A 57,671-nucleotide genomic window follows, 5' to 3' on the forward strand; every position below is an offset into this window, starting at 1 on the left:
GGAATGACGATTACGCCCTCGCCCGGCGACGCGACGCCGTCGGCGCCGCATGCCGCAAGAATGGAACAGGCCACGCCGCTGAGCATGACCAAACGAATGCGTGCGAAAGCCGCCATGAAAATCTCCGTTCCCGGTGTGCGCCTTCGCGCCCCTGATGAAAAACACGCCGCAGACGAGCAAAGAATCGCTGACTCGCCCCCGGTGATGCCGCCACTAGGGTGATTCGATGACGGTCTGACGCCAGAGCCATGACACTTGCATGACTCTTTCGAGTCGGTTTGGTGACAAGGGCGGCGATCGTGGGCCGCGTCTGTTCGCACCCGCAAAAATAAAAGCGGCGAAGCTCGCTTGCATCACCCCAAAAGCTTTGCTAGGCGCCCGCTCCTACCTGGTGCCGGACCCGATCCGGACCATCATGATGTGCGGTCGTGGCGGAACTGGTAGACGCGCAACGTTGAGGTCGTTGTGGCCGAAAGGCCGTGGAAGTTCGAGTCTTCTCGACCGCACCATCATCGCTCACCCAGGCCGGGACCGGCGCGGGCGTGCATAGCCGGAACATTCAAAGCTCCGAAGGATCGAACGCGGCCCCGATCGGCCGCGCGCGCGAAAGGTCAGATCGCGCCGCGCACGCTGTCGAACTGGGCCGCGACATGGCGCGCATAGGGCAAGCCCTCGTCGCGGATCACCAGATCGCCGGCGTCCCATTCGATGATGCCGCGGCGTTCATAATCGGCGAGAATGGTGCGGACATGCGCCTTGCGCTCCGGGTCGACATGGGTCCGTCCGCGGCACAGAAGGTCGCGGATATTTTTCCCGCGCACCCGCTGCGCCTCGTCGATCGATACGCCGCGCACGGCGGTCAGGCGGCCTTCGCCGACCAGGTCGCGATACGGCCCCGCGCGCTTTTCATTCTGGACGATGAGGTCGGGAAAGCGGCTGATCGCACTTGCCCCGAAGCCGAGGAGGACCGGGGCTTCGTCCTCGGTGAACCCCTGGAAATTGCGGCTGACGCGCCCCTCCGCCGCCGCGAGCGCGAGGGGGTCGCCCGGTCGGGCGAAATGATCGAATCCGACGGGAATATAGCCCGCATCGGTCAGACGCCGGTATCCGTGCGCTGCCTGTTCGAACCGCAGCCGCTGGTCGGGCAGTCCGCTGGCATCGATCCGTCGCTGGCGCGGGATGATGTCGGGCAGGTGCGCATAGCCGAACAGCGCGATCCGGCTCGGTTCAAGGCGGATCGTCTCGTCGAGCGTGGCGTCGAGGTCGGCGAGCGACTGGCCGGGCAATCCGTACATCAGGTCGAAATTGATCGCGTCGATATCGCGGAGGCGCAGCGCCGCGACGACGCGCTCGATATGCGACAGCGGCTGGATCCGGCCGATCGCCTGCTGGACATGCGGCGCGAAGGTCTGGACGCCGAGGCTGACGCGCGTGACATGCGCCGCGGCGAGCACCAGCGCCCATTCGGCCGAAAAGCCGCGCGGGTCGAGTTCGATCGACACCTCGGGCCGGTGCGCGTCGAACACCGTCAGGATGCGGTCGAGCAGCCGCACCAGTTCGACCGGCGCGATCGCGTTCGGGCTGCCACCGCCGAAGGCGATGCGCTGCACGCGTCCGCGCCCGCCCAGCCGTTTCGCGACGAGGGCAATCTCGGCGCGGAGCGCGACGAGATAGTCAGCCAGCCTTTGCTTGCGCCCGGCCGCCCCGGTGTTGCAACCGCAATACCAGCATATCTGCTCGCAAAAGGGGATATGGACGTAAAGCGAGATCGGCGTCGCCGCCTCGATCGCGTCGAGCGCGCGCGCATAATCGTCGGCGCCGACGCCGCCGGTAAATTCCATCGCAGTGGGATAGCTGGTGTAACGCGGCACCGGCTTGGCGAGCAGATCGGGGTGATAGGACCACATAGGGGCCTGCTACCCCCGCGTCCGCGCCCGGTCATTGACCGGGATCAACGCAGGCGCATCAACAGCAGCGCTTTTTGAGGCCGTCCGATTTGCTCCGCCGGTCGGTGACGGCATGGCACGCCTTGGCGCAGTCGCGGCGCTGATCGGGGTCGGCGGGATCGCCCGGAACGATCATCCGGTGCGCCGCGCCGCCGCACGACGGCAAGGTCAGGATGTGCGCCTCGACCGCGATCGGCGGCTGCATGAGCGCGGCCGCGCCCATCGCGAGAAAGATGTTGCGGACGTTCATACCGACTCTTCTTCCTCCTCGACGAAGATACGCAGCGCGGCACCGTCGAGGTCGTCGAACTGCCCCTTGCGGAGCGACCAGAAAAAGGCGGCGAGACCGAGCAGCCCCAGGCCAAGCGCGATCGGGATGAGGAAGGCCAGCCCGTTCACCGGATCGCCCCCTTCAATCGCAGCGCGTTGCCGACGACGATCAGCGACGATCCCGACATGGCGATCGCGGCGACGAGCGGCGTGACAAGCCCCATGAAGGCAAGCGGCACCGCCACGGCATTATAGCCGATGGCGAGGAGGAAATTCTGCCGCACCACCGCCTGCGTCCGCCGCGCCATTTGCACTGCCTGCACCACCGGCATCATCCGGTCGCCGAGGAAGATGCAGTCGGCGGCATTCTTGCCGACGTCGCTCGCCGATCCCGGCGCGATCGACGCATGACCTGCGGCGAGCGCAGGGCCGTCGTTGAGGCCGTCGCCGATCATCAGCACCTTGCGGCCGAGTCCGGCCTGACGTTCGATCGCGTCCAGCTTGTCCTGAGGGCTCATTCCCGTTTGCGCGGTCAGGCCGAGCTGGCGTGCCACCGGCGCGACGGCTTCGGCGCGGTCGCCCGACAGGATCATCGCCTCGACGCCTTGGCGCGCCAGCGTGCCGATCGCCTCGGCGGCGTCGGGCCGCAGCCGGTCGGCGAAGCGGATCGTCGCGACCGACTTGCCATCGACTGACAGCTCGGTCGCGAGCGCGTCGCCCAGCTCGCCACGCTGTGGCCGCCCGAGTGTGACGATGCCCCCCGCCCATTGCGCCTCGATCCCGAAGCCCGGCGTCTCCGTTACCGACGTCACCTCGGCGGGACGCACGTCATAACGCTGTAGTCCGCGCGTCAAGGCCTCGCTCAACGGGTGTCGGCTGGCTTGCGACAACGCGAGAATCAACGATTTCGCGCGGGTGTCGAGCCGGTCGAGGCCGATGGCCTCGGGGCGCCCGAGCGTCAGCGTGCCGGTCTTGTCGACGAACGCAAGATCGACTTCGGCCAGCCGTTCGAGCGCCGAGCCATCCTTGACGAGTACGCCCGCGCGCATCAGCGCGCCCGCCGCGACGATCTGCGCCGCGGGCACCGCAAGGCCGAGCGCACAGGGACAGGTGATGATGAGCACGGCGGCGGCGATCAGCAGACTATCGTGCCAGCCCGCTCCCGCGACCAGCCAGCCAGCAAATGCCATCAGCGCAAGGCAATGGACCGCCGGCGCATAAAGCCGCGCCGCGCGGTCGGCGATGCGGACATAGCGCGATTTGCCCTGCGCCGCCTCGCCCATCAGCCGGGCGATGTCGGCAATCGCAGTGTCGGCGCCCGCCGCCGTCACGCGCACGCGGATCGGCGCTTCAAGATTCAACGTGCCGGCATGGACGCTGTCGTCGGGCTGGGCCGGCTGCGGCGCGCTTTCGCCCGTGAGCAGCGACAGGTCGAGCTGGCTCGCCCCGCCGACCACAACACCGTCGGCCGCCAGTCGCTCGCCCGCCGCGACGAGCATCACCATGCCGGGTTCGAGCGCGGTCGCGTCGACCCAGCGCCCGCGGCCATCGTCGCCGAGTACCGTCGCGCCGCTTCCCATGTTACGCAGCAACGCCGTCACGCCGCCGCGCGCGCGGTCGCGCATCACGCTGTCGAGCCAGCGGCCGCAAAGCAGGAAAAAGAGCAGCATCGTCGCGCCGTCGAAATAGGCGTGCGCGCCGCCGGTCGCGGTCTCGTACAGGCTGATCGCGCAGACGAGCGCGACGCCGATGCTGATCGGCACGTCCATATTGGTACGGCCGTGACGTAGCGCCCGCCACGCCGAGCGGAAGAAGGGCCGCCCGGCATAGGCGACGGTCGGCAGTGCGATCGCCGCCGAGAGCCAGTGAAACAGGTCGCGCGTTGCCCCCGCCGCGCCCGACCAGACCGATACGGACAGCAGCATGATGTTCATCATCGCAAAACCCGATACCGCGACGGCGCGCAGCAGTTCGCGGCTCGTTTCGGCTTCGGCATCGGCTTCGCCGGGGCCGTTCCCGATCGGATGCGCCTCGAACCCCAGGGTCGAAAAAGCGCCGATCAGGTCGGGCATGTCGGTGTCGGGCATATAGGATAAATGCACCCGCTTTTCGGTAAAATTGACGCGCGCCGCAGCGATGCGCTTGTCGCGCACCAGCCCCTGTTCCAGCTTGGCGATACAACCGGCACAGCGGATGTCGGGCACCGCAAAGTCGCGTTCGACGAGAGCGGCGGCGCTCATTGCAGATCCTCGCGATAGCGGGCTTCGTCGGCGCCGTGCCGCACGATGAGGTCGAGCCGCCAGCGCCCCACCGCCAGCGGCTCGACCGAGCGCAGCACGCCGCCCGCCGCCGGCTCGAAATCGAGCGCGACGGGCGTGGTGCGCCCAACGGGGTGATTGACGGTCGCGGAGGCCCGAACCCCCTCCAGCGACCGGCCCTCCTTGCGGATCGTCAGCAGGACATGCCGGCCCGCGTCGAGCGTGACCCCCGTATCCCATCCCAGCCGGGCCTGTGCGTCGGCGCGTTCGAGCCACCGGTTGTAATTCTGGCTCGCGACATAGCTGTTCTCGACCACCTTGCCGCCGAAGGTCGACATGGCGAACCGCGCCATGGTGACGTTGACCGCGATCACGACCGCAAAGAAGGCGACGAGGACCCCCGTCATATGTCGGCCGGTGAAACGCCGGGGTGTCGGTGTGTCGGTCATTGTCCTGTCTCCGGTCGGTCGAACTGGATGGTGTCGCTGTCGCCGCGCGGATCGCCGTCGAGCCCGCGCGTGGCGATCGTGAAATCCTGCCGCGCCGGGCCGGTGCCGGGCGCCGCGATGAAGAGCTTGACGCTCTTGACGCTGTCAGGGGGCAGCGCCACCTCGATCCGCTGTGCGGCATTTTCGCGCGTGCCGGCATTCGTCCACAGCACCGCGCCGGGAAGCCCGCTGACCGTGACCGCGACCCGGCGCGGCCGCGTTTCCATGTTGCGCAGCTTCAGCGTGTAATTGTTGCGGATCTGGCCGTCGGAGAGCTGGACGTAGAGCGGGCTGCGATCGTGCTGGACCGCAAGGTCGAGCCGCGTGCGCTGGCCGAGCGAAAAGAGCATCGCCGCGCCGATGGCGCTCCAGACGCCGAAATAGAGCAAGGTGCGCGGCCGCAGCAGCGTCTTGCGGATCGGCCGCCCCGCGCCGCCCGCCTTTTCGCTCGCCGCATCGTCGAGCGTGCAATAGTCGATGAGGCCGCGCGGCCGCCCGACCTGCGCCATCACCCCGTCGCACGCATCGATGCAGAGCGCGCAGGTGATGCAGCCGATCTGCGGCCCTTCGCGAATGTCGATCCCGGTCGGGCAGACCGCGACGCACTGGTTGCAGTCGATGCAGTCGCCGAAGGCGCCGGGATGCGCCTGTGCCTTCTTGACGCTGCCGCGCGGTTCGCCGCGCCAGTCCTTATACGTTACCAGCAGCGATTTTTCGTCCATCATCGCGGTCTGGATGCGCGGCCAGGGGCACATGTATATGCACACCTGTTCGCGCATGAAGCCGCCGAGGATGAACGTCGTCGCGGTGAGGACGGCGACGGTGCCATAGGCGATCGGCGCCGCCTGCCCGGTCCAAAAATCCACCGTCAGCGTCGGCGCGTCGGCGAAATACATGATCCACGCGCCGCCGGTCCAGAAAGCGATGACGAGGTAGATCAGATATTTGATCGTCCGCTTGGACAGCTTTTCGAAGGTCCACGGGCCGTTCGCGAGCCGCACCTGCGCGTTGCGATCACCGTCGACCAGCCGGTCGACATGCTGGAACAGGTCGGTCCACACGGTCTGCGGACAGGCATAGCCGCACCAGGCGCGGCCCACCGCGCTGGTGACGAGGAACAGCCCGATTCCGGCCATGATGAGCAGGCCCGCCACATAGTAAAATTCATGCGGCCAGATTTCGATCTGGAACATGTAGAAGCGCCGGTTCGCCAGATCGACGAGCACCGCCTGGTCGGGCGCATGCGGACCGCGATCCCAGCGGATCCACGGCGTCGCATAATAGATTGCGAGCGCCACCGCCATGATCGCCCATTTGAAGCGGCGGAAAGGGCCGTTCACCGCCTTCGGGAAAACGCCCTTCCGCGCTTCGTAGAGCGGCGCCGGCTGGCCGGAGAGGTCCTCAGGGCTGGCCATCGGCTCCCTGCCCTTCGCCGACGGGCGCCAGCCCCTTTTCGCCGCCGCCCAGCGAATAGACATAGGCCGACAGCATCTTGATCGTCACGGGATCAAGCCGGTTGTTCCAGCGCGGCATCACCCCGTTGCGCGGCTGGTTGACCGTCGCGGTCAGGCTGTCGCGATCGCCGCCATACAGCCAGATCGCGTCGGTCAGTTTCGGCGCGCCGAACTGGCGCCCGCCCTCGCCGCCCGCGCCATGGCAGACCGCGCAATTGTCGGCAAACAGCGTCGCGCCGCGCGTGGATGATGCGCTGGCCTTTTCCTGCCGGCTGATCGTACGGACGAAGCTGACGACGTCGCCGACCTGTGCCGCATCGAGAATGCCGTCGCGGCCGAAGGCGGGCATCAGGCTGGTGCGCGTATCCTTGTGATCGGGGTTCCGGATGCCGTGCGTCACCGTATATTCGATGCTCGCAAGATCGCCGCCCCACAGCCAGTCGTCGTCGGTCAGGCTGGGGTAGAGATTTTTCACCCCCGCGCCGCCCGCACCGTGGCACTGGACGCAATGGACGCGAAACGCCGCGCCGCCGCCCTGCACCGCCGCCTGCATCAATTCGGGTTTCGCCGGCAGGTCGGCGAGCGCAGTCGCGGCGATCGCGTTCATCGTCGGCGCGCGGCGCTTGGCATCGGCCGCCATTTCCTTTGCAAGGTCGCCGCGGCTCGACCAGCCGAGCACGCCCTCGGTCGCGCGGTTCACCATCGGCCACGCCGGATAGAGCACGACATAGGCCAGCCCCCAGACGATCGTCGCGTAGAAAGTCCAGAGCCACCAGCGCGGCAACGGCGTGTTGAGCTCCTCGATCCCGTCCCATTCGTGACCGACCGTGCTCGTCCCCGTGGCTTCGTCGATACGCTTGTGCTCAGCCATGCTCGTCGTCCTTGAAGATCATGTTCGCGGCCTCTTCGTTGCGCGCGCGGGCGCTTGGCCGGAACGGCCAGGCGATGAGGGTGAGGAACAGCAGCGCCATGGCGAGCAGGCCCCAACTGTCGGCGAAGTGGCGCAGCGCGTCGTAGCTCATCGCGCCGCCTCCGTTTCGCCCGGACGTTCCTGCGGCGCCGCCTTTTCGACATCGACCAGCGTGCCGAGCATCTGGAGATAGGCGACCAGCGCATCCATTTCGGTCACGCGCGACGGGTCGCCGTCGAAATCGCGGACCTGCGCCTTCGGATAGCGGTTCTGGAGGTCGCCCGCCCCGGCATCGGGATCGGCCTGCGCCCGGATATCGTCGTTCGCCTTTTCGATATCGGCCTTCGTATAGGGCACGCCGACGCGATAGAGCGCGGTCAGATGGTTCGCCATGTCGCCGGTGTCGAGGTCGCGCTCCGCCAGGAAAGCATAAGGCGGCATGATCGATTCGGGCACGACGCTGCGTGGGTCGATCAGATGCGCCTTATGCCATTCGTCCGAGTAGCGGCCGCCGACGCGCGCAAGGTCGGGGCCGGTACGCTTCGACCCCCATTGGAACGGATGATCGTACATGCTCTCGGCCGCGAGGCTGTAATGGCCGTAACGTTCGACCTCGTCGCGGAACGGACGGATCATCTGGCTGTGACAGGTGTAGCAGCCCTCGCGCATATAGATGTTGCGGCCCGCGAGCTCGAGCGGGGTATAGGGCCGCATCCCCTCGACCTTCTCGACCGTATTGTCGATCCAGAACAGCGGCGCGATCTCGACGATGCCGCCGATGGTCACGGTGAGCAGCGCGAGCGCGCCGAGCAGCGTCACATTGCGTTCGACCTTCTTGTGGCTGAAGCCCTTTTCGGCGGGTTTGGTGGCCATGGTCGCAGGCTCCTTATTCGGCGGGAACGGGCACGAGCGGACGGTCCGCTGCGGCGTTGTAGGGGGTTTCGGTCATCGGCTTTTCGGCGCGGACCTTGCCGCCGAGCGTCGCCCAGACGTTCGCGATCATGATCAGGAAGCCGGCGAGATACATCGCCCCGCCCGCGGCGCGGATCAGGTACATCGGGTGCATCGCGGCGACGCTTTCGGCAAAGCTGTAGACGAGGTAGCCGTCGGCGCCATATTCGCGCCACATCAGTCCCTGCATGATGCCCGCGACCCACATCGACGCGGCGTAGAAAACGATCCCGACGGTCGCGAGCCAGAAGTGCCAGTTGACCATGCGCAGGCTGTAGAGGCGCGGACGGCCCCACAGGCGCGGCACCAGATAATAGACGCAGGCAAAGGTGATCATGCCGTTCCAGCCGAGCGCGCCGCTGTGCACATGGCCGATTGTCCAGTCGGTGTAGTGCGACATGGAGTTGACCCATTTGATCGACATCATCGGGCCTTCGAAGGTGCTCATCCCGTAAAAGGCGAGCGCCATCACCATCATGCGGATGATCGGGTCGGTGCGGATCTTGTCCCACGCACCGTTGAGCGTCATCAGGCCGTTGATCATGCCGCCCCAGCTCGGCATCCACAGGATGACCGAAAAGACCATGCCCAGCGTCTGCGCCCAATCGGGCAGCGCGGTGTAGTGAAGGTGGTGCGGTCCCGCCCAGATGTAGAGGAAGATCAGCGACCAGAAGTGGATGATCGACAGGCGGTAGGAATAGACCGGCCGTTCGGCCTGCTTCGGCACGAAATAATACATCATCGCGAGGAAACCCGCGGTCAGGAAGAAACCGACCGCATTGTGGCCGTACCACCACTGCGTCAGCGCATCCTGCACCCCGGCGAAGGCGGCATAGCTTTTGGACCCCAGCAGGCTCGCCGGCATCGATAGATTGTTGACGATGTGGAGCATCGCGATGGTGACGATGAAGCTCAGGTAAAACCAGTTCGCGACATAGATATGCGGTTCGCGGCGCTTGACGATCGTACCGACGAAGACCGCAAGATAGGCGACCCAGACGATCGTCAGCCACAGGTCGACATACCATTCAGGCTCGGCATATTCCTTCGCCGCGGTGACACCCATCAGATAGCCGGTCGCGGCGAGCACGATGAACAGCTGGTAACCCCAGAACACGAACCGCGCGAGCGCCGGGAAGGCAAGCCGCGCGCGGCACGTCCGCTGCACAACGTAAAAGCTCGTCGCGATCAGTGCATTGCCGCCAAACGCAAAGATTACCGCCGAGGTGTGTAGCGGGCGCAGACGCCCGAATGTCGTATATTCCAGATTGAGGTTGAGCGCCGGGAAGGCGAGCTGGAGCGCGATGAACAGCCCCGCCGCCATCCCCGCGATCCCCCAGAAGAGCGTCGCGACGACGCCCCAGCGTATGGGGTCGTCGTCATAGACGCCCTGATCGGCGGGAATCTTAAAAATCCCGCGCGCAATCGCGCCATAGTCGGCGCGCGTGACGGTGGCCCAAAGCATCGCGAAGCACGCGAGCGCGACGATCACCATATGCACCGCAAACGGCGCATCGACCGCCAGCGCCGCCGCCACCAAGGCAAGCAGGGTCAATCCCAACCAGCCCCCCGCCCTCGTTACCAGACCGTCCATATCTCTGTCCCTGCTTGGCGCGACTTTGCTGCCGCGCGCTTCACCGCAGCCATGGACGCGGGCTCGGGCCAAAACATTGATCGGGATCAACGAACTTGTTGCGCCGCATCAATGCGCGGCTGCCGGACCCGACGCAGGGATGCGCCGTCCAAACAGGAGGATCATCCATGACGACCAAAACACTCCCGCTCATCGCGCTCGCCGCCGCGCTCGCGCTTCCCGGCCAGGCCTTTGCCAAGGCGGGCGACGTCCAGTTCAAGCTGCTCGCGACCTATGTCGCCCCCGACGGCAAGATCAGCGACGTCAAGACCGACCTGATCGGCCTGCCCGCGGGCACGCAGGCCAAGGCCGACGACAATGTGACGCCGACGGTCGCGATCGAATATTTCGTCTCCGACGCCATCTCGCTCGAAACCATCGCGGGGGTAACGCAGCATGATGTGGACGGGCGCGGCGCGCTGGATGGCGCGACGCTGGTGTCCGACGCCAAGATCGTGCCCGCGACGCTGACGCTCAAATATCATTTCGGCAAGGACGGCGGCGTGCAGCCCTATGTCGGCGCCGGCCCCAGCTATTTCATCTTCATCGACGAAAAGCCGGGCGCGACGACGCGCGCGCTGGGCGCGACGCGGCAAAAGATGGGCGACAAGCTCGGCGCCGCGCTCCAGGCCGGGATCGATATTCCGCTGAGCGGCACGGGGGTGGCACTGTCGATCGACGCCAAACGCTATTTTCTGCGGCCGACCGCAACCTGGTATGCCGGCGGCACCGAAGTGCTGAAAACGCGGCACAAGCTCGATCCGTGGGTGATCAGCACCGGGGTCGCTTTCCGCTTCTGAGCGGAGGCCCTATCCCGCCATGACCTCCATCGCCGCGCGGTCGTTGATGACGATCTCGCGGCGCGAGGGCAGATCGACGACGCCGTCCGCGCGCATTTTTGTGAGCTGGCGGCTCGTCGTTTCGATCGTCAGGCCCAGGATATCGGCGATCTGCTGGCGGCCGAAGGGCAGTTCGAACCCGTTGCGCGCACCCGACTGGCATCCCTGCCCCGACAGGCGTTCGGACATTTCGAGCAGGAAAGACGCCACCTTTTCCGACGCCGATTTGCGCCCGAGCAGCATCATCCAGTGCCGCGCGCGGTCGAGTTCATCGAGCGTGCGGCGAAGCAATTTCTGCTGGAGATCGGGGTGCGAACTCGCAAATTCGTCGAAATTGTTGCGGTTGAAGATGCACACTTCGGCGTCGGTCATCGCGGTGACGCTGTACGGGCTTTCCTTGCCGAACGGGCGACCGATGAAATCGGAGGGAAAGACGACGCCGACGATCTGCTCGCGCCCATCGGCGGTCGACACGACGAGCTTCAGCACGCCTTCGAGCACATTCGCGACGACAGGCGCGCCATCGCCTTCCCAGAGGAGCGTCTGCCCGGCGCGGACCTTTTGCCGGCGCCCCATCTTGCCCAGCGCGGCGAGTTCTGCAGCGTCGAGGCTCGCGCAAATTGCGCGGTTTCGGACAATGCAGGTTGCACAATCGGTCACCGCCCAGCCCTACAATAAGGCGGCCGGTTTGGAAAGCGCGGCGAAGCGCTAGTGCGCGAGCAGCAAGGGCGCCGGCGCGGCTTCGAGCAGGTAGCGCGTCACGCCGCCGAACAAGGTTTCGCGCAGCCGCGGCCGGCCGAACGCCCCCATGACGATCAGGCCGGGCCTTATCTCGGTCGCGAGGCGTTCGAGCACCTCCTCGGCGGTGTGGGCGCCCCTGGGCTCGCGCCGCAGCTCGCCATGCACGCCGTGGCGCGACATATAGCGAAGCGCATCTTCTGCCGGGACGCGGCCTTCGTCGTCGCCGACCATGACCAGAATGACGTTCGGGGCATCGCCCATGAAAGACACGCCGGCGCGCAAGGCATTGGCCGCCTGCGGGCTGCCGTTCCACGCCACCATCACCGGGGCATCGAAATCGAACGGCGCCGCTTCGGGCGGCAGCGCAAGGACCGGGACCGGCACCGTGAGCGCCAGATCGGCGGCGATCGTCGGGCCTCGATGGCCGCGGCGGTCGCAGGCGCCGAGCGAAACGATCGCCAGATCGGACAGCGTTGCCGCAAGCGAAAGGGTCGACAGCGCATCGCCGTCGGCCACCGCCACGTCCCACGGCACATCCTCGCGCGCAAGTTCCGCGCTCAGCCGCTTTTCCAACTCGGCGTCGGCTATCTGCGCCTGCGCCAGCTGTTCCTTCGCGAGATAAAGTCCGCCGAACGGATCGGCCGCGATGAATTGCTGATAGGGCGAACTGATAAGAAAGCTGAGATGTGCGCCGAAACGCCTGCCGATCGTCAGCGCGCTTTCGATCCGCGTCGTCATACCGGCCCCATTATCGGCCTGAACCAGAATATTCCGCATTGTCCAACCTCCTGCCATGGGCGGAGATTGGGCCGCGAATCGCGCGCCGTCATTGACGCGAGTCAAATCGGGCGCAGCTTCGCATCCTGCGACGCCAGCGCGATCCGGCGGCGAAGGAGGAACAGGCCCGCACCGAGCACCGCCGTCGGCACGAGCATCAGGGTAAAGGCGGTCCGTCCGTCGAGATGCGCAAAGATCGCCCCGGTGATGATCGATCCCGTCGTCCCGCCCAGCGCTGAGAAGACGACGACCAGCCCCATGAGCGGCGGATGCTGCCGGTGCGGCATCGCGCTCAGCATCACCGAAATGATCGTCGGATAGACGGGCGCGAGGACGATCCCGATCAGCGGGAACAGGAAAGCCGCGGCGGGCGCGTCGGCCCAGCCGTGAATCGCCCCAGGCACCAGCCCGTCGGCAAGCGGCAGGACAAGGATGATCAGCGCGGCGAGGATCGCGAGGCAGGCGTTGAGCACGGGATACCAGTCGAAACGCGCCATCACCGCCCCCGCGCCGAACCGGCCGATCGCAAGGCATGCCGCGAACAGGCTGGCAGCCTGCACACTCATCTGCGCGGGAAGGTGCAGGACTTCGTTGTTGAACGTCGGCAGCCAGGTCTGGATGCCCTGCTCGATCAGCACGAACAGGAAGGCGCAGGCGACGAAAACGAGAACCAGCGGCAGCGCGGCGAGTCGCAGCATCGCGACAAAGGCGGGGCCCTCCGACGCCGCATCCGCCTCGCCTTCGTGCGTGCGCGCTTCGTCGACCCGCGCCGACAGCAACAGCGCCAGCGCCAGCCCCGTGACCGCCGCGAGCACCCAATAGGCGTTCAGCCAGCGCAGGCCCGCCGGATCGATGAAGGCACTGAACACCCAATAAGAGGACAGTACGCCGAGCATGAACATGCCCTCGATCAGGCTGGTCAGGCTGGCATGGTGGCGCGCATCGGACGTGACGAGCCCGATCATCGAATAGACGACGACCTTGGCCACCGCGAACGCCGCGCCGACCATCGCGAAATGCAGTTGCGCGGCGCCGAAACTGCCGATCATCGGCATGACGAGGCACGCGAGCAGCGCGAGCGCGAGCGCGGCGATGAGCGAATTGCGCAGGCCAAAGCGCGGCAGGTAGCTTGCGGTCGCGAAGGAGACGATCGCGATCGTGATGTCCTTGAAGCCTTCGAGCGTGCTCGCCTGCGGCTTGGTCACGTCGAAGCTGGAAATCGACTGGAGGATCACCGTGCCGACGCTGTTGAGCAGCATCGCAAAGGCGACATAGGTCAGGATCAGCGCGGCAATCAGTCGGGTACGGGCCATAATGCGTCCTTAGGCGAGACACGAGCGAATGTATCGGGCGAGGTAGGGATGGCGGGCTTTTGCGCCTCATCCCATCGTCATCCCGGACTTGATCGGGGATCCACCGCGGCGCCGATGTCCATGGACCCCGGATCAAGTCCGGGGTGACGACAATTGAAGAACCGAAACGCCAAAAAAGAAGGGGTGGCCGCGAAGAGGCCGCGGCCACCCAGGGAGGGATGGTCTAGAATTTATACGCCGCGCTGAAGCGGAACGAGCGGCCGAGGATCGGGCGCGCGTTGACGACCTGACTGCCACCGCCGAGCTGGCGCGGGTCGCCTTCGGTCAGCCCGACCTCGTCGGTCAGATTGTCCGCGGTCACCGCAAAGCTGAGCGCCTGGTTCACGTCGACGCTGATCCCGGCGTCGATCTTGAAATAATTGGGCAGCGTCTGGACATTCGCCGTGTCGGAGAAACGGTCGCCGACATAGGCGAAGGTCGAGTAAAGCGAGATCTTGCCGTCGTCTCCGAACGGAATGTCATAAGCGGGGGTCACGCGCCACTGCCACTTGGGCTGACGCTGCACCCGGTTGCCCGACAGGTCGGTCGCCCCGCCGTCGGTGAAGAAATTGCGATATTTCGCGTTCAGCCAGGTGCCCGAAAAGGCGATCGAGAAATTGTCGACCGGGCGGATCTGCCCTTCGAGCTCGACCCCCGTGCTGCGCGCGCCGCCGACCGACGCGATCGGCGCGCCGTCGGTGATGACCGTCGTCGACAGCCCCCTGAACCGCGTGTGGAACAAAGTGGCATAGAGCGAGAACAGGTCGGTGCGCACTTTGACCCCGCCTTCATAATTGTCGACGCGCGGCGACACGAAAACCCCGTCGCGCAGATTGTCGAAGAAGGGGTTGGTGTTGCCGCGGTTGTAACGCGCATAGACGCCGACCGACGAGGAGATGTCGTAATTGGCGCCGACCGTCCACGACCAGGCGCCCTTCTTGTACGCGATGTTACGGAAGGTACCGTTCAGCACCGCGGTGCCATTATCGTAGAGCGTGTCGGGATCGCCGTCGATATCGACCGAGCTGTTGTTCTCGATCGTGCCCGTCGCCTTGTAATTCTGGTAACGGATCCCCGCGTCGAGTCGCAATTCGGGGGTCAGCTGAAACTCGTCGACCGCGTAAAAGGCATATTCGCGGCCGTCATAGGCGGCGTTGACGTTGAAGAACGACCCCTGCGTATAGCCGTTGTTTGTCGCGACCCGGCCGTCGGCGAGCGTCAGATCGAGCAGGCGGGCATTGTTTTCCGCCGTCAGCAGATGGATGTTGCCGAGGTTCCACTGATCGTTCGACGAGAAGTCCGAATAATAGGCGCCGACGGTGAATTTGTTGTTGCCGCTTTCCCACTCGACCGCGAGGTCGTTGGTGAAATCCTCGATCTGCTTGCGTACGATCCAGGTGCCGGCGCGGATCACCTGCTGGCTTCCGGCGACGGCCTGACCGCCGTTCACATAGGTCAGGCTGCCAACGGTGCTGCCCAGCGAGGCGGCATAGGCGTCGGCGGTCGTCGCGGTGCTAGCGGGGACGAGGCCCGTCGTATCGGCGTCGCCGTTCAGATAACTCGCACGATAACGCAGCTGGAAACCCTCGCCGATCTCGTAATCGAAATTGGTGCCGAGGTTTACGAGCTTGGCGCCGCGGCCGTCTGCCAGGTCGGTGCGCGTGCCGTCGGGCAGCACCGCAAGCCGCGTTTCGGGGCCCGCGAGCACGCCGGTGCCGGGGTCGATATTGCCGAACTGGCGCACCTTGTCGCCATCGCGGATCACCGGGATCGGCAGTAGCCACTGGCCGCGATCGTTGAGGTAGCGCGCGAAGACAAGGAGCGAGCCCTTGTCGAGATCGTGGCGGATGTTGGCGGTGATCTGGCCGCCCTTTTCAGCGGTGAAGCCGGGGCTGCGAATCCCCTCGCCGCTCGAATAATAGCCGCCGACCATGAAGCTGGTATTTTCGCCGAGCGGACCCGACAGCAGCATGTCGCCGCGCAGGTCGCCATAGTCGGTGATGCTTGCCTTCACGAGGCCTTCGAAATCGCGCCCGCCTTCCTTCTGGACGAAGTTGACGGTCAGGCCGGGCTGGCCGTTGCCGAACAGCGCGCCGGTGCCACCGCGCACCGCTTCGACGCGCTCGATGGTTTCGTCGATGCGGATCAGTTGGGTATTTTCGAGGAACGACAGCGTCGGGGGCGAAAAGAAGGGAACGCCCTGCACCGTCAGCGTGACGAATTCGGCGTCTCCGCCCGACGGATAGCCGCGGACAAAGATGTTCGCGCCATTCTGGCCGCCCGAGCTTTCGGCCGACACGCCGGGGATGACCTTGAACAGGTCGGCGGTGCTGTTCGGCGCCGCGCGGTCGATCGCGGCCGAATTGATGCTGGTGATCGCGAAAGCCGCGTCCTGGCGGTTGATCCCGCCGCCGGCGGTGCCGGTCACGACGATCTCTTCATTGGCCGCCGCCGCGTCGTCGGGCTGAGGCGCTTCCTGGGCGTGAACGGTCATCGGCATCGCGAAAAGCGCGATCGACGACAGCAGATAAGTCCGCTTCAACATGAGATTTCCTCCACTTTTTCTGGTCTGTTTGAAAGGCGTCCACGCATCGCCGCGTCCCGTTCTGACGACAGGATCAGGCCGATCGAAAGATCGCCGATGGCGGGAACGTGCAGGTCGGCGTCGGGCAGCGCCTCTTCTGACCCGATGCCGATAGCCACCATGCCCGCCGCATGGATGGCCGAAACTCCGGCGCGCGCATCTTCGACACCGATGCACTGGTCCGGGGACAAACCCATGCCGGCGGCACAGGCGAGAAAAATGTCGGGCGCGGGCTTGGCATGGGCGACCGCGCCCGCGTCGGCGATAAAGTCGAACTCGCCCGCGATGCCGAGCAGGCGCACGACGTCGGGGGCGTTGCGGCTCGCCGACGCAAGCCCGATTTTCAGCCCCGCCGCGCGGCAGGCTGCGAACAGTTCGCGCACCCCCGGAAACAGGTTCGACGGCGAGTAGGCCGCCAGCCGCGTGCGATAGAGGTCGTTCTTTTCGGCAAGCATCGCATCGAACCGCTCCGGGTCGACCTCCGCGCCGGCATGGCCCAGGATCAGGCGAAGCGAGCCCGCGCGATCAACGCCCTTCAACCGGTGATTGGCTTCGCGGTCGAAGGCGAGCCCGTGCCGGTCGGCCAGCGTCTGCCACGCCTGATAATGATCCTCGGCGGTGTCAGTCAGCACGCCGTCGAGGTCGAAGATCACGCCTTTCAACGCCGGGCGGGACAGGAAGACGGGATCGGCGCCGACGCGCAGCGGACGGCCATGGTCGGCAATTTCGAGCGGATCCCCCGCGAGGAGGCGATAGGTGCAGCCGGCGCGATCGACGGCAAGCTCGATCACGCTGCCGCGCCAGCAAAGACGAAAGCGATAGCCCGTCCATTCGGCCGGGATCACCGGGCGGAACGAAGGGACCGGGCCGTCCAGCGCAAGCCCGCCCCAGCCCTGCGCCAGAACCAGCCAGCTTCCCGCCAGCGCCGCCATGTGAAGGCCGTGCGAGGTGTTGCCGTGGCGGTCCTCGAGGTCGACGAAGGCACATTCGCGGTAAAATTCCAGCGCCTCGTCGAACTGCCCGAGCCGCGCCGCCATCGTCGCGAACGCGACCGACGACAGCGTCGAATCATGCGCGGTTACCTGCTCATAATAGGCAAAATTCCGCTCTTTCAGCGACAGGGGCATGGAAACGAGGTCCATCGCCATCGCCTGCACGACATTGCCCTGTTTGCTGACCTGGTGCCGGAACAGGATCATCGGGTGGAGCCCGAGCAGCAGCGGCCCGCGCTCGCCGAGCGGTTTCAGGCCGGGCAACGGCGGGCGCGCCAGGAAGGCGTCGTCCTGCGGGTTGACCCCGGCGATCGCGTCGACCGCCAACCATATCGCATCGGCCGCCGCACGCCATTCGGCCACTTCCGCGGCATCGAGACCGATCGCCGCCGCCAGCGCCGCATAGTCGTCTGGCGCTGCGCCGCGCAGCCAGTCCGCGGTGTCGGCGGCGTAGGCGAGATGGTGCCGCGCGATCGCATTGGTGTAGAAATCATTGTCGACAAGCGCCGAATATTCATCGGGCCCGGTCACGCCATAGATGCAGAAGGCCCCGCCGCGCCGCGCATCGAACGCGCCGATTTCCAGCCACATGCGCGCCGTTTCGAACAGCATTTCGGCGCAGGCGCCGCGGAACGCTTCGTCACCGGTCGCCGCGACATAAAGCTGCACGCCGTGCGCGATGTCGCCGTTGATATGATATTGCGCCGACCCCGTGGGATAGTGCGACGAACATTCGGCGCCCGCGATCGTTCGCCAGGGATAGAGCGCGCCGCGCCGGTGGCCGAGCGCCGCCGCGTGGGCACGCGCCTGATCGAGCTTTCCGATGCGATAGGCGAGCAGGTTGCGCGCCTTGTCAGGCGCCTGCAACGCCAGCACGGGTAGCATGAACGCCTCGGCATCCCAGAAATAATGACCTTCATAGCCCTCGCCCGACAGCCCCTTTGCGGCGATGCTGTGCGACGGGGAGCGGCTCGCCGACTGGTGCAACTGGAACAGGTTGAAACGAAGGCAAAGTGTCAGCGCGTCGTCGCCCTCGATCGCAAAGGCCGCGCGATCCCAGAGATGGGCAACCGCCACGCGCTGGGCTTCGGCGATCGCGTCGAAACCTTGCATCGGCTGGTCGATTACCGCTGGCGCGCCGCGCGCGCAGGCGAGCGTCACGACCCGGTCGATCGCGAGTTCTTCGCCCGCGCCCAGCGCGCGGCGTACGATATGCCCGGCCTGGACCGCCGCGACCTGAGCGCCGGGGCTGGCAACATGCTGGCGATACGCCAGTTCGACCGCATCCTGCCCGAAACGCGTGACGTCGGGCGTGTCGCCGACCTCGGCGGGCAGCAAGGTCCAGTTCGATTGCAAGCGCCCCGAAATGCGCGGATCGTCGGCGTCGCCCGAACCCGTTGCCGCCGCGGCGCCATAGGTCAGCCAGACCTGGATGCTCGCAGCGAAATTGACCGGGGTGATCGATACCCGCGATGCAACGCAGGCACCGCCGTCCAGCGGGACGATGCGCTGCGCCGCGATTTCCAGCAGGCGGCCATCGGCCAGCGGCCAGCGCGACCGCCGCGCCAACTGCCCGCTTTCAAGGTCGAGCTCGACGCGGTTCTCGACCGGCTCGATGCCCCTAAAATCGACGGGTACGCCATCGATATGGAGCCGCAGCAACATGGGGCTCGGGCATTTGATGCGGGTATCGGTCGCGGTAGCATAGCCGGGGAAGCTCTCGTGATAGGCGATCGGCCGGCTTACGTAAGCTTCGGGAAGGTAGCAGGCGGGCGCATCGGCACGTTCATCGGCGACACCCTCGACGCCGACCAGCCCGTTGGCGAGCGCGAACAGCGCATGCGCCTGATCGCCGGCCGCCGCTGTGCCGTCGCGAACAAGCCGCATCGCTGCCGAAGCCGTTTCGGAAATTGCCAACGTCATCCTCACCTGTCGACGCGCCTGGCTTGCGGCGCGTTCTGGACGACGGTTTCCTGCAAAATGGTATCGATGTCAAGATATCGATACCATTTTGCGATTCATGCCGCGCTGCGCGGCACTTTCGAAAACTTCCGCTAACTGTCCCGGACGATCAGCGACACCGGCATCGCGCGCGACGCCGTGGCCTTTCCGGCAACCTTGTCGAGCACCTTCTGCGCGAGCAATTCGCCTCCGACGGCCCAATCCTGCCGGATGCTCGTCAGCCGCGGCGAAAAAAGCGCGGCCCCCGGCGAATCGTCGAAACCGACCACCGATACATCCTCGGGAACGCGATGCCCGCGCGCCTGCAACGCCTCGATCGCGCCCATCGCGATGGCATCGCTGCTCGCGAATATCCCGTCAAAATCGAGGTGCTTCCCATCGAGCAGCGGCGCCACGGCTTCGCGCCCCGCAGCGACGGTGAAGGCGCAGGGAATATTGCCGACGACCTTGGCGTCCGAACCCGCAAGCCCCGCATCGAAGCCGGTCAAGCGGTCCTCCGCCTCACCATGTTCGGCATCGCCGAGGAAGAGCAGTCGCCGCCGTTCGCGCCCAACAAGATATTCGGCCGCCAGCCGGCCGCCTTCGCGATTGTCGCTGCCGACCACGACCCGTTCGGGCGGGCCATGTTCCGCGCCCCACACGACATAGGGCAGCCCGGTTGCCTCGATTACCGCCGCCGCATCGTCGTGAACGCCCTGCCCCAGCAGGATCACGCCGTCGGCGGACGGCGGCGCCTCGGAAAACAGGTCAATGGTGGTCAGCACCATATTCTGCCCTGCTGCAGTCAATTCCTGGAGGATCCCGCCGAGCAGCAGCAAGGGATAGGGTTCGCTCATCAACCGTTCGTGCGACGGCGTCATTTCGATCACGACCGCGATCGTCCGGGTTCGCTGTTGCCGTAGGTTGCGCGCCGATACGTTGAGCCGATAGCCCATCCGTTCGGCCGTTTCGCGGACCAGCCGCCGCGTGCTGTCCTTCACGGTCGAATGATTCGACAAGGCGCGCGAAACGGTGATTTTCGCGATGCCCAATTCGCGCGCGATGTCGGCCATCGTCGGGCGCGAATTGTTGCCGCTATCGGAACCGGAAGGCTTGTCCATCCCCGCCCCTTACCGCGCGGCGCCGATGTTTCACAAGCCGCGAAGCGGGTCAGTTGGTCCAGTAGATATAGTCCTGCCCGTCCTGCCACGGTGCGTTGAGCGGCACGTCGATCCGCACCGGTCCTTCCACGAGTCCCGGCCAGATCGGTTTTGCCATCCCCTTATTCTGCGCCTCGATCATCGCGCGAAGCGCGGCGACACGCTGCGGGTCGGCCGCGGCAAGGTCGCGGCGTTCGGTCGGATCGACGGCAAGGTTGTAGAGGCGCGCCTTTTCGGGACGCTTCGTCACCTGCAATTTCCAGTCGCCCGACCGCACCGCGCGATAGTCGCCCGACCTCCAGAACATCGCCGGGCGATTCGCAGGGCCGGCGAGGATATCCTCGCTGTCGATGGTCCGGTCGCCCGGCAGCGCCGCGCCGGCCGCAGCGGCGATTGTCGCGAAGATGTCGAGATGCCCCGTCACGTCGGCGCGCCGCGTTCCGGGTGCAATCCCGCCCGGCCAGCGCATGAACAGCGGCGTGCGGATCCCGCCTTCGAAAAAGGTCGCCTTCCAGCCGCGGAACGGCGCGTTCAGGTCGGCCATGCCATTATACCAGGCGCCGCCATTGTCGCTGGTAAAGATGACGAGCGTGTTGTCGTCGATCCCCGCCTCTTTGAGCTTGGCCATCACATCGCCGATACGCCGGTCGAGCTGTGCGATCATCGCGCCGTAAACGCGTGTCTTGTGATCCTTGATTTGCGGAAATTTGTCGTAATCCGCCTTCGTCGCCTGAAGCGGCGTGTGCGGCGCGTTGAACGCCAGATACAGGAAAAAGGGCCGATTCTTGTTCGCCTCGATCGCCTTGATCGCCTCGTCGGCGAAATAGTCAGTCATATGGCCCTTGGGGTGAAAGCGCTTACTGCCGTTAAAGGTGACGGCGTGACGGAGATTCGCCCAGATGAAGCGGTCGATCGGGTCCCACGGCAGCTTGGCGTTGACGCTGTCCGAGTCGTCCTCGGGCAGGAACATCGCCCCGCCTGCGAGGACGGCAAGGCTTTCGTCGAAACCTTGGCGCTGCGGCTGGAGCGCCGGTGCCTCACCCAGATGCCATTTGCCGATGTGCAGCGTGTGATAGCCCGCCGCCTTTACCGCTTCGGCGATCGTCACCTCACTCGCCGGTACGCCCATGTCGGGATAGGCCGGAATATCGGGGGCGATCAACTCGTCGTGGAAGATCGCGCGGTGCGGTCCGACGCCCTCGCCATGCGCCAGATTTTCCGCAAACTCGACGGGCACGGCGGTATATTCGAAACCGAAACGGGTCGGATAGCGCCCCGTCATCATCGCGGCGCGCGAGGGTGAGCAAGTCGCATTGGCAGCGTAGGCAGTGGTGAAATTGACCCCTTCGCGTGCGAGCGCGTCAATGTTCGGCGTCTTGACGACCCCACCCGCAACGCCGCCGCCGTTCAGGCTGATGTCGTTGTAGCCGAGATCGTCGGCAACGATCAGGATAATGTTCGGCGGACGCTCACCATCGGGCGCCTCGGCGGGGCCCCGCTGCCATGCCACGGGACGGTTGGGCTGAACCGGGTCGTTCCAGTCCTGGATGATACCCGGAAGTCGGTATTTATTTGCCTCGAACGCCCAATATCCGCCCGCCCCCATCAAAGCGATAACGCCCAGCGTGACCCAACGCTTCTTCATCCTTCATCCCCTGCCCCAGCCATGCCTGCTTGCCGCAAAACTATTGGCACTATATGTGTCATTATATTGACCTATATGCAAGATTGTTTGACCCCGGCGCAAAGCTGGGCCAGCGGAGGACCCATGACGATGGCGGTGCGCAAATCGAACGGGGCAAAGACCGAACCCGAACGGGTCGATGGCCGCCGAGCCCGCAGCCGGTCCAGCCACAAGCGTATCGTCGAGGCGATGATGGAATTGATCGTCGGCGGCGACCTCGCGCCCAGCGCGGCGCGCGTCGCCGAAGAGGCAGGCATCGGGCTGCGCACCGTGTTCCGGCACTTCGACGATATGGACTCGCTCTACGCCGAAATCACCGCGACAATCACCGACCGCGTGATGCCCCTCGTAACGGCGCCCTATCCCGACCAGCCGTGGCAGGCGAATATTCGCGAACTCGTCCGGCGGCGCGTCCGCGTGTTCGAAACGACGCTGCCCTTTCGCCTCGCGGCGAACATCAAGCGATATCAGTCGCCCTTTCTGATGGGCCAATATGCCAAGGTGGTGATGCTCGAACGCGAGTTGATCCTGCGCCTATTGCCCGGCACGGTGCTGACCGACCGGATCCATGTCGAGGCGCTGTGCGCGGCGCTGTCGTTCCAGACCTGGCGGACATTGCGCCACGACCAGGGCTTGTCGGCCGAGGAAGCGGGGACGGTAACGATGCACATGGTCGATGCGCTGATAAATACGATCGGCAAACGGCCTTGATGCCGATGCGGACAACGTTCCTGTCGGCGGCCCTGCTCGGCGCGCTGGCGGCCTGCGGCGAGGCCAAGAAACCCAAGGCCGTCGACGCGGCGGCGCCCGCGTGCCCGGCGATGCCGGCCGAGGATTATGTATGGGTCCCCGGCGCGACCTTCGCCATGGGGGCCGAAGCACGGCTACCCGAGGAAGGCCCCGCGCGCGAAGCTCGCGTCCCCGGATTCTGGATCGCGACGCACGAGGTCACCAACGCCGAGTTCGCCGAATTTGTGAAGGCGACCGGATACAAGACCCTCGCCGAGCGCGACCCGCCAAAGCTGCCCGGCGCGCCGCCCGACATGCTGATACCAGGATCGGCTGTATTCACGGCGCCGACCGACGGCAATCCGAACTGGTGGCGCTGGGTCGTCGGCGCCCAGTGGAGGCACCCCGCCGGGCCAGCCACGGACATCAACGGGCGCGGCCGCGAACCCGTGGTCCAGGTCGGTTATGACGATGCGCTCGCCTATGCCCAGTGGAAAGGCAAGGCGCTGCCGACCGAGGAGCAGTGGGAACTCGCCGCGGCGACCGGCGGCGCCGACCGCAACGTCCCTGTCGACAAGGCGGGCAAACCGCTCGCCAATTATTATCAGGGCGCCTTTCCCGTACGCGACCTTGGCTCCGATGGTTTCACCGGCCGAGCACCGGTCGCCTGTTTCCCCGCCGACCGGCACGGCGTCCACGACCTGATCGGAAATGTGTGGGAATGGACGACGAGCAAGGCGGGCGGCGAAAGCAACGTCATCAAGGGTGGCAGCTTCCTGTGCGCCGCCAATTATTGCGCGCGTTACCGCCCCGCCGCGCGCCAGTTCCAGGAGCGCAGCCTAGGCACCGATCACATCGGCTTTCGCCTGATCGATACGGCGCGCGTGGCGCCGGCGACGCCAGCTCCAGACCAGGGCTGACAGCGCCAGTACGATCCCGCCCGTCCAGAGGCCAAGGCGGATGAGCCGTTTTCGCCCCTGCTGTTCGAAGGCATAACGATTGATCTGTTCGTCGGCGGTATAGCCCGGCGGCATGTCAAGCACGCCATTTGCCTTTGCATAGGCACGATAATCAGCGCGCATGGCGGCAAAGCGATCGGGCTCGGCGGCGGCGAGATCACGCGTTTCCCCAGGGTCGAGCTTGAGGTTGTACAGCCGCCAACGGCCATCGCCGGTCGGCGCAAGGTTGCGCACCAGCTTGTAGTCGCCCCGGAACAGGGCGGCATTGCCGGAAAGCTCATAACCCAGCGGGGCGTCGCCATGGACGCTGCCCGTCGCACCTTCCAACATCGGCACCAAGCTGCGCCCGGTGACGGGTTCGACCGCCTTGCCCTGCCACGCGCCGCCGTGACCCCGCGCGCCGCTCAGTTCGATCAGAGTAGGCAGGATATCGGTAACATGCGCGAGACCGTCGGTGATCGCGCCGGCGCGAATCCTTGCATTGCCCGGCCACGCGACGATCAGCGGAACGCGCAGCCCGCCTTCGGACGCCGTGAACTTGTACCCGGAAAGCGGCGATGCCGCCGCACTCGCCCAGCCGGGACCGATCGCGGAGAAACTGCCGCGGCGACCGATGTTGGCGATCGCAAGATCATATTGCATTCCGAGAAAAAGGCGATTGCGTAGGCTGCCGAACGGGTTGGTGGGTTCGGCGCCATTGTCCGACAGAAAGACGAAGATCGTATTTTCGTAGTCGCCGGTGGCTTTCAGATGCGCGACGAGCCGGCCGACCTCGCGGTCCATCGCGGTCGCCATGCCGCCATAGGCCTGCATCACGCGCACCGCCGCCGCACGTTCGTCGGCATCCAGTTTCCTCCAATCGGGTGTCGTCGCCATCGTCACCGTCGGCACCCCCGCGGGCGTCATGCCGAGCACCGCAGCGCGTTTCGCCCGCGCTTCGCGGAGCGCGGTCCAGCCATCGCTGTACATCGCCGAATAGCGGGCAATGTCGCTGTCGGGTGCTTGCACCGGGATATGGTTGGCGAGAAAGTTGATCGAAGCGAGGAAGGGCTTGCCGCTGTTGCGGTCCTCCTCGATATAATCGATCATCCGTTGCACGACGAAGCGCGACGAATAATAATCCTTCGGCAGCGTCGCGGGCTTGCCATTCTCGGTCCAGTTCGCCTTATCGTACAGACCCTCAATCGGGCGCTGTTCGAAATTGTCGGCGCCAGCGTCGGCAAGGCTGAACGCCCGGTCGTATCCGCGCGCGTGCGGCAGGCGCCTAGCGTCGCTGCCCAGATGCCATTTCCCGGTGAGATAGGTGCGATAGCCCGCCGCCTTCAGAAGCTGTGCGATCGTCACGACGCGAAAGTTCATTACCGTGTCGTAACCGGGCTTGCCGCGATGTTCGTCGGGGATCGTCTCGGGCATGTTGCCGAGCCCGTTGCGATGGTTCATCACGCCCGTCTGCAGCATGGCACGCGTCGGCGAGCAGGATCCCGCGACGTGGAAATTCGAAAAGCGCATCCCCGCTTGCGCCAGCGCGTCGATGTTGGGCGTCGCCATTTCAGAGCCGAACGAACCGACGTCCGAAAACCCCCAGTCATCGGCGAGCAGAATGACGATATTCGGCTGTTTTGGCGCCGGTTCCGCCGGTCGCGCGTGCACAGGCAGCAACGCGATCATCGCGCCGGTTGCGATGATGGCAGCACGCCGGGACCCGCCTAAGCGACCCGGCATTTAGTGATCCTCCTGCGTACTGCCATCACTCCCCCCTCGGGATATGACACTTACTATGCCAATATATTGGCGAGTCAATGGGCAGTCGGCGGGTTCGAATACCTCAACGCTCGCGATATTCCGGCGCGCGCTTTTCCAGGAAGGCCGCGAGCGCCTCGCGGTGATCTTCGGTCGCCGACAGGATCACCTGCTGACGATCCTCGATCGCCATCGCGGCGTCGAGGCTTTGCGCGTCGATATTGAGATTGAGCGCCTGTTTCGACAGCCGCAGCCCGTGCGGGCTGGTCGCCAGCATCTCGTCGGCGAGCGCGAGGCCGCGGTCCAGCAGCGCGTCGTCGTCGACAATCTCGCTGACCAGCCCGGCGCGCAGCGCGCGGTCGGCATCGATGAAGCGTCCGGTCAGAATCATCTCGGCCGCGAGGCTGGCGCCGACCAGCCGCGGCAGGAAATAGCTCGACGCCATGTCACAGCCGCCGAGGCCGATGCGGATATAGGCGGCATTGCAGCGAAACGAGGGCGCGGCATAGCGCACATCGGAGGCGAGCAGCAGCGACAGCCCGCCGCCGCACGCGGCGCCGTGCCCGAGTGCGATCACCGGCTGCGGGCAGGCGCGCATCTTGCGATAGATATTGCCAATGCTGGTCTGGGTACGCAGCGTGCGAAGCACCGGCGTCTCGTCGCTCGACCGGTCTTCCTGAATGTCGAGACCGGCGCAGAAACCACGCCCCGCGCCGCGCAGGATCACGACGCGAACATCGGTGCGTTCGGCAAGGCCGCCGAAATAGGCATTGAGTTCGTCGACCAGCCCCTCGTTCAGCGCGTTGAGCCGTTCGGGCCGGTTGAGCGTCGCGATTTCGACCGCGCCGCACGCCTCGACCAGCAGTTCGCTCACAGCGTCTGCCCGTCGTCGACCGTGATCACGCTGCCGGTGATGCCGAGCGCGGCGTCGGAGCAGAGCAGGAGCAGCGGCGCATGTAGGTCGCTCGGCGGGCGCATGCGCTGGCGCGGGAAGCTTTTTACCATCGCCGCGCCAACATCGCTGTCGAACAGTTCGGCGGTCATTTCGGATTCGAAATAGCCGGGCTGGATCACGTTGACGCTGATCCCGCGCCGTGCCCATTCGCGCGCCAGCGCCTTGCCCAGATGGCGCACCGCCGCCTTGGTCGCGCCATAGACCGAGGTCGCCGGGAAAATCTTTTCCGCAGTGATCGACCCGATCAGCACGATGCGGCCGTTCTGCTTTTCGCGGCTGCCCGCCTTGTCGAGCCGCTTGGCCCCTTCGGTCGCAGTCAGGAACACGCCGCGGACATTGGCCGCGAGCAGGAAATCGATCTCTTCGACCGAAAGGCCCATCGCCATCTTCTCCGTCGCGACGCCGGCGTTGGCGACGATCGTATCGACGGTGCCGAATGCCGCTTCGGCCGCGTCATAGGCGGCCTTGGTCGATTCTTCGTCGGTGACATCCATGCTGACCGAGATCGCTTTCCCTCCTGCCGCCTCGATCGCCGCGACCTGCTCCGCGAGCTTGTCAGCACGGCGCGCGGCGAGCACGACGTTGGCCCCTGCGGCAGCGAGCGCCTTGGCGAAGCCCGCGCCGAGGCCCGAGGAGGCGCCGGTCACCAGCGCCACGCGTCCCGTAAGATCGAATTTCGGCTGCTCCGCCATCGCATTCCCTTTCCTTCGTTTGCTATGCATTGGTCCCGATTGACGTTCACGTCAACCAAGCGGACAGTGGAGGCGAAAAAGTGCAAAAGAGCTGTTGACGAGCAGATTTTGTTCTCTTAATGTTCCATCCGTGCACGACGAACCTCATCCCCCGCCGCGGCTGCCGAGTGTGGCGGGTGGGGGATAAAGGTCACCGCGTATCGGTGGGCTTCACAATATATCGATCACGATCCTCGATCGGCACATTGCCCTGGATCAGGTGGCGGCTGGCGTAGACGCCGGCGCAGATGTCGATATCGAACCGTTCTTGGTCGCGCCGCCGCGTATCGTCCATGATGTCGCCGATCGCCTGTTCATCAACCTCGAGCCGCCGCAGCGCTTCTTCCGCCATAACCAGCGCGGATTCGAAGGTTTCGCGTATCTGGTAATCGGCGTTGGCATGCACGAGCTCGATCGCATGTTCGCGGTCGAACGCACGTGCCAGCAAAGGAGTATGCGGAAACTCCGCCTTCACCAGTTCGACGATCTTGAGCGTCGTTTCGCGATCGTCGGTCGCAACGATGATCATCCGCGCGTCCTCCGCTCCCGCAGCATGGAGGATGTCGAGCCGGGTCCCGTCGCCATAATAAATCTTGAAGCCGAAAGCCATGGATTCGCGAATGGCGATCGTATCGGTATCGATCAGCGAGATCGAACAGCCATTGGCGAAGAGCGGCTGGCTGACAATCTGGCCGAAGCGGCCGAAACCGATCATCAACACGCTGGCGCTGAGATTTTCCGCAACATCGAGGTCGTCGGCCTTGTCCTCAGCGCGCGGCATGAAACGGTCGTGCAGGATGACCATAATCGGGGTCAGGACCATCGAAACGATGATGATCGCTGTCAGGATCGCATTGCTCGTCGCATCGATGATCCCGACGCCGGCCGCTGCGGAATAGAGGACGAAGGCAAATTCACCGCCCTGCGCCATCAGCACCGCGCGCTCCGTCGCCTCGGCATGGCCGCTCTTGAACAACCGTGCGACGGCATAGATGACGATTATCTTGAGCGTCATGTAAGCCGTGACCGAGATCGCGATAAGGCCCAGATTGGCGGCGACGATATCGAGGTCGAGCGCCATGCCGACGCCGAGGAAGAAAAGACCGAGCAGCACGCCGCGAAACGGCTCGACATCGGCCTCGAGTTGGTGGCGGAAGGAGGATTCGGAGAGAAGTACGCCGGCGAGGAAGGCCCCCATCGCCATCGACAGCCCCGCCAGTTGCATCGCAAGCGCGGCGCCGAGAACGACGAGCAGCGCCGCAGCGGTCATCACCTCGCGCGCCTTTGCCCGACCGAGCAAGCGGAACATCGGATCGAGCAGGTAGCGGCCCGCAAGGATCAGGCCCAAGATCGCGCCAAGGCCGATGGCTACCGAAATCAGCCGGTCGATCGTCGACACGGCCTCGCCGCCGGGCGCGAGAAAGGCGGTGAGCGCGAGCAGCGGCACAATCGCCAAATCTTCGAGCAGCAGGATCGCGATGATCCGCCGTCCTTTGGGCTGGCCTATCGCGCGCCGCTCGTCGAGCATCTGCATGACGATCGCGGTCGAGGTCAGTACGAAACCGGTGCCCGCGACAAAGCTCGCCGCCACCGGATAGCCGAGCGCGAGCCCGACGCAGATGAGCAGCGCGATAGCCCCGCCGACCTGCGCCGCGCCGAGCCCGAATATCTCGCCACGCATCGCCCACAGGCGCGACGGCTGCATCTCCAGCCCGATGATGAAAAGGAACATGACGACGCCGAGTTCAGCGACGTGGAGGATCGTCTGCGCGTCCGAGAACAGCGCCAGCCCGAACGGGCCGATCGCAAGCCCCGCCGCAAGATAGCCGAGCACCGAGCCGAGCCCCAGTCGCTTGAACAAGGGAACGGCGATCACGGCGGCCCCAAGCAGGATGACGATCGGCAGCAAGTCGAAACCGTGCGCTGCGGCTTCGGCCGCATGGGATGCTGTTTCGGCGGCCACGATTTTCCCCTCGATCCAGTCGTCGGCCTTCAGCGTGCCCGCAAAGACGTTCGGGAATCAAGTGGCAGGAGCATTCCTAATCATATCCGGCCGTGCGGCGAATGCCCCGCGCCGCGGGAGGGTCGGCAAGTTCGACGACATGAACTTCGGGCCCCGAACTGATGCCCGGCACGGGCCGCGCCACCAGCCGCAACCGCCCGCCCTCGAGCAGTCGATCGTAACGCCGCAACGCCTCGCGATAATGGACAGGGTCGGCATCGTAGCGAATATGGTTGGTCACGACCGCAAAATCGGCACGGCAACTGTCCAATCGCGCCATATCGACATGGCCGACATCGACGATCGCGCCACCCTGTCGCCGGTCCTCGACGTCCGATTGGCTGATCCGGCCCGCGAGCATGTCGTGCACATCGACACAGCCCGCCGATCCCATCGGGTAGAGCAATTGCCAGGGCTCGTCCAAAAGATCGAACGCCGGATGTTCGATCAAGATCCGGCTGCCCCCCGGCGCGTGATCGCGAAGCCAGGCGGAGGCGATCTGGCGTGTGTCGTGCCGCCTGCCTGCCGCCTCCAGCCGCTCGGTCGCCACCATCGGGATCAGGAGCAATCCAAGCGCGACGGGCAGCGCGATCCGGGCGCGCGGCGCAGGCAGCACGTCAGCCATGGCACATAGGGCCCGTGCCGCCGCAAGCGCGGCAAAAGGCAGCAGCGGGACGATCCATCTTTCCCAGCGCAGCGACTGCGCCGCGACGACGCCAAGGAAGATCAGGCAGAAAGGCAGGATGACCCACGCCCAGCGTCGTCGATCGCCCGCACCCCAGATCAGCCCGCCGCCGACGAGCAGCAGGCCGCCGATTCCCAGCGACGAAAAGAACGGCCCGGCGATGTACCAACCCAGATTGTCGAACAGCCCGTCGCCCGTCGCCCCGGGATGCAGCGGCCGCGCCTCGCCCGACAGATTCCGCAGAACGGTGGCATGGTCGATGAGCAGGAACGGCGAGACGATGAAAAGGGTCGCCACCGCCGCGAAGCCCGAAAATGCGAGGTCGCGCCATTCTGCCACGCCGGATCGCCGCCGACAAAGGTAAGCGCCAATCACCGCAACGCCGATCACCGCACCCGGCCATTTCGTTGCGCAGGCAAGCCCGGCAAAAAACCCGGCAAACAGATAGTCACGGCGGCGGCCGTCGCGTGCGATCGCCAGCGCCGACTGTGCGCAAAGCAGCATGAACAGGCTGGCCTGCACGTCGGTACGGACGATCTGCGAATATTCGACTTGGACCGCATTGACCGCGAGGATTGCGGCTGCGACGAGACCGACCCGATCGCCGCCAAGCCGCTTGCCGAGCCGCCAGGTCATCCAAACGCAAGCAACCCCGAACGCCACCATCAGCAACCGGGCGGGCAGGAAGACGATACCCGGATCGGTGTAGACCGCCGCGGCGAAGGCGTCGAAATCGGCGAAACGCCCGGTCAGGATGCCGAGGCCGCCGACGAGGAGGACGACCAGCATCAACGAATAGAAGGTGATGGTGCCCGGATGTCCGAACCATCCGGGGTCGAGCGTCGATTTTGAGAGCATTTCGACTGCCGTCGCCATGAACAGCGGTTCGTCGGCGTCGTTGAGCGCCGGAAGGCCAAAGCCGACACCGTCGAGACGCAGCAGGACCGCGACAAGCAGGATCAGGCACAAGCCCGCCGGCCCGGTGAGGACCTTCCAGGGCGAATTGCGGGCTGTGGGCGTCGGGTCCGTCATGCTGTCGGGACCTAGACGTGGAGCAACGATGCAAACCGTAATTTTGGCCGGCGGCCTTGGCAGTCGCCTTGGTGAGGAGACCGCCATCAAGCCCAAGCCGATGGTGGAAATCGGCGGGATGCCGATCCTTTGGCATATTATGAAGATTTATTCCGCAAGCGGATTCAACGACTTCGTCGTATGCCTCGGCTATAAAGGCTATTTGATCAAGGAATTTTTCGCCAATTATTTCCTCCACACGTCAGACGTCACGATCGACCTGCGCAATGGCAATGGCATGGAGGTGCATCATGCGCGCAGCGAACCCTGGCGGATCACGCTTGTCGAAACGGGTCCGACGACGATGACCGGCGGACGGCTCGCCGCGATCCGCCCCTATCTCGATCCCGACGAGCCCTTCTGCTTCACCTATGGTGACGGCGTCGCCGATATCGACATTTCGGAGCTGGTCGATTTCCATCGCACCCACGGGCTGCGCGCCACCGTGACGTCGGTCACCCCGCCGGGACGGTTCGGCGCGCTCGCCTTCGACGGCGACCGCGTCACCGATTTCCGCGAAAAGCCGATGGGCGACGGCGGCCGGATCAACGGCGGCTTCTTCGTCGCCGACCCTTCGGTCCTCGATCTGGTCGACGGCCCCGAAACGGTCTGGGAAAGCGGTCCGCTCGAACAGCTCGCGCGCGGCGGCGAATTGATGGGTTATCGCCACGAAGGTTTCTGGCAGCCGATGGATACGCTGCGCGACAAGCTCTTCCTCGAAGACCTCTGGAATAAGGGCGAAGCGCCGTGGAAGCGCTGGTGAGCGCCGCATCGGCATCGCTGTGGGCCGGGCGCCGCGTCCTCGTGACCGGTCACACGGGCTTCAAGGGAAGCTGGCTCAGCCTGTGGCTGCATCATATGGGGGCGAACGTCACCGGCTTTGCCCTGCCCCCGCCGACGCAGCCCAGCCTGTTCGAGGCAGCGCGCGTTGGCGAACTCGTCCGCCATGTCGAAGGCGATGTGCGCGACGCCGCGGCGCTGCGCCGGACCGTCGAAGACTGCGCACCCGACGTTATCTTTCACCTTGCCGCACAGCCGCTCGTCCGCCTGTCATACCGCGAGCCCGTCGAAACCTATGCGACCAACGTCATGGGCACGGTCCACCTGCTCGACGCCGCGCGGCAGGCGGCGGGCGTCAAGGCGATCGTCTGCGTCACCAGCGACAAATGCTATGAAAACCGCGAATGGGTCTGGCCCTATCGCGAAAGCGACCCGATGGGCGGCCACGACCCCTATAGCAACAGCAAGGGCTGCGCCGAACTCGTCGTGTCGGCGTGGCGCAGCAGCTTCTTCGACGTCGCGGGACCGCTCCTCGCCTCGGCGCGCGCCGGCAATGTCATCGGCGGTGGCGACTGGGCCGACGACCGGCTGATCCCCGACCTGATCCGCGCGCTGGCATCGGGCACCGCACCGCTGATCCGGTCGCCCGCTTCGGTGCGTCCCTGGCAGCATGTGCTGGAGGCGCTCCACGGCTATTTGATGCTCGCCGAATATCTGCTCGCGGGTGAGCGGGCCTTCGCCGGCAGCTGGAATTTCGGTCCATCCGACGAGGATGCCCGGCCGGTGTCGTGGATCGTCGAGCGGCTTCAGGCGGCATGGGGCGATCATCGGGCCGCGCTCGCCGCCGGCGGGCCGCAGCCGCACGAGGCCACGCTTCTGCGGCTCGACAGTTCCAAGGCGCGCGCCGAACTCGGCTGGCGCCCGGTGCTGCCGCTGGCGACCGCGCTGGAATGGATCAGCGAATGGCACAAGGCGGTCGATGATGGCGCCGATGCGCGCGCGATAACGCTCGCGCAGATCGATCGTTATATCGGACGGCAAGGGCTGGGCGGGACGGCGCGGGCCGCGGCTTAGGATGCGCCGCGGTCCCGAAAGGTGACGCGGTTGTGCCAGAACCAGCTGCCGATCACGAGGATGATCGTGAAGCCGAGCTGCGCGACGATCGGCGATATGCCGCCAACCTCAACCAGCAACGGCAGCGCCGCCCAGTTCGCGGCATAGTTGAACAGGTAGAAGCTCGCGAAGGCGGCAAATTCGCGCAGGATATTGCCGCGCGTGCGGAATACGCCGAGCTTATAGGTCGTGAAGGCGAAGCAGAGACACACGATCTGCGCGATCCCCAGCGCGGTCATATAATGGGTGCGGAACAAGGGCACCGCCCAGAGCAGCAGAGGATAGAAGGAGAGCCCGAACAGCGTGTTCAGGCCGCCCGCGACGAGGAAGCGCAGCGGCCGTCCGAGCGGAACCACGCGGCCGAGCATCGGCTCAATCCTCGTCGATCAGCGCGATGCGCATATTGTCGGCCAAAATCTCGCGCGGCAGGAAGGGCGACAGGTCCTCGAGCGCGGGCGACGTGATGCGCCCGTCGGGATGCTGTTTCGCGCCCAGCTTCGGCGCAAAGGACACATGTTCGTCGACGACGATCTCGCAGAATGCCGGGCCGTCGACCGCCAGTGTCGAGGCGATCGCTTCCGCAAGGCCCGCATGCGTGTCCGTGCGGACATAGGCAAAGCCGAACGCCGCAGCGATCTTGGCGAAATCGGGGAAGGTCACATTGCTCTTGGGACCGCCGCCGACCTCCACCCCGTTGAAGAAATTACGCTGCGTCTGGAAAATCGAGACATAGCCGCTGTTGTTGATCAGGATGACCTTCACCGGCAGGCCGTAGCCCGCGATCGTCTGCATTTCCTGCAGGTTCATCATGATGCTGCCGTCGCCGGCGATCGCGATCACGCGCTGCTTGCCGCCGGTCGCGGCGCAGACGCCGATCGCAGCGGGCAGGTCATAGCCCATCGTCGCGCAGCCCGAATTGGTCCACAGCCGCTGGCCGGGGCGCAGATGCGCCGCCTGGAACCCGATCACGCACGCGCTGCCATTGCCCGTAACGACCACGTCATCCTCGCCGAGCTGCGCGAACAGTTCGTCCATCGCGACATAGGGATGCACAAGCTGGTCATGCTCGCGATATTCGGGAAGCACGGCAGGGAAACGCCGCACCCGCTCGCGCGCCCAGCCGAGCCATTCGGTGTGTGCCGCAGTCGGCCCCGCATAATCCTGCGCCAGCAAGGCGGGGATCAGGTCGGCGAGGTCGGCGACCACCGGCATGTCGGGGACGACATTGGGCTTCGCGAGTTCGACCGGATCGATATCGACCCAGATCTTGTATGCCGCGCGCGCAAAACTTTGCCAATTATAGCTGACCTGCCGGATGTTGAGCCGGCTGCCGAGGACAAGCAAAAGGTCAGCGCTCTGCGTTACCATATTGCCGCCGCGATCGCCGACCGTGCCCGGCTTGCCGCAGTTGAGCGCATGGTCGGTCCACAATGCATCATGCGCGTTCCAGCCGGTGACGACGGGAATGCCCAGCCGCTCGATCAGCGTCAGGAATTCCGCATGCGCGCCGCTCAGGCGGACGCCGCTGCCGGCAAAAACGACCGGACGTTCTGCCCTGGCGATACGCGTGAGGATTTCGGCGGCGGCGGCATCGACATCGGTCGCTTTCCACGGCTCGTCGAGTTCCGCCGGATCGAAGCCGGGGAGCAGGTCGTCGGGGTCGATCTTTGCCGCCTGTACGTCGAGCGGAATGTCGAGCCATACCGGACCGGGGCGGCCGCTCGTCGCGAGATAGATCGCTTTTTCCAGATGAAAGCGGATCGACCGCGGATCGGTGACCATCGTCGCATATTTGGTGATCGGGCGGATCAGTTCCTCGATGTCGAGTTCCTGGTCGCCATATTGGCGGAGCGGCAGGCCGGTGTGGCGCACCGTGGTTTCGGTCTTCACCTGCCCCGAAATCACCAGCATGCCGATCGAATCGACGAAGGCGCCGTAAACGCCGGTGATCGCATTGGTGCCGCCGGGCCCCGAGGTGACGTTCACCACCGCGAGCCGGTTGGTCAGGCGATAATAGGCCTCCGCCGCCATCGACAGCGCCTGCTCGTGATGCGTGAAAGTCGTCGTGAGTGCAGGATGCGTACCGAGCGAATGGTTGAGGTGCATCGCCCCGCCGCCGGTCAGCATGAAAATGTCGGTGATGCCTTTGTCGGCGAGCGTCTGCGCAACCCAGTCGGAGAGCTTGATCTGGCTCATTTTGTCCATCCATTGAAAATTGCGGTGCGGCGGATCGCCGCATCGAGGGAAACGGTCGGCGCGACCCCGAGCGTGTCGCGGATCAACGCGGTCGACGGGACGTAGCGCCCGGGGTTCCAGCCGGCATCGGCGCGGCCCATGATCTCGACGCCGGGGCCGCCGAGGACCGTGGCGGTGCGCCGCGCGAGATCGGCGATCGACACGGCATCTTCCGACCCCATGTTGAACGTCGCGCCCCGCGGCGCGCGAAGCAGCGCGAGCCACAGCCAGGCGGCGAGATCGGCGGCGTAGAGATAGGATCGCACCGCGGTGCCGGCGCTTTCGATCCGGATCGGTCGCCCGGCCATTGCGTCGCGGATGAAATTGCCCGCGGCGAAATGGATATCGAGCGACAGCAGCGGGCCGAGCAGGGCAAAGATGCGCGACGTCACGATGTCGAGCCCGAACTGCCTGCCATAGATGGCGCATAGCAGCTCGGCGGCGCGCTTGCCTTCGCCATAGGCCGATTTGGGATCGCGCGGATCGGGGCCGCCCATCCAGTCTTCGGCGACATGGCCGACGTCCCATGGCTGGGCGCCATAAACGGCGCCGGAGCTGAGGAACAGCACCCGGCCCGCATCGCGTTCGACCGCCAGATCGAGAATATGGCGGGTGCCGGAAACGATCGTGTCGAACATCCGGCGCGGATCGTTCGCATTGAGCGCCGCGCTCGCGTCGGTCGCTGCGTGGACGATATGCGTGAACCGGCCCGGGGGTGGCGAAAAATCGGCGACATCGCCGGCGAGAAACGCAAACCGCCGCGCCAGATGCGGAGCGCGCGCGGCAAAGGCAGCAGGGTCGCGGCTGAGGATCAGGACGTCGGCATCGACCTCCGACCGCGCCAGCGCCTCGAGCATCCAGCGACCGATGAAGCCGGTGCCGCCGGTCATCAGGATGCGCGCGCCGGCAAGCTGGTGCCAATAGGGCGCGAGCTGCCCGTGGATCGCTGCGAGATCTTCTTCGAGGATCATGCGGGCACCAGCCCGAGCAACGGACGGTGGGCGCGGTGCGCGCGCACCACGTGGACGATGCTGTCGAGCGCGAGCGCCCAGACAATGAGCACGACCAGCCCCGGCCGGATGAAATGCCCTGCGGTCAGCCCGAAGCTCGCGGTAACGGTGCGCTCGCCCAGCCAGCTGTTGCTCGTGACGTCAAGCACGGTGGCGAGCGGCCAGTCACCAACGAGGCAGAGGAGGTAGGCCGCGACGATGGCGATCGCGGGCCCGGCGCCCTTCCACGGCTCCATCAGCACGAGGAACAGCAGGAACAATTGCGTGTAGCCGCCGGGCGACTGGGTGACGAGATAGGCGCCGAGCAAAATCGCGGCGATGCGGTGCGCGGGCAGCGCGCGCGGCTGGAGCCACGCCGCGGCGAGGGCGGCCAGCGCGATGAGCTGCGTCAAACGAATGACGATCGGCACCAGAAACTCGATCGTTTCGACAAGGCGCGACGGAACGAATTGCAACAACGGCATTTCGAGCATGCGGAACATCATGAAGGGCGCGTAGCTGGTCGAATAATTGACCTCGTTCCACACCTGCGCGCCCTGGAACACGACCCAGTTGGCGGTATTCGATGCGAGCTCCATCGGTGTGCCCGAACCCACCAGCGCCAGCGTGACGAGATAGAGCGCGACGGTTGCGATCCCGGCGGCCTCGAGCGGCCGCCAGTCGCGCTTTACCGCATGCGCGAGCATAGGCAGCACCAGATAGGGTTTGAAATTGATCGTCACCGCTGCGGCGAACCAGCGCCATGGCTTTGACGCGGTGACGGGACCATGCGCGATCATGAAGAAGGCGAAGGCGACAAGGATGAGATTACCGCGTTCGACCGTGAACAGCATCGGCAGCCCGAGCGCGACCGCGATCGTTCGCATCGGCGCGGTGCGGCGGTCGAGCCGGCGGAAACAGATCCACGCAAGCACGATATCGACAAGGTAGAAACCATAGATCGTCGTCCGCGCCAGCCAGTCGCAATCGCGCGCGTGAAAGGACGACTGAAGATAACAGCCCGGCAGGCTCGTCGCGTCGAGGAAGACGAAGGAAAGCGGCGGATAGATGCTCCGCCAGACGTCGTAAATGCCGCGATTGTTCGCCCAATAGGCAGTGTTGAACCAATCCATATAGGTATCATTGGTGTCGAACACGAAGGGCTGCGGCAGGTAACCGAACTCGAGGAAAAAGCGCAGCGTCCAGCCAAGGCTGGCGATCACGCCGAGCGCGAGCAGCATTTCCGCGGCGAGCGGCAGCAGGCGAGCGCGCGGCGCGGTCACGGGCGGCGGATGAGCGTGCGCGAGGCGGGGGCCACGCGATCGACCGGGAAATTGATCCGCTCCTGCTCGATTACCAGCGGCACGTTACGGCTGCGCTCGGCGAGCATCCGTACTTGTTCGCCGATCAGGCCGAGGAAGAGCAAAAGCACGGCAAAAAGCCCCACGCCCAGCGCGAGTGCAAGCAATATCCAAACCGGGCCGTCGACCGCGAACGCCACCGCCGCCGCAACCATAAGCGCCAGCGCGAGCAGGCCGATGTAGAGCGACAGGAACAATGGCAAGCGAAGCAAGGATTTCGCCGACCCCGCGACGCCCGACAGCGCGAAGGAAGCGAGCGCCATAACACCATTTTTGCTCTCACCCGCCGCGCGTTCGGGCCGGTCGAAGGGTACGAGCGCCAGCCGGAAACCGCCTTCGACGACCATGCCGCGGAAAAACGGCTCGGGCTCGTTCCACGCGGCGAGCGTATCGATGACCTCGCGGTCGAACAGGCCGAAGCCCGTTGCGCCGGGGATCACCGGATAGTCGCCGAAACGGGCGAGGAAGCCATAGCCGATGTGGCGGACGGCGCGCAGCAGCAGCGACGCCTTTTCCGACCGGCGCTGCCCCAGCACGACCTGCGCCCCGCCACGCCACTTGCGCAGGAATTCACCGATCAGCGCCGGCGGGTCCTGAAAATCGGCGCACATGCCAATCACCGCCCGCCCCTCAGCCTGGTAAAGCCCATAGGTCGGCGAACGCATCTGGCCATAGTTGCGGTTGTTGAGGATCACCCGGATGCGCGGGTCGGAGGCGCACAGGTTGCGCATGATCGCGCGCGTGCCGTCGGTCGACCCGTTGTCGATCAGGATGATCTCGTGGCTTTCGGCATGACCGATCGCTTCCGTCGTCACCGCCTTGCAGATCGCGGCGACGTTCTGCGCTTCGTTGAAGCAGGGGATGACGACGGACAGCTCGGGTATGTCATGCGCCGCGGTCACGCCGCCGTATCCTTTGCCCGCCCGGCGAACAGGCGGATTCCGGTCGCCGGGGCATAGATTTCGGTGAACAGTGCCGCGAGGATTGCGAGGGCGAGCAGCGCGGCGGCGGCTACATTATATTTGCGGTCGGCATCGAGGCGCGGCGCCTCCAATATCTGCACATTCGCGGCCGTCTCCCCGGCGAGCGTTTCGACCGCGACCTCTTCCGACGAGCGCGCGTACACGTCGTACAGCGCCTGCGCGAAGCGATAGTCGCGATAGCGGTCGAGATATTCGCCCGACACTTCGCCAAGCCCGGCGACGTTGGGGCCGGCGGGGCCCGTGCCCGCCTCAGCGCTGCGCGCAACCTGCGAACGAAGCGCCGCGACTTCGGACTGGACCGCCATCAACTGGGGATTTTCCGGTCCCTGGAACTTCTGCAGCGTCTGCAGTTCGACCTGCTTTGCCTGCAATCGGGCCTCGAGCCCCGCACGCACCGACAGCGCGGCGCCGAGTTCGGCCTGCGGTTCGGCGAGCCGGTTGCGGCGACGAAAGTCATTGAGCGCCTTTTCGGTAGCGACGACGCGGTCGGCTGCCTCCTTGAACCGCTGCGAGACGATGGCGCGTTTGCGCTCGACGCGGTCCTTGCCCAGCGCGACAATGCGATCGCTGATGGCGTCGACATAGGCGCGGGTCAGTGCCTCGGCCTCCTCCTTATCGCGGGTGCGCACTTCGACTTCGATGATCCCGCCGGTCAGCGAATGGACATCGACCTTTTTCGCAAGCGCGACGCGCGCGCCAGTTACCGACGAATAGCCGCCCGGTCCGACCAGCTTGAGCTTGCGGATCACCGCACCGCTCACCTCGCCGCTGCGCCCGACCGCGAGATACATGTCGGTCTGCTGCTTCGCGCCGCCGAACAGCGAAGCGAACCCTTGCAACTGCCCGCCGAGCGCATTCATCATCGACCCTAGGCCGATGCTGTTATTGTCCTGCGGCAACAGCTTGGCACGCGCAACATAGGGCTGCGGAAAGACCGTCAGCAGCGCGAATACCAGCATGGCGAGCGCGTAGGCGCGGCGGCGCATGAGCGGATCGCCGACGAACGCGGCGGCGCGCCCGCCGAGCATGTCGCCGCGGCTCATTTCGAGATCGCCGCGATCGACGCAGCGCCCACAAGCCCGCTGAACAGCGTGCCCGTAATGTCGCGCAGCCGCGCCCAGAACTCGCCGCGGTCGGCATCGATCGGTACATAGACGAGGTCGCCGGGGAGCGCCGGTGCGCGAAGCGCCCGCTTGCCGCCCGCCAGCACGGTGCCGTTGGCGCGCACGACGAAGATCTCGCTCTTGTCGCCAACCTTCTGGACCCCGCCGGCCGATTTTACAAAATCGCCGACCAGCGCGTCGTCGCGCCAGGCGAAAGAGGCCGGGCTCGGGACGGCACCGAACACGCCGACCGTCACCGGCCGCGCCGGGATATGAACGACATCGTTGTTCTCGAGGATCAGATCGCCCGGCAGCGCAGCCGCATCGACCGGCAGGTCGAAGACAAGCCGGCCGTCGGGTTCGCGGCGGCGGAGCTGATCGACGATGCTGTTGATCAGCGCAATATTGCCCGGCTGGGCGAGTTGCGCACGGTTGACCGAGGTGACGGGCTGCGCGGCGAGCAGCAGTTCGACATCGTCGATCGCGCGATCGTAACTCAGCCGCTGCTGATGCTTGACGCTCTCGCGCGTGATGACACCCGCATAGGGAAAGGCTTCGGCGGTCAGCCCGCCCGCTTCCGCCACGACGTCGGCCATCCGCGTCCCCGGCTGGACATAATAGCGGCCGGGACGCGCGACTTCGCCGCTCAGCGTCACGAGCACCGGCTGTTGCCGCAGCGGCCGCGCGATGCCGACGTGCGACAGGACGCGAACGACGTCGCCGCGCCGCGCCTTCGTCGTCCCCGCGTCGCTCGCGGACACTTCGCGCCAGCCGGCATCGCCGCCGTTCATCCCGTTCAGCACCATCAGCCGGCTGTTGTCGGCGACCGTATTGACGCCGCCGGCATAGAGGATCGCGTCGGTCAGCGTTTCGTCGGGGGCGAGTTCGAAGATCGCCTGACGGTTGACGCTGCCGATCACCGCCACCTCTTCGCCCGCGGGGGCGATATAGATGACGTCGCCGTTCTGGAGCACGGCATCGCCGCGCTTGTCGCCTTTCAGGAGCAGGTCGTAGAGATCGAAATCCGAAACCAGCTTTCCGCCGCGCCGGAGCTGGATCGAACGGAAGCTGCCCCCTGCCGCCGGACCGCCCGCCGCGAGCACCGCGTTGACGAGGGTCGACAGGCTGCTTGCCGTATAGGAGCCGGGGCGGGCAGCGAAACCCGTGACATAGACGGTGATGCCGTGCTGGCGCCCGATCGCGACCTCGAGGCTGAAACCCCGATATTGGCGCGACACCTGCCGCTCTATCACGCCGTGCAAGTCGCCATAGCGCACCCCGCCAACAACGATCGCACCGACGCGTGGGACGAAAATCCGCCCCTCGCCATCGACGACGAGCCGAAGTCCCGATGCCTGGACCGACCCGGTCATGCCGAGAAGCAGTTCATCACCCGGATTGATCCGGTAATCGGGCGGGATTGCGGTCGTCGGCGGCGCAGTGAAATCGCGCGCCGAAGGGAAGAGCAGTTCAGAGCCGAAACGGCGCAGCCGCTCGCCCGTGAGCGTCGACACATAGGTTTCGAATTCGCTAGGCGGCGGCGCATCGGTCGGATCTTGCTCGAGGCCGGCTTTCCTGCGTGGTTCGGGCTGCTGCGGTGCTTCGCCGTCGAGAACGGCGGGCGCGATCGCGGGAACGTCGACGGGTGAAACCGCAACCTGCTCCGCGGCGCGGCGCTGAGCGACGTCGCCCTGCGCGGCGGGATCGACCGGTAATGCGAGCTGCGCTGCCGACGGCACCGAGATCGAAAAGGAAGCGGCAAGCCACCCCGCCGCGAGCAGCGTCAGGCCCTTACGCATAAAAACTGTCCTCCCGATCGGCCAGCCCCGCGGCCGGGTCGCATATCAAGGTGGCCGCCATGTCCCACAGCTTCGCATCGGCAGCGGCGAGCACGCCCTTGCCGAGACCGCCGACGCGATAAGGCGTGCCGTCCCAATGGGTGATCTTTCCGCCTGTCTCGGCCAGGAACAACGCGCCGGCGGCATGATCCCACGGCAGGATACGCTGAAACAGCGCAATATCGTCTTGTCCCAGCACCAGCCGGACATAGCTTTCGGCGGCACAGCGCGGCACGGGCTGGACGTCGAGCGTCCGCGCAGCGAACACATGCAACGCTTCGCGGCGGTCGGGGGGCAGGAAATGCGAACCGAGCGCCGCGCGCGGAGGCAAGCGACGGCCGCGACGACCCGACACGGGCACCGGCTGGCAGTCGCAGGTCGCGCCCTTGCCGCGCCGCGCATGACAAAGCCGGCCGCTGGGCGGGTCGAATATCCAGCCTTCGACCGGCTCGCCATCCTCGACAAGCGCGATCATCATGCCGAAGGGGAAACGCCCGGCGGCAAAATTGGCCGTGCCGTCAAGCGGGTCGATCAACCAGACCCGCCCCTCCCCGACGCCGTCGAGCAGGTCTGGGTCGCGGCTAACCGCCTCCTCGCCGACGATGCGGGCACCGGCGTCCAACGCCGCGAGCCCCGCGTACAACCGCGCCTCGGCTTCGCGATCGGCGACGGTGACGATCTCGCCGGGCGTTTTCTCCACGACTTCGCCGGGGGCGAGCGAGCGGAAGCGCGGCATGACCACGTCAGCCGCGACCTTGCGCATCAATGTCGAGACCTGTTCGCCGAACATGGTATCAGGCGGCGACGCTTGCCAGATGGCTGCGCTTGGCGACGGCGCTGCGCTCCTCGATCATGCGGATACGTGCCCGATCCTCGTCGGCGATGCTCCGGTAATAGTCGCGCTTGTTCTTCAGCCAGTCGAGTTCGAAGGCGACGGCATTCGCGATCCCCGCCTCGAAATTTGCGCCCTCGACCGCGGCGCCGTCGAAAACGACCTTGCGCGTTTCGAAACGGTCAAGCCGGACCGCACGGATTTCGCGCAGGGAGGGCGCCGCTTCGACCGCGACCGAGCCGCCGACGACGAGTTCGAGGTCGCGGTCGGCGCATGCCTGAGCGACGCGCAGCACGGCCTCGGTGATCGCGCGGTCATTGATCGCGCTGCGCGGCAGGCCGCGGGATAGAGTGAAATCGACGCGGCCGAAGACGATGCCATCGACCCCGCTCGCCGCGAGCGCCAGCATCGCATCGAGGTTGGTCAGCGTCGTTTCGGTTTCGAGATTGAACAGCATCCGCGCGCCGTCGCGGTCGGTGCCATAGACCTTGGCGCTGGCGTCGATGAATTTCGACAGCGCGTAGGGCGTCTCGACCATCGGGGCGATGATATAGTCGGCACCATGAAGTTTCGACACATAGAGGTCGGAAACGGCTTCGCAGCCACCGATCTTGAGCGCGAGCTTAAGGTCGGCGCGGCACGTCAGTTCGAGCAGGCGGAGCAGTTCGTCGGGGCGCGTGCCTTCGGCCTCGAATTCGGCTTTAACGGCAACCACGCCATAATGGTCCCGCCCTTTTTTGAGCATGTCGAGCATGCGGCGTTCCGTGGGATTCATCGTCCGTCTCCTTCGATGCAGAAAGGCTAGTGCTATGGTCAGAGACGAAGGGACACGCGCGATTCCGTAAGGATATTCGCCGAATATTTTTGTGCGCACCACCAAGGGTGCATGGGAAGGGCTCCGTCTTATGGGCGCATGCCCGTACGCTCCGCCCTTTATTCTTTGCTCGCGCTAGGCTGCGCCAGCACGGCCGGAATCGGTCCGGCATGCGGGCAAGCGACACTTCCGGGCGGCAACAGCGAAGACTTTCGGAAACGGATGACAGACTGGTCGGCGCCCGAAAACGAACCCGCGCGCATCGCGATGCGTACAACGCCCAAGCGCGCGATAATGCCAAGGCTCTCATCGTCCTAGCGTCGGATGGTGGCCTCGTCGTTTTTGCCGGCTCTGCCGGGAGCTATGGCCAGATGGTCGAACTCGACCATGGCGGCGGCCTTCGCACGCGCTATGCGCATTTGTCACGTCTGCTCGTGCAGGCGGGCGATACCGTCGGACAGCGTCAGGCAATCGCGCTGATGGGATCGACCGGACGTTCGACCGGCAGCCATCTGCATTTCGAAGTGCGCGTCAACGGGCGGGCGACCGATCCTGCCCCGCTTCTGGCGCCGCCATCGCCCATCGCCCTGACGCAACGGGTCGCTGGCGATACAAGCCCGCACATCTCAGAATTCGCGCGCCGGCGCGCGCAGGTCACCGCCGACAGGGCCGAAGGCACAATCGAATGGTAGCGCATGCAGGAATCAGCGGACTCCACGCGACGCTGCTGAACGAACGCGGCCGGTTGCTGCGCTTCCTTGCGGCGCGCGGCGCAGGGCATGAGGCCGAGGATGTGCTCCACGACCTGTGGCAGAAAATCGCGTCGGCGCCCGAGCGTCCCGTCGCCGACCCGGTATCCTATCTGTTTCGCGCGGCCGAAAATCATATGCGCGACATCCGGCGCGCGACCACCAGCCGCGAAAAAAGGCAATTCGACTGGCAGGCGATGAGCGACGCCCCGGAAGACACGCCCGCCGGCGAGCGCATCCTGGTCGCGCGGGAACAATTGCAGCACGTCCAGTCGGCCCTCGCCGCGCTCGGTTCGCGCGTCGATCATATATTCCGGCGCTATCGCCTCGACGGCGTCGGGCAGGCCGAAATCGCGAGCGAACTCGGAATAAGCCTGAGCTCGGTCGAAAAGGATTTGCAGAAGGCGTATAGGATGCTCGCCGGTCTCAGGATGGAATTGAATACGGAATAGCCGTTGGGGTTTCGTCATGCCATAGGACCCCGCATAACAGGGGAAGGGCATGACGACGCATCAATCCGAACTTATCGAAGCCGCCAGGCTATGGGCGATGCGCGTCGTCGATCCTGCGTTCGACGCATGGGATGAGCTGTCCGCATGGCTGGAACTGAGCCCGGCCCATCTTGCTGCCTATGAAGCCGCCGTCGAGGATGACGAATGGGTCGCGGCGGCGCTTGCAAAGGTGGACGCGTCAAAAGACGATCCGCGCCGCCGGCGGCGCTGATCGAGCCAGCAATGCCGCGATCGGTCGCCTATTTCCCCTGCGCGGCCAGCACGCGCAGGATATTGCCGCTCCACATCTTTTCGATTTCGGCGTCCGAATAGCCGGCGGCCTTCAGCCGCTCAGTCACCTTGGGCAGCGCCGAAATATCCTCGATGCCCGGCAAGCCGCCGCCGCCGTCCCAGTCGGCGCCGAAACAGATATGGTCGACCCCGCCAACCTCGATCGCGCGAAGGACCATCTTCATATAGGCCTCGAAATCGGCGGCCCACAGTTTCTCGGTTTTGTCGAGTTCGCGCCACTCGCGGTTGAGATCGGCTTGTTCGGCGGGCGTGATCTGGCCGATCCGCTCATATTTGCCGAACAATGCGGCGCGTGCGGGCGACATGTTCATCGGCGACATGAAGATCGTCGAGATGCACATCGCGCCGCCCTTCGCGGCAAGCGCCTTCAGCCGCCCTTCGTCGAGGTTGCGCGGATGATCGAATGCCGAGCGCAGGCTCGAATGCGACAGCAGGATCGGATATTTGGACAGTTCGAGCATCTGGTCGAACGCCGCATCCGACGAATGGCTCGCATCGATAACGATGCCGAGGCGGTTCATCTCCGCCACCCACTGCTTGCCGAGCGGGCTCAGCCCGTTCCAGCGTCCCTCGCCCGTCGCGCTGTCGGCGAACTGGTTGTCCTTCGAATGCACCGGCCCGGCGAGGCGCAGCCCCTTGTCGTAGAACTCCTGTAGCAATGACAGATCCTCACCGAGCGGATAGCTGTTCTCCATCGACTTGAAGGCGATGAGCTTGCCTTCCTTGTTGAGCCGCACCGCATCGGCCGCAGTTCGCGCAGGCGCGATGGCGTCGGGATATTTGGCGATGGTGCGGTCGATCAGGTCCGATCGCCCCCGCGCGAACGCCAGCGCGTCGGCATAGCCCTTCGCGGTCAGCGGGCCCTGATCGGTATAGATGGCGAAAAAGCCACCATCGAGATTGCCGTCCTGCATCCGCGGGATATCGAGTTGCGCCATGTCGTCGGCGAGCGCGTGGCGATCGGCGAAGCTCCAGCCCGCACGCTCGAAATGTAGCGGCGTGTCGAGATGCGTGTCGAGCACGAGCATCCGGCTGTGCAGCGGCGCCTCGGGTGCTGCCTTCGGCTGTTCGCCGCCGGTCGAGCAGGCGGTCAGCGCGGTGGCCGTCAGCAGGATGGCGATAGACTTCACTTCTTGTCCTCCACGGGTTTCAGGTCGAGATCGTGATAATCCCAGCTAAAGTCGGCGATCTTGCTCACCGCCTTCATCGTCACGCCGGTCACCTTGCCGTCGGCATCGAGCGCGAAGGTGACGTATGCAGGCTCGATCGCCGGGTCGTCGAACTTGGTGACGAAGCTGTCATATTGCCAATGGTCGAGCCGTCCCGCCATCCGCGGCGTCGAAGTGAAGTCGATCGTCAGCCCTTTTGCGTCCGATCCCACGACGACATCGCCATACCACGGATCGCGGTAGCGCCCGGCGTAGCGCGCCGGCGCGAGCGAGGGACCGCTCTGCGCCGGCGATGCCTTCGACTGTTTCAGAAACTCGACCCCGCCCGCGAGCCGCGCCTGATACCAGTCTTCCCATTTCGCGATCCAGCCATAGTCGCCCTGGTCCAGATAATGGTCGAGCAGATCATAGGTCAGGCCAAGGAGCATGCCGCTGTCCTCGCTGTTCATCATGATCGCGAAGCCGACATTTTTGTCCGGGATCATCACGACGCGCGTGATCGACCCGAAGACGCCGCCGCCGTGCTGGATGATGCGATGGCCGCGATAATCCTGCACATTCCAGCCGAGCGCATAGGCCTGCTGCGTCGGCTGCGCGGGTTTGAGCTCGGTGGGCAAAGGCGTGATCGGCACCGGCGTCACCGGCGTCCACATCTCGGCCGCCTGTTGCTCGCTGAATAGCCGCTTGCCATTCGGCAGCGCGCCATGCGCGAGCTGGATCTTGAGCCACGCCGCCATGTCGTCGGCGCTGAGTGCCAGCCCGCCCGCGGGCGCGCCGTTGCGCCCGAGTTCGTCGCGTTCGTCGAGCGCCTGTTGTGGACCAAGGCCGCGCAGCGCGCCCGACAGCCGCGCGTGCGGCCACGACCGGTTGGCAATGCGAAAGCGATCCTCGCTGTCGCTCGTCGCATTTTTCATGCCGCCGGGGCGCAGCACGCGCGCGCGGATGAAATCCTCCCACGTCTGCCCGGTGACCTCCTCGATCAGCTGGCCCGCGACCGCATAGAGGATATTGTCGTAAGCATAGGCCGAACGAAAACTTGTCTTGGGTTTGAGGTACGCGACGCGCTCGACTGTCTGCTTGCGGGTCAGGTGTGTGCGCGGCACGAACATCAGATCGCCCTGCCCCAGCCCGAGCCCGCTGCGGTGGACGAGCAGGTCGCGGATCGTGATCTCGCGCGTGACCCACGGGTCGTACATGCGGAACCACGGCATATGCTGGATGACCGGATCATCCCATCCGATCTTGCCTTCGTCGACCAGCACCGCGAGCGCCGCGGCGGTCATCGCCTTGCCCGTCGAGCCGGTCTGGAAAATCGTCTGCGCGTCGACCGGCGCCCGATCGCCGAGCTTGCGCACGCCCCAGCCGCGCGACAGCGTCGTCTTGCCGTCCTCGACGATCGCGATCGACACCCCCGCCGCGCCGACTTTCTGGCGCAACGCCTCGACGCTTTCGGCGATGTCGGCAGGCGGTTCGGCCCCTGCCGGCATCGCGACCGACAGCATCAGCGACAGGACAAGCAGGCGTTTCATGGCAAAGCCTCCATATGGGGAGCGGGTGCGGGGCGCAGCAGGCGCCAGATGCCGACGGTGAGCAAGGGCAGCACGAAGGTCGCGAGGAACAGCCACGCGAGGAAGCGATACCCGCTGGCGATCAGGTCGACGAGACCGACGCGCGATGCAACGAACATACAGCCGACAAGCACAACGCCGCCGATCGCCGCGCGGGCGCCGGTGCCGAGCGGCGGGCGACCGCGCGCCTCGACGACGCCCGACACGCGCTCGTTGATCGCGTGGATCGCGCCGACGCCGCTTTCGAGCAGCGCGGCGAAGATCATCAGCTGGAACAGCACATGGAATCCCGGCACCGCCATCTGGCGCAGCAGGAAATCAGAGGGAAGCGTCTCACCGCCGATCGCGGGATAGAAAGCTATCATCGCCACGAAGAAAAGGATCGCGGGCAGCATCGTCAGCGGCCCCGCGATCAGTCCGGCAACGATGGCGTCGCGCTGGCTCGTCAGGTGACGGAGGACGGGCAGAATGACGACCGCCCCGACGATATTATAGCTCGCATAGGTGATGCCGCCCGCGACCCAATTGCCCGAAGGCGGCAGCGCATTCGCGAAACCGCTCGCGATCAATCCGCCGAAACTGGCGAGCGCGAAGACGAGGAACAGCGCATAGACCGCATAGATCAGCATCGAGGCATATTTGAACAAGGTCTCGACCAGCGCGGTGCCGAAGGCGGTGAAACCGAGGATGGCGAACGCGAGCAGCACCGACCCTGCCAGTTCGGGCCAGCCGAAGGTTGCCGCACCGATGGCGCCGGCAGCGGCGCCGAACACCGCGAGGATCAGGACAACGAAGATCAGATAGGCGATTTCGAAGGCGATCCATCCCCGACCGAGCAGCCCTTCGAAAAAGGCGCGATAGTCATAGGCTCCGAGCTTGCGCGCGAGCGCGAAGGTCAGCGCGGCGACGACGCTCCAGATGACGGTCGCGAGCAGCATCGCCGACAGCCCGCCCCAGGGTCCCGACGGCACGAAATATTCCGCGAGTTCGCGCCCGGTCGCGTAGCCGCCGCCGATGATCACCGCCTTCAGCGCGAAACCGGGCAGCAGGAAGCGCTGGAACCAGCTCGACTTGCCGCCCGTCTCGCCCACCCTCATGCGAGAATATTGTCCACGAGCGCATCGAACGAAGCACCGCCGCGGATCGGGTCGGTCACTGGCAGCCCGAGCCGCTGCCGTTCGGTCGCCATCAGCGCCTCGGCCGCATCGGCACCGTAGGTCGAGGTGTTGAGGCTCACGCCCGCGCAACGGATCGCGGGATTAGTGCGGCTACCAAGGCGGATCGTCAGGTCGATCACTTCCTCGATGCTCGGCAGCGCAAAGCTTTCCATGCCGAGGATCACCTTGCGCGCCGGGTCGTGGCAGACGACGAACACGTCGGGCTGGCTGCCGTGGAGCAGGCCGAGCGACACCGCCGCATAGGCAGGGTTGAAGATCGACCCCTGCCCTTCGATCAGGTCCCAATGGCTCTCGGGCGCATCGGGGCTGAGCATTTCCGCCGCCCCGGCCTCGAAATCCGAAACCACCGCATCCATTGGCATGCCGCCACCCGCGATCATGATCCCCGTCTGGCCGGTCGCGCGAAAATCGGCGTCGATGCCGCGGGCGACAAAGGCCCGGTGCAGCGCGAGCGCGGTATATTTCTTGCCGAGCGCGCAGTCGGTGCCGACGGTCAGCAATCTTTTGCCGCTCCGCTTGCGCCCATTGGCGATCGGGATCGACGGCGGCGGCGTGCGAACGTCGATCAGCCGCTGGCCGGTCCGCCGCGCCGCCTCGACCAGCGCGGGGATGCTCGTGAGCCGCGTGTGGAGCCCGCTGACGATGTCGAGCCCCGCCTCCATCGCCTCCACGAGCGCCGCGACCCAGGTGTCGCCGATGACGCCGCCCTGGTTCGCAACGCCGATCACCAGCGACCGCGCGCCCGCGGCGCGCGCTTCGGCGGGCGACAGTGGCGGCAGGCCGGCGCTGACCGAGCAGGCGCCGATCCCATATTCGCCGACGCAGCGATCGGCGGCCCAGTCGGCAAGGCCAAAGGCGGTCTTGGCATAGCCCGCCTCGGTCGTGTCGCCGAGGAACAGCAGATAGGGTTGCGGCAATTTTATCGCAGCACTCGGCGACGGAAGGCGATCCTCGACCACCTCAGCAAAGGATGTTCTATTCATGTTATGACCATCAAAACTTTAGTTTCACGCCGCCAGAATAATATCTGCCGATCGTGTCATAAATGAAGGACGTATATTGCGTCAGCGGCGGATCGGAATCGAACAGATTGTTTACGTTTGCGAAAAAGGTGAACGGTCCGGTATTGAACTGGAGACCGAGGTCGACATAGAGGCGCGCGTCGATCTCGTTGTTCAGCAGCGGCAATCCATTGCCACCGACTTGCTCACTGTAGATCCCACCGCTGACGTAGCGGCCCCGCACATCGATCCCGAAATCATCGTCCTGATAGTTGATGCCGCCTGTCACACGCCATTTCGGCGTCCCGAATGAGGCTTGGTCGCCGACGATGCCGACCTGATCCGATCCGACAAACAGTTCGAAAACATGGGTTGCCAACGCCCGAAAACGTAGCGTTCCCGCGCCGACTGGCATCGCATAGGACGCCTCGAGGTCGAGGCCCTTTGTCGAATAGGAGGCAAGATTTCGGAAGGAACGCGAAACCGACGCGATGGAGCCATCGCCGTCGCGCACAATGACACCGCCACACGTCGGATCGGCCGGATCCGCCTGGTAGCATTGGTTGATCGTGTCCTGCAGCGACAGAGTGGTGATCACATTGTCGATGTCGATCTTGTAATAATCAACCGACAGCCTGAGGCCCGGAATATAATGGGGCGAATAGGAGCCACCGAGCGTCAGCGTATGCGATATTTCGGGCGTCAGGTTTGGGTTCCCGCCGGTGAAGCTGACCACATTGGCCTGCGGCGCGCCAACGAACGGATCCTGCGCGCTGGCGATATTCGTCTCGCGCGTCGTGAAATATTCAGCAATGCTGGGCGATCGAATGTCGCGCGAATAGACGGCCCGCAACAGAAGATCGTCCATCAGGCGAAGCGTGCCGCCTGTCTTCCACGCCCAGATGCCGCCGCTGGTACTGTAATCGGAGTAGCGGGCGGCGCCATTCACTTCGAGGCGTGCCACACCCTCGATATCCAGCAGCGGCACATTGATCTCCCCGAACACCTCTTTGACGTTAAACCCGCCGTTCACCGGTGCGAAATTAAGCGTCGACAATTCGCCAGCCATCGACATCGGATCGACATAATTGTTGGCGATTTCCTCCCACCGCGCTTCGCCGCCGAACGCGATATCGACCGGCCCGGCCCAGGTCGAAAAGGGTTGCCCGCTGAGCGCCGCGCCGACCGCGTCGAGCTTGGTGGTGTCGATCGTCTGGGCGCCGCCAAAGGCGTAGGACACAGCCTCGGCCGAAATGTTGCCATTGCCGAAAAGGTTGATCGGGGCGCAGCCGGGATCATCATTCGTGGGATCGGCGTCGGCATTGATCCGGCAAACGACCGAATTGCCGACGCGCACCGCGTCGACCGCCTCGTCAAACCGCGCCGAAATCCTCTGGTTGTTCAGCGACTGATTATTCCTGATTTCGCCGTGATCATAATAGGCGTTATATTTCCATCCTTCACCGAACGATCCTTCAATTCCGATCGCCCCTTCGATCTGGCGGCGGTTGGAGCTGTAATGCAGATATTTGTCGGGCCCGACATCGTCGAGGATCCGCCCCAGAACAAAAGGATTGGTCACTCCAGCGTCGGCCAGTTGGCCGATCGCACCGGGGGTTAGAAACCCATTGTCGGGTCGGATCAAGACGATCGGGGTTTCGGGAAAGAAGCCGAAGCTCGACTTCATGCTGCTGTAACTGCCTTCGATCCAGATATTGGCCGCATCGCTGATCTCATAGCTCGCACGGGCGAAGATATTCGCCCGGCGATAAGGCGACGATACGGCGACATAGTCGTAGATGTTCTGCCCGTTGCCGCCCACCGTGAACTGGCCGGAGGTTTCGCTACCCAAGGGGAAAGGGCCAATCGAACCATCGGGATTGAAAATCAGGTTATAGGGTGCCCCGCCGGTATCCAAAATCGACCCATTGTTATTGATGATCGTATAATTTGGGTCGCGCGTAAGGACAAGTTGGCCGTCCGGTCGCTGAAAAATGCCGGCTTCCAGATTGGGACGATCCTTGCGGCCGAACGCACCCCGCTCCTTCATATATTCGCCTGCAATCATGAAACGACCGCGGCCGCCAGCGAATTTCGTACCCCATGCCAGGTCGCCGCGGTATCGCGCGGCGTCTCCGCGCGACGAAATGCCGCCTTCGGCACCCATTTTCCAACCTTCGAACTCGTCGTCGAGGATGATGTTCACGACGCCGCCTACAGCGCCCGACCCCCATGCGGCAGAGGCGCCACCGGTCACTACATCGACCCGCTGAATCAGGCTTTGCGGCACATTGTTCAGGTCGTTGCTTCCCACGAAACGATGCCCGTTGAGGAGCGTCAACGTGCGAACCGAGCCGAGCCCGCGAAGATTGGCAGTCGATGCGCTGTTGTCAGTGTTCCCGCCAGTCGTTGCGGGAGTCCCGGCGGGCCGGAATTGCGGCATGTCGTTCAAAACCTGCGCGATGCTCGGACGGTTGCCCTGCGCCAGTTCGATTTCGCCAACAACCGTCGTCGGCGTCGGTGCGTCGAAGCCCGAACGCTGAATGCGCGAGCCCGTCACGACGATTTCGCTTCCCGTATCGGCTGTCGCTTCATGTGAAGGCACTGGCTCCGCTTCCTGCGCCTGTGCCGGCATTGCAGCGATCAGCGCGGCGATGCTTGCTGCAACGAAAAGTCCCTTTTTCATCGTCTTACCCCCAGACTTGGGCGAGCAGGCGGCGGAAATTGCCACCGAGCACGGCCCGGATATTGTCGTTCGAATAGTTGCGGCGGATGAGTTCCTCGACGAGGTCGAAGGTCTTCAATGGATGGTCGAAACCATCGATGTCGATCTTGTCGCGAAAGGCGTAGCTGCCCTTGTAGGCGCCCTTGAGCGCGGCATATTCTTGCGGTGGCATGTCGTCATAGCCGTGAAGGTCGGCGTCCGAACCGATCCCGACATGGTCGATGCCGACCAGCTTGGCGACATGGTCGATATGGTCGGCCATGTGCCCGACATTGGTGGGGTCGCTCGTCCGCACGAACATGCGCACCCCGGTGATACCCATCACCCCGCCCTTTGCGGCGAGCGCCTTGATTGCCTCGTCGGTCTTGACGCGCGGATGGTCGACCAGCGCGCGGGCATTGCTGTGGGTGATCGCGATCGGGCCCTGAGCGATGGCGATCGCGTCCAACGTCGTCCTGTCGCCGCAATGCGAGACGTCGACGAGCATCTTCTGCTTTTCCATTTCGGCGATGACCGCCGCGCCATAATCGCTGACCCCGCCGTCGACGCGCTCGGTGCTGCCCGACCCGATCCGGTTCTGGCTGTTGTAGGTGAGCTGCGCGCAGCGCAGGCCGAGGCGGCGGAACAGCGCGATATCCTCGATCTTTTCGAAATGCTCGGCATTCTGGATGCCCATTATGACCGCGCATTTCTTTTCCGCCTTGGCGCGGTCGAGATCAGCCGCTCCGTCAACGAGCGTGAAGACATGGCTGTTGCGCCCGGCGAAACCCTGCCACCCGGCAAGAAATTCGAGCGCCTGCTGCTTCGCATCGGGCCCGCCGAGGCCATAGGCGTTGTGGAAGCCGGTGATGCCCGATGCCCGGAACTCGGCGGCCTCGGCGTCGGTCAGCCGGTGCGCGACATAATCGGGCGACATGGTGATCTTGAGCGGTGCGAGCATGTCAATGACGAGCGATGAGGCGACGAGGTCGACCGCGCGGCGCGAATAGGCCTTTGCCGGCGCCGCCGCGAAGGCATAGGCCCCGCGGCCCACCATCGGCGCGGACAAAGCGACCCCGACCGCGCCCGCGAGTGCCGCGCGGCGCGTCATCGGGAATGACGACGTCATTCCAGCCTCCCTCAATGAAATCACGATTTAACGACTATTGTCCTAATCAGAAAATTGTCAACCCATTTAGGACATCAAATTGTCATGAACCCCAAATTTCTGCGGGGCAATGGATCATCCCGTCGCGATATTCGACGCCGGGCACCCGATCGTGCGCGAGGAACGTCGGCCCGTCGAGATCGACAATGTCGCAAAGCTGACCGACGAGATGGGATGGCGCCATCGACAGGCTGGTCCCCATCATGTTGCCGACCATCACATCGAGTCCGAGCTTTTTCGCCTGCCGCGCGATCGCCAGCCCCTCGGTCAGGCCGCCGCATTTATCGAGCTTGATATTCACGATGTCGAAACGCCCGACGAGCGCGGCGGTGTCGGCGAGCGAGAGCGCGCTTTCGTCCGCAGCGAAGGGCAGCGGCCGTTTCAGTCCGTCGAGATCGGCCTCGCGCCCGCGCCTGAGCGGCTGCTCGAGTTGCGCGACGCGTGCCGAGACGAGCGCCGGGAGCAGGTCGGCGAGCGTGCCGACGTCGTAGCCCTGATTGGCATCGACACCGATCCAGGCATCGGGCCGCACGGCCCGGATCGCCTCGATGCGCGCGATATCGTCGGCAAGGTCGCCGGTCAGCTTAACCTTGATCGGCGCCGCGGGATCGATCGCCAGCGCCGCCTTTGCCATGGCCTCGGGGCTGTCCGCGCCGAGCGTCAGCGTCGAGCGGAGCGCCTTGGGCTGCTCCAGCCCGGCAAGCTCCCAAACGGGGCGCCCCGCCTGCTTTGCTTCGAGATCCCAGAAAGCGCAATCGAGCGCATTGCGCGCCCCACCGGGCGGCAGCAGATGCTGCAATTCCTCGCGCGTTGCGCCAGCCTCGATCGCGCCCCGCACCCGCGTGGCTTCAGCCAGCATATGGTCGATATCGTCGCCGAGATAATAGACCCCCGCCCCTTCGCCGCGCCCGACATGCGTGCCGTCCGATATCGCGGCGACGAGCAACGCGGTTTCGGTGAAGACGTGGCCGGAGATACGGAAGGGCTGATGATAGGGAAAACGCTCGACCCGAAGGTCGAGCGTCAATCCCTTGGTATGCTGCGTCGCCATCAATAGACCATCCCAAAGCCATAGAGGTGGAAGGCGAGCGTTACCCAGACGAGCACGAGCGCGGCGAGGATCAACAGCACCGCGCCGAGCTTCATCGTCCAGCGGCGCTTGTCCTTGATGCTGAGCCACAGGTGCCAGGCCGCCGTCGCCAGCAGACCGAAGGCGGCGAGCGGGGTCAGGATGCGCAGCAGGTGGATGAGCCAGTCGAGCGGCCCGCCGATGCTGCCGATATCGGCCGAAAAGGCCGCGATCAGCCCGATCCAGCCCGCCAGCGCGCCGATCGCGAGCCATGCGAAGACACGACTCAGGCGATAGGCGCGCAACGACTGTCCCTGAAGCGCGAACTCCGCCTTGAAACTGCGGCGCACCATTGCGCGCACCGGCCATGCCAGCGCCGCGAGCAGTATGATGCCGAAAGCGAGGATCAGCGCGGGGTTGAGCCATGCGGCGTTGACGCCGGCGGGTGCGGGTTCAAAGACCATGAAGGGCGACCCGGCATCAATGCTCCAACGCACGACGCGGCCGTCCTTGACCTCGGCGGCGAGGCGTTCGCCCGTGCCCGTGTCGCGCCACACAAAGGGCTCGACCTCGACCCAGTCGCGCGCACCGGCGCCGAGCCCGTCGAGCGCCGGGAGCGTGATCTTGCCATCCTCGGTCAGCCCGATGGTCGCCTGACCCAAGAGACCGAACAGGCTCATGAAGTTGGTGAAGGAACCGCGGCTGCTGATATAATTGCCGACCATCATCTGCGCATGCTCACGCGCCGTCTTGGCATCAACCTGCGACGGTTTTTCGACAGGGCCCGGCAGGTAGCGGTCAGCAAATTTATGGAATAGCGCGCTCCGCACCGCACCCGCCGCGCCGTCCTTGCCCGCGCTGTTCATCGAGACGAAGACGCCCGTGTCGGCGTCGGGGAACAGCCAGAGGTAGGAGTGGAACCATACGGTATCGCCGCCATGCGCGATCGCGCGATGGCCGTTGACCCATTGTTCGTAGAAGCCGAGCGCCATGCTGTTGAGCGGTCCAACGCCGGGCGCCTTGAAATCATGCATCATCTTTGCGGTTTCGGGCTTCATCAGGCCCGCGCCGTCATTGAGGTGGGCGATCATGAACTTCGCCATGTCGGCGCCGCTCGACGACAGGCTGCCCGCGGGCGCGGGGATCACCATTTCGAACGGCTGGGGCTTGCCGGTGACGTCTGGATAGCCCTTCGACATGTGGGGCACGAGGCGCGCGGGAAGCGGCTGTCGGAACGACGAATGCGTCATGCCGAGCGGCTGGAAGATATGATTTTCGATATAATTGTCGAAATTTTCGCCACTGACGCGCTCGACGATATAACCCGCGAGCGCCGTGGCGTAGTTGGAATAGGCCGGGGTCGTGCCGGGCGCGAAGACGCGTTCGGGCAGCGCGAGCGGCATCTGCTTCTTCAGCGTCATCACCGCCTTGGGATCGCTGCTGATCAGGTAGCGCACCGATTCCTCGAAGCCCGCAGTATGCGTCATAATGTTGCGCATCGTCACCGGCTTGCCCTCATAGGGCGGAATCTTGAAATCGAGATAGGCGTTGACGTCCTTGTCGAGATCGATCTTGCCGGCCTCGACCTGTTGCATCACCGCAGTCCAGGTCAGCAGCTTCGAAACCGAGCCCGGGCGGAAAAGCGTCGTCTCGGGCAGGACGGGCGCACGCTTGGCGACATCCGAATAGCCATACCCCTTCTGGAGCACGACCTCGCCGCCGCGCACGACGACGACGACCGCGCCCGGAATGCGTCCGCGTTCGAGCGCATAGGGCAGATAGCCGTCCATCCACGCTTCGAGATCCTTCGGATCGAGCGTGACCGGCGCCGCCGCCGTCTTGGCAACCGGCGCAGTCGCCTCGGCCTTCTTTACCGCGGGCGCGGGCACCGGCCCCTGCGCCGCGAGCGGCAGTGCGGCAAAGGCCGCCAGCCCGATCATCGCCTTGCGAACGAAACGCATCGCTTTCCCCTTTTGTCTGGCGCGCCTGTCACACCTTGCGGCAAGCCGCGCGACCCCTTACCAAGGGACCAAACAGCTGTTGGCCCGATAGGGACATAATGATCCTGATTGGAAAATTGTCAAATATGGAATGGAAAAACTGATGGCGGACCGCGCAACCCCGCCGACGCTCGGCGCGGTGATGAAGGGCATTCGCGCGCGAAACGGCTGGACGCTGAAGGAAATGAGCGCGAAGTCGGGCATTCCGGTTTCGACGCTGTCGAAGGTCGAGCATGACCGCCTGACTCTCAGCTACGACAAGCTCCAGCAGTTGAGCCAGCGCCTCAAGATTCGCATGTCGGACCTGTTCGCCGAGGACGAGGAAGAGGCCGCGCCGCGCGTCACCGGACGCCGCAGCATCGCCGCGATCGATCGCGCCGCGCGCGTCACCACCGACAATTACGATTATCATTATCTGTGCACCGATCTGCGCCAGAAACGGATGATCCCGATCCTGACGCGCATCCGCGCGCACAGCGCGAGCGAGTTCGGCGAGCTCGTCCATCACCAGGGCGAGGAATTCATCTATGTCCTCGAAGGGCGGATCGAAGTGCACAGCGAATTCTACGATCCCGTCACGCTCGACGTCGGCCAGGGCATCTATATCGATTCGTCGATGGGCCACGCCTATGTCGTCGCCGACGGGTTCGACGAAGCCCTTGTCCTTGGCGTCTGTTCGAGCGCCGACGACGGGTTGATGGATAGCTTGATGAGCCTTCACGGATAACCTACCGAAAATGGAGACATAAATGGCAACGCCCCGGCGCTTCGCACCCTCGCTTTTGCTGCTGTGCAGCTCGATGCTGGTCGCGGGGCCGATCGCCGCGCAGGCGCCGGCCTATGACCTCATCATCCGTGGCGGCACCATCTACGACGGGTCGGGCAAACCGCCCGTCGTCGGCGATCTCGCAATCAAGGACGATCGGATCGTCGCGGTCGGCAAAGTCGAGGGCACCGCGGAGCGCGAGATCGCGGCGAAGGGCATGGCGGTCGCGCCGGGTTTCATCAACATGCTGAGTTGGGCGACCGAATCGCTGATCGCCGACCCCAAGAGCCAGAGCGATATCAGGCAGGGCGTGACGCTCGAGGTGATGGGCGAAGGCTGGTCAATGGGGCCGATGAACGCCACGATGAAGCGCCAGGAGACCGAGCGACAGGGCGACATCAAATATCCGATCGAGTGGACGACGCTCGGCGACTATTTTGGCTGGCTCGAAAAGCGCGGCATATCGACCAATGTCGCAAGCTTCGTCGGCGCCGCGACGGTGCGCGTCCACGAACTGGGCGAAGGCGACGTCGATCCGAACCCCGAGCAATTGGGCCGGATGCGCGCGCTGGTGCGGCAGGCGATGAACGAAGGCG

Annotated in this window: 49 protein-coding genes and 1 tRNA gene (1 of these 50 running past the window's edge); 11 read left to right on the forward strand and 39 right to left on the reverse strand. The window is 65.1% G+C overall.

The features are described 5' to 3' along the window. Window positions 1–422: 422 nt before the first annotated feature. Window positions 423–509, forward strand: a tRNA-Leu gene (locus ATE71_RS09515). Window positions 510–611: 102 nt separating this feature from the next. On the opposite strand, the gene hemN is transcribed toward ATE71_RS09515, so the two are convergent. The 10 genes from hemN to ccoN are packed head-to-tail and all read right to left on the reverse strand — an operon-like array spanning window position 612 to window position 9,871. Continuing rightward, window positions 612–1,907 carry an oxygen-independent coproporphyrinogen III oxidase gene (hemN, locus tag ATE71_RS09520; protein WP_058803272.1) on the reverse strand — a complete coding sequence of 432 codons (1,296 nt, stop codon included), beginning with the start codon at window positions 1,905–1,907 and terminating at the stop codon, window positions 612–614. Window positions 1,908–1,965: 58 nt separating this feature from the next. Then, a complete protein-coding gene (locus ATE71_RS09525) occupies window positions 1,966–2,196 on the reverse strand; it encodes a hypothetical protein (RefSeq protein WP_058803273.1) in 231 nt (76 codons plus the stop codon). Then, window positions 2,193–2,345, reverse strand: coding sequence for a cbb3-type cytochrome oxidase assembly protein CcoS (gene ccoS, locus ATE71_RS09530; protein WP_058803274.1), 153 nt, complete (start codon window positions 2,343–2,345; stop codon window positions 2,193–2,195). Before ccoS ends, ATE71_RS09525 begins: the two co-directional genes overlap by 4 nt. Beyond that, entirely contained in the window at window positions 2,342–4,456 is a 2,115-nt protein-coding gene (locus ATE71_RS09535) for a heavy metal translocating P-type ATPase (RefSeq protein WP_058803275.1), read from the reverse strand. The genes ccoS and ATE71_RS09535 overlap by 4 nt, the downstream gene beginning before the upstream one ends. Next, window positions 4,453–4,923 (reverse strand): FixH family protein, encoded by a 471-nt coding sequence (locus ATE71_RS09540; protein WP_058803276.1) that lies wholly within the window; start codon window positions 4,921–4,923, stop codon window positions 4,453–4,455. Before ATE71_RS09540 ends, ATE71_RS09535 begins: the two co-directional genes overlap by 4 nt. Then, window positions 4,920–6,377: a cytochrome c oxidase accessory protein CcoG gene (gene ccoG, locus ATE71_RS09545; RefSeq protein ID WP_058803277.1), complete on the reverse strand. Its 1,458-nt coding sequence runs from the start codon at window positions 6,375–6,377 to the stop codon at window positions 4,920–4,922. The genes ATE71_RS09540 and ccoG overlap by 4 nt, the downstream gene beginning before the upstream one ends. Further along, window positions 6,364–7,287 (reverse strand): cytochrome-c oxidase, cbb3-type subunit III, encoded by a 924-nt coding sequence (ccoP, locus tag ATE71_RS09550; RefSeq protein WP_058803278.1) that lies wholly within the window; start codon window positions 7,285–7,287, stop codon window positions 6,364–6,366. The genes ccoG and ccoP overlap by 14 nt, the downstream gene beginning before the upstream one ends. Further along, the gene (locus tag ATE71_RS09555; RefSeq protein WP_054731544.1) at window positions 7,280–7,438 is read right to left on the reverse strand and encodes a cbb3-type cytochrome c oxidase subunit 3; all 159 of its coding nucleotides are present in this window, start codon (window positions 7,436–7,438) and stop codon (window positions 7,280–7,282) included. The genes ccoP and ATE71_RS09555 overlap by 8 nt, the downstream gene beginning before the upstream one ends. Further along, the gene (ccoO, locus tag ATE71_RS09560) at window positions 7,435–8,199 is read right to left on the reverse strand and encodes a cytochrome-c oxidase, cbb3-type subunit II (protein WP_058803279.1); all 765 of its coding nucleotides are present in this window, start codon (window positions 8,197–8,199) and stop codon (window positions 7,435–7,437) included. Before ccoO ends, ATE71_RS09555 begins: the two co-directional genes overlap by 4 nt. 13 nt (window positions 8,200–8,212) lie before the next feature. Further along, window positions 8,213–9,871 carry a cytochrome-c oxidase, cbb3-type subunit I gene (gene ccoN, locus ATE71_RS09565; protein ID WP_058803280.1) on the reverse strand — a complete coding sequence of 553 codons (1,659 nt, stop codon included), beginning with the start codon at window positions 9,869–9,871 and terminating at the stop codon, window positions 8,213–8,215. Window positions 9,872–10,038: 167 nt separating this feature from the next. On the opposite strand from ccoN, the gene ATE71_RS09570 reads away from it, so the two are divergent. Beyond that, window positions 10,039–10,710, forward strand: a complete 672-nt coding sequence (locus tag ATE71_RS09570; protein WP_058803281.1) for an OmpW/AlkL family protein — start codon at window positions 10,039–10,041, stop codon at window positions 10,708–10,710. 9 nt (window positions 10,711–10,719) lie between these two features. Here ATE71_RS09570 and ATE71_RS09575 read toward each other — a convergent pair whose 3' ends face one another. From ATE71_RS09575 to ATE71_RS09605, 7 genes are all read right to left on the reverse strand, one after another. Next, complete coding sequence (locus tag ATE71_RS09575; RefSeq protein WP_058803282.1) at window positions 10,720–11,409, reverse strand: Crp/Fnr family transcriptional regulator; 690 nt, start codon at window positions 11,407–11,409, stop codon at window positions 10,720–10,722. 48 nt (window positions 11,410–11,457) lie between these two features. Further along, the gene (locus ATE71_RS09580; RefSeq protein ID WP_058803283.1) at window positions 11,458–12,267 is read right to left on the reverse strand and encodes a universal stress protein; all 810 of its coding nucleotides are present in this window, start codon (window positions 12,265–12,267) and stop codon (window positions 11,458–11,460) included. 62 nt (window positions 12,268–12,329) lie between these two features. Continuing rightward, complete coding sequence (locus ATE71_RS09585; RefSeq protein WP_058803284.1) at window positions 12,330–13,580, reverse strand: MFS transporter; 1,251 nt, start codon at window positions 13,578–13,580, stop codon at window positions 12,330–12,332. A 223-nt stretch (window positions 13,581–13,803) separates the two neighbouring features. Next, a complete protein-coding gene (locus tag ATE71_RS09590; protein WP_058803285.1) occupies window positions 13,804–16,164 on the reverse strand; it encodes a TonB-dependent siderophore receptor in 2,361 nt (786 codons plus the stop codon). Next, the gene (gene pgmB / locus ATE71_RS09595; protein ID WP_058803286.1) at window positions 16,158–19,118 is read right to left on the reverse strand and encodes a beta-phosphoglucomutase; all 2,961 of its coding nucleotides are present in this window, start codon (window positions 19,116–19,118) and stop codon (window positions 16,158–16,160) included. Before pgmB ends, ATE71_RS09590 begins: the two co-directional genes overlap by 7 nt. Window positions 19,119–19,249: 131 nt before the next feature. Then, on the reverse strand, window positions 19,250–20,257 hold the full coding sequence (locus ATE71_RS09600; RefSeq protein WP_058803287.1) for a substrate-binding domain-containing protein: 1,008 nt from the start codon (window positions 20,255–20,257) through the stop codon (window positions 19,250–19,252). A 49-nt stretch (window positions 20,258–20,306) separates the two neighbouring features. Then, complete coding sequence (locus tag ATE71_RS09605; protein ID WP_058803288.1) at window positions 20,307–21,941, reverse strand: sulfatase-like hydrolase/transferase; 1,635 nt, start codon at window positions 21,939–21,941, stop codon at window positions 20,307–20,309. Between the two features lie 123 nt (window positions 21,942–22,064). Between ATE71_RS09605 and ATE71_RS09610 the strand changes: the two genes are divergently transcribed. Further along, a complete protein-coding gene (locus tag ATE71_RS09610; RefSeq protein ID WP_058803289.1) occupies window positions 22,065–22,691 on the forward strand; it encodes a TetR/AcrR family transcriptional regulator in 627 nt (208 codons plus the stop codon). Next, window positions 22,691–23,629: a formylglycine-generating enzyme family protein gene (locus tag ATE71_RS09615; protein ID WP_058803290.1), complete on the forward strand. Its 939-nt coding sequence runs from the start codon at window positions 22,691–22,693 to the stop codon at window positions 23,627–23,629. The genes ATE71_RS09610 and ATE71_RS09615 overlap by 1 nt, the downstream gene beginning before the upstream one ends. Here ATE71_RS09615 and ATE71_RS09620 read toward each other — a convergent pair. The 5 genes from ATE71_RS09620 to ATE71_RS09640 form a co-directional block, all read right to left on the reverse strand. Then, window positions 23,549–25,390, reverse strand: coding sequence for an arylsulfatase (locus ATE71_RS09620; RefSeq protein ID WP_058803291.1), 1,842 nt, complete (start codon window positions 25,388–25,390; stop codon window positions 23,549–23,551). The two genes, ATE71_RS09615 and ATE71_RS09620, sit on opposite strands and share 81 nt — an antisense overlap. Before the next feature lie 103 nt (window positions 25,391–25,493). Next, window positions 25,494–26,282 (reverse strand): enoyl-CoA hydratase/isomerase family protein, encoded by a 789-nt coding sequence (locus ATE71_RS09625; RefSeq protein ID WP_058803292.1) that lies wholly within the window; start codon window positions 26,280–26,282, stop codon window positions 25,494–25,496. After that, complete coding sequence (locus ATE71_RS09630; RefSeq protein ID WP_058803293.1) at window positions 26,279–27,055, reverse strand: SDR family NAD(P)-dependent oxidoreductase; 777 nt, start codon at window positions 27,053–27,055, stop codon at window positions 26,279–26,281. Before ATE71_RS09630 ends, ATE71_RS09625 begins: the two co-directional genes overlap by 4 nt. Window positions 27,056–27,245: 190 nt before the next feature. Beyond that, window positions 27,246–29,057 carry a monovalent cation:proton antiporter-2 (CPA2) family protein gene (locus ATE71_RS09635; protein WP_058803294.1) on the reverse strand — a complete coding sequence of 604 codons (1,812 nt, stop codon included), beginning with the start codon at window positions 29,055–29,057 and terminating at the stop codon, window positions 27,246–27,248. Between the two features lie 76 nt (window positions 29,058–29,133). After that, a complete protein-coding gene (locus tag ATE71_RS09640) occupies window positions 29,134–30,813 on the reverse strand; it encodes an ArnT family glycosyltransferase (protein WP_058803295.1) in 1,680 nt (559 codons plus the stop codon). A gap of 28 nt (window positions 30,814–30,841) precedes the next feature. Here ATE71_RS09640 and rfbF point away from each other — a divergent pair, with 28 nt between their 5' ends. Together rfbF and rfbG are read left to right on the forward strand one after the other, a co-directional pair. After that, window positions 30,842–31,615 carry a glucose-1-phosphate cytidylyltransferase gene (gene rfbF, locus ATE71_RS09645; protein WP_058803296.1) on the forward strand — a complete coding sequence of 258 codons (774 nt, stop codon included), beginning with the start codon at window positions 30,842–30,844 and terminating at the stop codon, window positions 31,613–31,615. Continuing rightward, window positions 31,600–32,706 (forward strand): CDP-glucose 4,6-dehydratase, encoded by a 1,107-nt coding sequence (rfbG, locus tag ATE71_RS09650; RefSeq protein WP_082665164.1) that lies wholly within the window; start codon window positions 31,600–31,602, stop codon window positions 32,704–32,706. Before rfbF ends, rfbG begins: the two co-directional genes overlap by 16 nt. On the opposite strand, the gene ATE71_RS09655 is transcribed toward rfbG, so the two are convergent. From ATE71_RS09655 to ATE71_RS09695, 9 genes are read right to left on the reverse strand one after another with little or no spacing between them, the layout of a single operon-like run. Next, the gene (locus tag ATE71_RS09655) at window positions 32,703–33,113 is read right to left on the reverse strand and encodes a GtrA family protein (protein WP_058803297.1); all 411 of its coding nucleotides are present in this window, start codon (window positions 33,111–33,113) and stop codon (window positions 32,703–32,705) included. The two genes, rfbG and ATE71_RS09655, sit on opposite strands and share 4 nt — an antisense overlap. Window positions 33,114–33,117: 4 nt before the next feature. After that, complete coding sequence (locus ATE71_RS09660) at window positions 33,118–34,941, reverse strand: thiamine pyrophosphate-binding protein (protein WP_235587980.1); 1,824 nt, start codon at window positions 34,939–34,941, stop codon at window positions 33,118–33,120. Continuing rightward, entirely contained in the window at window positions 34,938–35,951 is a 1,014-nt protein-coding gene (locus ATE71_RS09665; protein WP_058803299.1) for an NAD-dependent epimerase/dehydratase family protein, read from the reverse strand. Before ATE71_RS09665 ends, ATE71_RS09660 begins: the two co-directional genes overlap by 4 nt. After that, window positions 35,948–37,252, reverse strand: a complete 1,305-nt coding sequence (locus tag ATE71_RS09670) for a hypothetical protein (RefSeq protein ID WP_235587981.1) — start codon at window positions 37,250–37,252, stop codon at window positions 35,948–35,950. Before ATE71_RS09670 ends, ATE71_RS09665 begins: the two co-directional genes overlap by 4 nt. After that, the gene (locus tag ATE71_RS09675; RefSeq protein WP_058803300.1) at window positions 37,249–38,232 is read right to left on the reverse strand and encodes a glycosyltransferase family 2 protein; all 984 of its coding nucleotides are present in this window, start codon (window positions 38,230–38,232) and stop codon (window positions 37,249–37,251) included. The genes ATE71_RS09670 and ATE71_RS09675 overlap by 4 nt, the downstream gene beginning before the upstream one ends. Then, window positions 38,229–39,356: a capsule biosynthesis protein gene (locus tag ATE71_RS09680; RefSeq protein ID WP_058803301.1), complete on the reverse strand. Its 1,128-nt coding sequence runs from the start codon at window positions 39,354–39,356 to the stop codon at window positions 38,229–38,231. The genes ATE71_RS09675 and ATE71_RS09680 overlap by 4 nt, the downstream gene beginning before the upstream one ends. After that, complete coding sequence (locus ATE71_RS09685; protein ID WP_058803302.1) at window positions 39,353–41,215, reverse strand: SLBB domain-containing protein; 1,863 nt, start codon at window positions 41,213–41,215, stop codon at window positions 39,353–39,355. The genes ATE71_RS09680 and ATE71_RS09685 overlap by 4 nt, the downstream gene beginning before the upstream one ends. Further along, entirely contained in the window at window positions 41,208–42,044 is an 837-nt protein-coding gene (locus ATE71_RS09690) for an inositol monophosphatase family protein (protein ID WP_058803303.1), read from the reverse strand. The genes ATE71_RS09685 and ATE71_RS09690 overlap by 8 nt, the downstream gene beginning before the upstream one ends. A 4-nt stretch (window positions 42,045–42,048) precedes the next feature. Continuing rightward, a complete protein-coding gene (locus ATE71_RS09695) occupies window positions 42,049–42,861 on the reverse strand; it encodes an aldolase/citrate lyase family protein (RefSeq protein WP_235587982.1) in 813 nt (270 codons plus the stop codon). A 209-nt stretch (window positions 42,862–43,070) separates the two neighbouring features. Between ATE71_RS09695 and ATE71_RS21675 the strand changes: the two genes are divergently transcribed. The 3 genes from ATE71_RS21675 to ATE71_RS09710 are packed head-to-tail and all read left to right on the forward strand — an operon-like array spanning window position 43,071 to window position 44,372. Beyond that, window positions 43,071–43,592: a M23 family metallopeptidase gene (locus ATE71_RS21675; RefSeq protein ID WP_082665165.1), complete on the forward strand. Its 522-nt coding sequence runs from the start codon at window positions 43,071–43,073 to the stop codon at window positions 43,590–43,592. Next, window positions 43,586–44,101, forward strand: a complete 516-nt coding sequence (locus tag ATE71_RS09705) for a sigma-70 family RNA polymerase sigma factor (protein WP_058803305.1) — start codon at window positions 43,586–43,588, stop codon at window positions 44,099–44,101. Before ATE71_RS21675 ends, ATE71_RS09705 begins: the two co-directional genes overlap by 7 nt. 49 nt (window positions 44,102–44,150) lie before the next feature. Next, a complete protein-coding gene (locus tag ATE71_RS09710) occupies window positions 44,151–44,372 on the forward strand; it encodes a hypothetical protein (RefSeq protein WP_058803306.1) in 222 nt (73 codons plus the stop codon). Between the two features lie 28 nt (window positions 44,373–44,400). On the opposite strand, the gene ATE71_RS09715 is transcribed toward ATE71_RS09710, so the two are convergent. From ATE71_RS09715 to ATE71_RS09750, 8 genes are all read right to left on the reverse strand, one after another. Continuing rightward, the gene (locus ATE71_RS09715; RefSeq protein ID WP_058803307.1) at window positions 44,401–45,582 is read right to left on the reverse strand and encodes a dipeptidase; all 1,182 of its coding nucleotides are present in this window, start codon (window positions 45,580–45,582) and stop codon (window positions 44,401–44,403) included. Further along, window positions 45,579–47,150, reverse strand: a complete 1,572-nt coding sequence (locus ATE71_RS09720) for a serine hydrolase (protein WP_058803308.1) — start codon at window positions 47,148–47,150, stop codon at window positions 45,579–45,581. Before ATE71_RS09720 ends, ATE71_RS09715 begins: the two co-directional genes overlap by 4 nt. Continuing rightward, the gene (locus tag ATE71_RS09725; RefSeq protein WP_058803309.1) at window positions 47,147–48,286 is read right to left on the reverse strand and encodes a hypothetical protein; all 1,140 of its coding nucleotides are present in this window, start codon (window positions 48,284–48,286) and stop codon (window positions 47,147–47,149) included. The genes ATE71_RS09720 and ATE71_RS09725 overlap by 4 nt, the downstream gene beginning before the upstream one ends. Further along, on the reverse strand, window positions 48,283–49,350 hold the full coding sequence (locus ATE71_RS09730) for a DUF1611 domain-containing protein (protein ID WP_058803310.1): 1,068 nt from the start codon (window positions 49,348–49,350) through the stop codon (window positions 48,283–48,285). Before ATE71_RS09730 ends, ATE71_RS09725 begins: the two co-directional genes overlap by 4 nt. A 10-nt stretch (window positions 49,351–49,360) precedes the next feature. Continuing rightward, window positions 49,361–52,054 (reverse strand): TonB-dependent receptor plug domain-containing protein, encoded by a 2,694-nt coding sequence (locus ATE71_RS09735; protein ID WP_058803311.1) that lies wholly within the window; start codon window positions 52,052–52,054, stop codon window positions 49,361–49,363. Window positions 52,055–52,058: 4 nt separating this feature from the next. After that, entirely contained in the window at window positions 52,059–53,201 is a 1,143-nt protein-coding gene (locus ATE71_RS09740) for a dipeptidase (protein ID WP_058803312.1), read from the reverse strand. An 82-nt stretch (window positions 53,202–53,283) separates the two neighbouring features. Continuing rightward, a complete protein-coding gene (locus ATE71_RS09745; protein ID WP_058803313.1) occupies window positions 53,284–54,291 on the reverse strand; it encodes a dipeptide epimerase in 1,008 nt (335 codons plus the stop codon). Beyond that, entirely contained in the window at window positions 54,291–56,270 is a 1,980-nt protein-coding gene (locus ATE71_RS09750; RefSeq protein WP_058803314.1) for a serine hydrolase domain-containing protein, read from the reverse strand. The genes ATE71_RS09745 and ATE71_RS09750 overlap by 1 nt, the downstream gene beginning before the upstream one ends. Window positions 56,271–56,412: 142 nt before the next feature. Here ATE71_RS09750 and ATE71_RS09755 point away from each other — a divergent pair, with 142 nt between their 5' ends. Then, window positions 56,413–57,036 carry a helix-turn-helix domain-containing protein gene (locus ATE71_RS09755; protein WP_058803342.1) on the forward strand — a complete coding sequence of 208 codons (624 nt, stop codon included), beginning with the start codon at window positions 56,413–56,415 and terminating at the stop codon, window positions 57,034–57,036. Between the two features lie 22 nt (window positions 57,037–57,058). Then, window positions 57,059–57,671 carry the start of an N-acyl-D-amino-acid deacylase family protein gene (locus ATE71_RS09760; RefSeq protein WP_058803315.1) on the forward strand. 1,085 nt of this gene lie beyond the right edge of the window, so 613 of the gene's 1,698 nt are visible here — the first part of the coding sequence; its start codon is at window positions 57,059–57,061; its stop codon lies off the right edge, out of view.

This window comes from Sphingopyxis sp. H115, assembly GCF_001468465.1.
GTDB lineage: Bacteria > Pseudomonadota > Alphaproteobacteria > Sphingomonadales > Sphingomonadaceae > Sphingopyxis.

Coding starts and splice junctions, on each gene's coding strand:
- ATE71_RS09725 (WP_058803309.1), bottom strand. CDS start 48,286: ATGAGGGTGGGCGAGACGGGCGGCAAGTCGAGCTGGTTCCAGCGCTTC.
- ATE71_RS09720 (WP_058803308.1), bottom strand. CDS start 47,150: ATGAAACGCCTGCTTGTCCTGTCGCTGATGCTGTCGGTCGCGATGCCG.
- ATE71_RS09580 (WP_058803283.1), bottom strand. CDS start 12,267: ATGCGGAATATTCTGGTTCAGGCCGATAATGGGGCCGGTATGACGACG.
- ATE71_RS09730 (WP_058803310.1), bottom strand. CDS start 49,350: ATGAATAGAACATCCTTTGCTGAGGTGGTCGAGGATCGCCTTCCGTCG.
- ATE71_RS21675 (WP_082665165.1), top strand. CDS start 43,071: ATGCGGGCAAGCGACACTTCCGGGCGGCAACAGCGAAGACTTTCGGAA.
- ATE71_RS09740 (WP_058803312.1), bottom strand. CDS start 53,201: ATGACGTCGTCATTCCCGATGACGCGCCGCGCGGCACTCGCGGGCGCG.
- ATE71_RS09615 (WP_058803290.1), top strand. CDS start 22,691: ATGCCGATGCGGACAACGTTCCTGTCGGCGGCCCTGCTCGGCGCGCTG.
- ATE71_RS09695 (WP_235587982.1), bottom strand. CDS start 42,861: ATGAATCCCACGGAACGCCGCATGCTCGACATGCTCAAAAAAGGGCGG.
- ATE71_RS09535 (WP_058803275.1), bottom strand. CDS start 4,456: ATGAGCGCCGCCGCTCTCGTCGAACGCGACTTTGCGGTGCCCGACATC.
- rfbF (WP_058803296.1), top strand. CDS start 30,842: ATGCAAACCGTAATTTTGGCCGGCGGCCTTGGCAGTCGCCTTGGTGAG.
- ATE71_RS09680 (WP_058803301.1), bottom strand. CDS start 39,356: ATGAGCCGCGGCGACATGCTCGGCGGGCGCGCCGCCGCGTTCGTCGGC.
- hemN (WP_058803272.1), bottom strand. CDS start 1,907: ATGTGGTCCTATCACCCCGATCTGCTCGCCAAGCCGGTGCCGCGTTAC.
- ATE71_RS09610 (WP_058803289.1), top strand. CDS start 22,065: ATGACGATGGCGGTGCGCAAATCGAACGGGGCAAAGACCGAACCCGAA.
- ccoN (WP_058803280.1), bottom strand. CDS start 9,871: ATGGACGGTCTGGTAACGAGGGCGGGGGGCTGGTTGGGATTGACCCTG.
- ATE71_RS09570 (WP_058803281.1), top strand. CDS start 10,039: ATGACGACCAAAACACTCCCGCTCATCGCGCTCGCCGCCGCGCTCGCG.
- ATE71_RS09620 (WP_058803291.1), bottom strand. CDS start 25,390: ATGCCGGGTCGCTTAGGCGGGTCCCGGCGTGCTGCCATCATCGCAACC.
- ccoO (WP_058803279.1), bottom strand. CDS start 8,199: ATGGCCACCAAACCCGCCGAAAAGGGCTTCAGCCACAAGAAGGTCGAA.
- ATE71_RS09655 (WP_058803297.1), bottom strand. CDS start 33,113: ATGCTCGGCCGCGTGGTTCCGCTCGGACGGCCGCTGCGCTTCCTCGTC.
- ATE71_RS09605 (WP_058803288.1), bottom strand. CDS start 21,941: ATGAAGAAGCGTTGGGTCACGCTGGGCGTTATCGCTTTGATGGGGGCG.
- ATE71_RS09640 (WP_058803295.1), bottom strand. CDS start 30,813: ATGACGGACCCGACGCCCACAGCCCGCAATTCGCCCTGGAAGGTCCTC.
- ATE71_RS09630 (WP_058803293.1), bottom strand. CDS start 27,055: ATGGCGGAGCAGCCGAAATTCGATCTTACGGGACGCGTGGCGCTGGTG.
- ATE71_RS09705 (WP_058803305.1), top strand. CDS start 43,586: ATGGTAGCGCATGCAGGAATCAGCGGACTCCACGCGACGCTGCTGAAC.
- ATE71_RS09685 (WP_058803302.1), bottom strand. CDS start 41,215: ATGCGTAAGGGCCTGACGCTGCTCGCGGCGGGGTGGCTTGCCGCTTCC.
- ATE71_RS09690 (WP_058803303.1), bottom strand. CDS start 42,044: ATGTTCGGCGAACAGGTCTCGACATTGATGCGCAAGGTCGCGGCTGAC.
- ATE71_RS09585 (WP_058803284.1), bottom strand. CDS start 13,580: ATGGCCCGTACCCGACTGATTGCCGCGCTGATCCTGACCTATGTCGCC.
- ccoG (WP_058803277.1), bottom strand. CDS start 6,377: ATGGCCAGCCCTGAGGACCTCTCCGGCCAGCCGGCGCCGCTCTACGAA.
- ATE71_RS09600 (WP_058803287.1), bottom strand. CDS start 20,257: ATGGACAAGCCTTCCGGTTCCGATAGCGGCAACAATTCGCGCCCGACG.
- pgmB (WP_058803286.1), bottom strand. CDS start 19,118: ATGACGTTGGCAATTTCCGAAACGGCTTCGGCAGCGATGCGGCTTGTT.
- ccoP (WP_058803278.1), bottom strand. CDS start 7,287: ATGGCTGAGCACAAGCGTATCGACGAAGCCACGGGGACGAGCACGGTC.
- ATE71_RS09660 (WP_235587980.1), bottom strand. CDS start 34,941: ATGAGCCAGATCAAGCTCTCCGACTGGGTTGCGCAGACGCTCGCCGAC.
- ATE71_RS09665 (WP_058803299.1), bottom strand. CDS start 35,951: ATGATCCTCGAAGAAGATCTCGCAGCGATCCACGGGCAGCTCGCGCCC.
- ATE71_RS09750 (WP_058803314.1), bottom strand. CDS start 56,270: ATGCGTTTCGTTCGCAAGGCGATGATCGGGCTGGCGGCCTTTGCCGCA.
- ATE71_RS09710 (WP_058803306.1), top strand. CDS start 44,151: ATGACGACGCATCAATCCGAACTTATCGAAGCCGCCAGGCTATGGGCG.
- ATE71_RS09755 (WP_058803342.1), top strand. CDS start 56,413: ATGGCGGACCGCGCAACCCCGCCGACGCTCGGCGCGGTGATGAAGGGC.
- ATE71_RS09735 (WP_058803311.1), bottom strand. CDS start 52,054: ATGAAAAAGGGACTTTTCGTTGCAGCAAGCATCGCCGCGCTGATCGCT.
- ATE71_RS09525 (WP_058803273.1), bottom strand. CDS start 2,196: ATGAACGTCCGCAACATCTTTCTCGCGATGGGCGCGGCCGCGCTCATG.
- ATE71_RS09555 (WP_054731544.1), bottom strand. CDS start 7,438: ATGAGCTACGACGCGCTGCGCCACTTCGCCGACAGTTGGGGCCTGCTC.
- ATE71_RS09590 (WP_058803285.1), bottom strand. CDS start 16,164: ATGTTGAAGCGGACTTATCTGCTGTCGTCGATCGCGCTTTTCGCGATG.
- ATE71_RS09540 (WP_058803276.1), bottom strand. CDS start 4,923: ATGACCGACACACCGACACCCCGGCGTTTCACCGGCCGACATATGACG.
- ATE71_RS09745 (WP_058803313.1), bottom strand. CDS start 54,291: ATGGCGACGCAGCATACCAAGGGATTGACGCTCGACCTTCGGGTCGAG.